50 protein-coding genes and 1 riboswitch (2 of these 51 running past the window's edge) are annotated in these 57,671 nt (G+C 46.3%); of the genes, 41 read left to right on the top strand and 9 right to left on the bottom strand.

The window, feature by feature from the left end; all coding sequences use genetic code 11:
* From aroF to NOM90_RS08520, 5 genes are all read left to right on the top strand, one after another.
* On the top strand, positions 1–787 hold the 3' portion of the coding sequence (gene aroF / locus NOM90_RS08500) for a 3-deoxy-7-phosphoheptulonate synthase (protein ID WP_255941326.1). Its footprint begins 278 nt before the window's first position; the window shows 787 of its 1,065 coding nt (coding positions 279–1,065); the start codon falls outside the window, past its left edge; the stop codon is at positions 785–787.
* 280 nt (positions 788–1,067) lie between these two features.
* Complete coding sequence (gene glnA, locus NOM90_RS08505; protein WP_255941327.1) at positions 1,068–2,492, top strand: type I glutamate--ammonia ligase; 1,425 nt, start codon at positions 1,068–1,070, stop codon at positions 2,490–2,492.
* A gap of 235 nt (positions 2,493–2,727) precedes the next feature.
* Positions 2,728–3,816, top strand: a complete 1,089-nt coding sequence (serC, locus tag NOM90_RS08510; RefSeq protein WP_255941328.1) for a 3-phosphoserine/phosphohydroxythreonine transaminase — start codon at positions 2,728–2,730, stop codon at positions 3,814–3,816.
* Positions 3,817–3,977: 161 nt separating this feature from the next.
* Positions 3,978–4,445 (top strand): tRNA (uridine(34)/cytosine(34)/5-carboxymethylaminomethyluridine(34)-2'-O)-methyltransferase TrmL, encoded by a 468-nt coding sequence (gene trmL, locus NOM90_RS08515; RefSeq protein WP_255941329.1) that lies wholly within the window; start codon positions 3,978–3,980, stop codon positions 4,443–4,445.
* A 163-nt stretch (positions 4,446–4,608) separates the two neighbouring features.
* Positions 4,609–4,863, top strand: coding sequence for an AbrB/MazE/SpoVT family DNA-binding domain-containing protein (locus tag NOM90_RS08520; RefSeq protein ID WP_255941330.1), 255 nt, complete (start codon positions 4,609–4,611; stop codon positions 4,861–4,863).
* Between the two features lie 87 nt (positions 4,864–4,950).
* Here NOM90_RS08520 and NOM90_RS08525 read toward each other — a convergent pair whose 3' ends face one another.
* The 3 genes from NOM90_RS08525 to NOM90_RS08535 form a co-directional block, all read right to left on the bottom strand.
* Complete coding sequence (locus NOM90_RS08525; protein ID WP_255941331.1) at positions 4,951–6,015, bottom strand: phosphodiester glycosidase family protein; 1,065 nt, start codon at positions 6,013–6,015, stop codon at positions 4,951–4,953.
* Positions 6,012–6,416 (bottom strand): hypothetical protein, encoded by a 405-nt coding sequence (locus NOM90_RS08530; protein ID WP_255941332.1) that lies wholly within the window; start codon positions 6,414–6,416, stop codon positions 6,012–6,014. The genes NOM90_RS08525 and NOM90_RS08530 overlap by 4 nt, the downstream gene beginning before the upstream one ends.
* 74 nt (positions 6,417–6,490) lie before the next feature.
* The gene (locus NOM90_RS08535; RefSeq protein ID WP_255941333.1) at positions 6,491–7,213 is read right to left on the bottom strand and encodes a DUF2161 domain-containing phosphodiesterase; all 723 of its coding nucleotides are present in this window, start codon (positions 7,211–7,213) and stop codon (positions 6,491–6,493) included.
* Positions 7,214–7,396: 183 nt separating this feature from the next.
* Between NOM90_RS08535 and NOM90_RS08540 the strand changes: the two genes are divergently transcribed.
* The 5 genes from NOM90_RS08540 (at position 7,397) to NOM90_RS08560 (ending at position 14,781) form a co-directional block, all read left to right on the top strand.
* Positions 7,397–8,401: a LacI family DNA-binding transcriptional regulator gene (locus NOM90_RS08540; RefSeq protein ID WP_255941334.1), complete on the top strand. Its 1,005-nt coding sequence runs from the start codon at positions 7,397–7,399 to the stop codon at positions 8,399–8,401.
* A 228-nt stretch (positions 8,402–8,629) separates the two neighbouring features.
* Positions 8,630–11,176, top strand: a complete 2,547-nt coding sequence (locus tag NOM90_RS08545) for a beta-mannosidase (protein ID WP_255941335.1) — start codon at positions 8,630–8,632, stop codon at positions 11,174–11,176.
* 537 nt (positions 11,177–11,713) lie between these two features.
* Entirely contained in the window at positions 11,714–12,244 is a 531-nt protein-coding gene (locus NOM90_RS08550; protein ID WP_255941859.1) for an acyl-CoA thioesterase, read from the top strand.
* A gap of 168 nt (positions 12,245–12,412) precedes the next feature.
* Positions 12,413–12,564, top strand: a riboswitch (FMN riboswitch).
* Positions 12,565–12,752: 188 nt separating this feature from the next.
* A complete protein-coding gene (locus tag NOM90_RS08555) occupies positions 12,753–13,763 on the top strand; it encodes a DMT family transporter (RefSeq protein WP_255941336.1) in 1,011 nt (336 codons plus the stop codon).
* A 175-nt stretch (positions 13,764–13,938) separates the two neighbouring features.
* Positions 13,939–14,781 (top strand): alpha/beta hydrolase, encoded by an 843-nt coding sequence (locus NOM90_RS08560; protein ID WP_255941337.1) that lies wholly within the window; start codon positions 13,939–13,941, stop codon positions 14,779–14,781.
* A 58-nt stretch (positions 14,782–14,839) separates the two neighbouring features.
* Here NOM90_RS08560 and NOM90_RS08565 read toward each other — a convergent pair whose 3' ends face one another.
* Positions 14,840–16,348 carry a phospholipase D family protein gene (locus NOM90_RS08565; protein ID WP_370866592.1) on the bottom strand — a complete coding sequence of 503 codons (1,509 nt, stop codon included), beginning with the start codon at positions 16,346–16,348 and terminating at the stop codon, positions 14,840–14,842.
* Between the two features lie 245 nt (positions 16,349–16,593).
* Between NOM90_RS08565 and NOM90_RS08570 the strand changes: the two genes are divergently transcribed.
* The gene (locus NOM90_RS08570) at positions 16,594–18,504 is read left to right on the top strand and encodes a PAS domain-containing protein (RefSeq protein ID WP_255941338.1); all 1,911 of its coding nucleotides are present in this window, start codon (positions 16,594–16,596) and stop codon (positions 18,502–18,504) included.
* A 112-nt stretch (positions 18,505–18,616) separates the two neighbouring features.
* Here NOM90_RS08570 and NOM90_RS08575 read toward each other — a convergent pair whose 3' ends face one another.
* Positions 18,617–19,471 (bottom strand): DegV family protein, encoded by an 855-nt coding sequence (locus tag NOM90_RS08575; protein WP_255941339.1) that lies wholly within the window; start codon positions 19,469–19,471, stop codon positions 18,617–18,619.
* A 164-nt stretch (positions 19,472–19,635) separates the two neighbouring features.
* Complete coding sequence (locus NOM90_RS08580) at positions 19,636–20,226, bottom strand: hypothetical protein (protein WP_255941340.1); 591 nt, start codon at positions 20,224–20,226, stop codon at positions 19,636–19,638.
* Between the two features lie 287 nt (positions 20,227–20,513).
* Between NOM90_RS08580 and NOM90_RS08585 the strand changes: the two genes are divergently transcribed.
* Positions 20,514–20,900, top strand: coding sequence for a DUF423 domain-containing protein (locus tag NOM90_RS08585; RefSeq protein WP_255941341.1), 387 nt, complete (start codon positions 20,514–20,516; stop codon positions 20,898–20,900).
* A 119-nt stretch (positions 20,901–21,019) separates the two neighbouring features.
* Here NOM90_RS08585 and NOM90_RS08590 read toward each other — a convergent pair whose 3' ends face one another.
* On the bottom strand, positions 21,020–21,544 hold the full coding sequence (locus NOM90_RS08590; RefSeq protein ID WP_255941342.1) for a hypothetical protein: 525 nt from the start codon (positions 21,542–21,544) through the stop codon (positions 21,020–21,022).
* A 313-nt stretch (positions 21,545–21,857) separates the two neighbouring features.
* Between NOM90_RS08590 and NOM90_RS08595 the strand changes: the two genes are divergently transcribed.
* The 7 genes from NOM90_RS08595 to NOM90_RS08625 all read left to right on the top strand — a co-directional run bounded on the left by NOM90_RS08595 (position 21,858) and on the right by NOM90_RS08625 (position 28,704).
* Complete coding sequence (locus NOM90_RS08595) at positions 21,858–22,322, top strand: Dps family protein (RefSeq protein ID WP_255941343.1); 465 nt, start codon at positions 21,858–21,860, stop codon at positions 22,320–22,322.
* Between the two features lie 288 nt (positions 22,323–22,610).
* Positions 22,611–23,399 carry a Fe-S cluster assembly ATPase SufC gene (sufC, locus tag NOM90_RS08600; RefSeq protein ID WP_255941344.1) on the top strand — a complete coding sequence of 263 codons (789 nt, stop codon included), beginning with the start codon at positions 22,611–22,613 and terminating at the stop codon, positions 23,397–23,399.
* A 32-nt stretch (positions 23,400–23,431) separates the two neighbouring features.
* On the top strand, positions 23,432–24,733 hold the full coding sequence (gene sufD, locus NOM90_RS08605) for a Fe-S cluster assembly protein SufD (RefSeq protein WP_255941345.1): 1,302 nt from the start codon (positions 23,432–23,434) through the stop codon (positions 24,731–24,733).
* Positions 24,733–25,953 carry a cysteine desulfurase gene (locus tag NOM90_RS08610; RefSeq protein ID WP_255941346.1) on the top strand — a complete coding sequence of 407 codons (1,221 nt, stop codon included), beginning with the start codon at positions 24,733–24,735 and terminating at the stop codon, positions 25,951–25,953. Before sufD ends, NOM90_RS08610 begins: the two co-directional genes overlap by 1 nt.
* Positions 25,943–26,368 (top strand): Fe-S cluster assembly sulfur transfer protein SufU, encoded by a 426-nt coding sequence (gene sufU / locus NOM90_RS08615; RefSeq protein ID WP_255941347.1) that lies wholly within the window; start codon positions 25,943–25,945, stop codon positions 26,366–26,368. Before NOM90_RS08610 ends, sufU begins: the two co-directional genes overlap by 11 nt.
* Positions 26,369–26,386: 18 nt before the next feature.
* The gene (sufB, locus tag NOM90_RS08620; protein ID WP_255941348.1) at positions 26,387–27,784 is read left to right on the top strand and encodes a Fe-S cluster assembly protein SufB; all 1,398 of its coding nucleotides are present in this window, start codon (positions 26,387–26,389) and stop codon (positions 27,782–27,784) included.
* A 347-nt stretch (positions 27,785–28,131) separates the two neighbouring features.
* A complete protein-coding gene (locus tag NOM90_RS08625; protein WP_255941349.1) occupies positions 28,132–28,704 on the top strand; it encodes a hypothetical protein in 573 nt (190 codons plus the stop codon).
* A gap of 69 nt (positions 28,705–28,773) precedes the next feature.
* On the opposite strand, the gene NOM90_RS08630 is transcribed toward NOM90_RS08625, so the two are convergent.
* Positions 28,774–29,823, bottom strand: coding sequence for an HD-GYP domain-containing protein (locus NOM90_RS08630; protein WP_255941350.1), 1,050 nt, complete (start codon positions 29,821–29,823; stop codon positions 28,774–28,776).
* A gap of 424 nt (positions 29,824–30,247) precedes the next feature.
* Between NOM90_RS08630 and NOM90_RS08635 the strand changes: the two genes are divergently transcribed.
* From NOM90_RS08635 to NOM90_RS08720, 18 genes are all read left to right on the top strand, one after another.
* Positions 30,248–31,684: a bifunctional metallophosphatase/5'-nucleotidase gene (locus tag NOM90_RS08635; RefSeq protein WP_255941351.1), complete on the top strand. Its 1,437-nt coding sequence runs from the start codon at positions 30,248–30,250 to the stop codon at positions 31,682–31,684.
* Positions 31,685–31,766: 82 nt separating this feature from the next.
* Positions 31,767–32,858, top strand: coding sequence for an HD-GYP domain-containing protein (locus NOM90_RS08640; protein WP_255941352.1), 1,092 nt, complete (start codon positions 31,767–31,769; stop codon positions 32,856–32,858).
* Between the two features lie 109 nt (positions 32,859–32,967).
* Positions 32,968–34,104: a radical SAM/CxCxxxxC motif protein YfkAB gene (yfkAB, locus tag NOM90_RS08645; protein ID WP_255941353.1), complete on the top strand. Its 1,137-nt coding sequence runs from the start codon at positions 32,968–32,970 to the stop codon at positions 34,102–34,104.
* 33 nt (positions 34,105–34,137) lie between these two features.
* Positions 34,138–35,511 carry a hemolysin family protein gene (locus NOM90_RS08650; RefSeq protein ID WP_255941354.1) on the top strand — a complete coding sequence of 458 codons (1,374 nt, stop codon included), beginning with the start codon at positions 34,138–34,140 and terminating at the stop codon, positions 35,509–35,511.
* Between the two features lie 37 nt (positions 35,512–35,548).
* Positions 35,549–36,241, top strand: coding sequence for an HAD family hydrolase (locus NOM90_RS08655; RefSeq protein WP_255941355.1), 693 nt, complete (start codon positions 35,549–35,551; stop codon positions 36,239–36,241).
* Between the two features lie 66 nt (positions 36,242–36,307).
* A complete protein-coding gene (locus NOM90_RS08660) occupies positions 36,308–36,652 on the top strand; it encodes a YlbF family regulator (RefSeq protein ID WP_255941356.1) in 345 nt (114 codons plus the stop codon).
* 177 nt (positions 36,653–36,829) lie between these two features.
* Complete coding sequence (locus NOM90_RS08665) at positions 36,830–38,164, top strand: DRTGG domain-containing protein (RefSeq protein ID WP_255941357.1); 1,335 nt, start codon at positions 36,830–36,832, stop codon at positions 38,162–38,164.
* A gap of 31 nt (positions 38,165–38,195) precedes the next feature.
* Complete coding sequence (locus NOM90_RS08670) at positions 38,196–41,849, top strand: DNA polymerase III subunit alpha (RefSeq protein ID WP_255941358.1); 3,654 nt, start codon at positions 38,196–38,198, stop codon at positions 41,847–41,849.
* A 166-nt stretch (positions 41,850–42,015) separates the two neighbouring features.
* Positions 42,016–42,204, top strand: a complete 189-nt coding sequence (locus NOM90_RS08675; RefSeq protein ID WP_255941861.1) for a glutamate decarboxylase — start codon at positions 42,016–42,018, stop codon at positions 42,202–42,204.
* 102 nt (positions 42,205–42,306) lie between these two features.
* On the top strand, positions 42,307–43,206 hold the full coding sequence (gene accD / locus NOM90_RS08680; RefSeq protein ID WP_255941359.1) for an acetyl-CoA carboxylase, carboxyltransferase subunit beta: 900 nt from the start codon (positions 42,307–42,309) through the stop codon (positions 43,204–43,206).
* Between the two features lie 4 nt (positions 43,207–43,210).
* Positions 43,211–44,167: an acetyl-CoA carboxylase carboxyltransferase subunit alpha gene (locus NOM90_RS08685; protein WP_255941360.1), complete on the top strand. Its 957-nt coding sequence runs from the start codon at positions 43,211–43,213 to the stop codon at positions 44,165–44,167.
* 284 nt (positions 44,168–44,451) lie between these two features.
* A complete protein-coding gene (gene pyk, locus NOM90_RS08690) occupies positions 44,452–45,870 on the top strand; it encodes a pyruvate kinase (protein ID WP_255941361.1) in 1,419 nt (472 codons plus the stop codon).
* Positions 45,871–46,023: 153 nt separating this feature from the next.
* Positions 46,024–46,569 (top strand): acyl-CoA thioesterase, encoded by a 546-nt coding sequence (locus tag NOM90_RS08695; RefSeq protein WP_255941362.1) that lies wholly within the window; start codon positions 46,024–46,026, stop codon positions 46,567–46,569.
* A complete protein-coding gene (locus tag NOM90_RS08700) occupies positions 46,566–46,958 on the top strand; it encodes an FxsA family protein (RefSeq protein ID WP_255941363.1) in 393 nt (130 codons plus the stop codon). The genes NOM90_RS08695 and NOM90_RS08700 overlap by 4 nt, the downstream gene beginning before the upstream one ends.
* 355 nt (positions 46,959–47,313) lie before the next feature.
* The gene (gene citZ / locus NOM90_RS08705) at positions 47,314–48,426 is read left to right on the top strand and encodes a citrate synthase (RefSeq protein ID WP_255941364.1); all 1,113 of its coding nucleotides are present in this window, start codon (positions 47,314–47,316) and stop codon (positions 48,424–48,426) included.
* Positions 48,427–48,567: 141 nt separating this feature from the next.
* Positions 48,568–49,863 carry an NADP-dependent isocitrate dehydrogenase gene (gene icd, locus NOM90_RS08710; RefSeq protein WP_255941365.1) on the top strand — a complete coding sequence of 432 codons (1,296 nt, stop codon included), beginning with the start codon at positions 48,568–48,570 and terminating at the stop codon, positions 49,861–49,863.
* A gap of 119 nt (positions 49,864–49,982) precedes the next feature.
* Positions 49,983–50,936, top strand: a complete 954-nt coding sequence (gene mdh / locus NOM90_RS08715; RefSeq protein WP_255941366.1) for a malate dehydrogenase — start codon at positions 49,983–49,985, stop codon at positions 50,934–50,936.
* Positions 50,937–51,090: 154 nt separating this feature from the next.
* Positions 51,091–51,972, top strand: a complete 882-nt coding sequence (locus NOM90_RS08720) for an SDR family oxidoreductase (protein ID WP_255941367.1) — start codon at positions 51,091–51,093, stop codon at positions 51,970–51,972.
* Between the two features lie 115 nt (positions 51,973–52,087).
* On the opposite strand, the gene yfbR is transcribed toward NOM90_RS08720, so the two are convergent.
* Positions 52,088–52,720 carry a 5'-deoxynucleotidase gene (yfbR, locus tag NOM90_RS08725; protein WP_255941368.1) on the bottom strand — a complete coding sequence of 211 codons (633 nt, stop codon included), beginning with the start codon at positions 52,718–52,720 and terminating at the stop codon, positions 52,088–52,090.
* Between the two features lie 123 nt (positions 52,721–52,843).
* Between yfbR and NOM90_RS08730 the strand changes: the two genes are divergently transcribed.
* The 4 genes from NOM90_RS08730 to NOM90_RS08745 all read left to right on the top strand — a co-directional run.
* On the top strand, positions 52,844–53,815 hold the full coding sequence (locus tag NOM90_RS08730) for a bile acid:sodium symporter family protein (protein WP_255941369.1): 972 nt from the start codon (positions 52,844–52,846) through the stop codon (positions 53,813–53,815).
* Positions 53,815–55,620, top strand: a complete 1,806-nt coding sequence (gene pnpS, locus NOM90_RS08735) for a two-component system histidine kinase PnpS (protein WP_255941862.1) — start codon at positions 53,815–53,817, stop codon at positions 55,618–55,620. Before NOM90_RS08730 ends, pnpS begins: the two co-directional genes overlap by 1 nt.
* A 171-nt stretch (positions 55,621–55,791) precedes the next feature.
* Positions 55,792–56,526 (top strand): response regulator transcription factor, encoded by a 735-nt coding sequence (locus NOM90_RS08740; RefSeq protein ID WP_255941370.1) that lies wholly within the window; start codon positions 55,792–55,794, stop codon positions 56,524–56,526.
* A 108-nt stretch (positions 56,527–56,634) separates the two neighbouring features.
* On the top strand, positions 56,635–57,671 hold the 5' portion of the coding sequence (locus tag NOM90_RS08745; protein WP_255941371.1) for a methyl-accepting chemotaxis protein. The gene runs 202 nt beyond the window's last position; 1,037 of the gene's 1,239 nt are visible here — the first part of the coding sequence; it begins with the start codon at positions 56,635–56,637; its stop codon lies beyond the right edge, outside the window.

Here is a 57,671-nt window from a genome sequence, read left to right on the forward strand (position 1 = left end):
CGAACTGGTTGTGATGGGTGGACCTTGCGCAGTAGAATCGGCGGAGCAGATCGACGAGATCGCCAGACTTGTAAAAGCCGCAGGCGGACAAGTTCTTCGCGGCGGAGCATTCAAGCCTCGTACAGGCCCTTACAGCTTCCAGGGCGTAGGCGTAGAAGGTCTGATCATGATGGCGGAAGCGGGTAAAAAGCACGGCTTGCTGACAATCACAGAAGTCATGACTCCAGAATATGTCGATATTTGCGCGGAATACGCCGATATTCTTCAAATCGGTACACGCAATATGCAGAACTTCGATCTATTGCGTAAGCTTGGTACTTGCGGTCGACCTGTATTGCTCAAGCGCGGCTTCAGCGCGACTTATGATGAACTGCTCAATGCTGCCGAGTACATTTTGGCAGGGGGCAATCCAGATGTGATGCTCTGCGAGCGCGGTATTCGTACATTCGAATCCTACACGCGCAACACGCTGGATCTTGCAGCGATTCCGGCTTTGCAAAGTCTGAGCCATCTTCCGGTTATTTCTGATCCGAGTCACGGTACAGGCAGACGCGAATTGGTTGAACCGATGGCAAAAGCTTCGGTAGCAGCCGGTGCGGACGGTCTGATTATCGAAATGCACACCGATCCGGACAATTCGATGACAGGTGACGGGGTTCAATCGTTATTCCCGGATCAGTTCGCAGGCTTAATGCGTGATTTGGAGCAGTTATCCCCGATCGTTGGCAAAAGTTTCTCGACAACCAAAGCCGAAGCCGAAGCTTTTAAAAATTGGGCGATCGTCTAATTTTTGAACATTTATATTCCGTAACATGTCTATTTTTAAAACGTTTACAAAATGAGTAGAGCCCGCATCGTACCGCGATTTATGGTCGATGACGGGCTTTCTTATCAAAGATCGATAAATCGCATCAAAGTGTAAGCATAACTCACATTGTCATAAAAAATACCTGACATGAGTATTGACTGCTAAATGGTGCCGTTTTATAATGACGACAGCTAAAAAGATCATGAACGTTTCACGAAGTATATTCGTTCAATGTTCGGAAATTTGGGAGGAAAGTGACATGTCGGTAGAAAAAGTATTGAAGCTTATTCAGGAGAATAATATTGAGTGGGTTGATTTTCGTTTTGTAGATCTGTCGGGCAGAACTCACCACATTTCTGTTCCTGCCAGTGCAGTAGAAGAAGAAACGTTTGAAAATGGGGTAGCGTTTGACGGTTCGTCGATTCCAGGTTTCAGAGGGATCGAAGAGTCGGATATGGTTATGATGCCTGATACTGAATCGGTCTTCATTGACGCTTTCACTGCTCATCCAACATTGAACATTATGTGTGATATTTATACGCCAGATGGCGAACATTACGATCGTGACCCTCGCGGTATCGCTGAGAAAGCTGAAGCTTTCATGCAAGCAAGCGGCGTAGGTTCGGATGCCTTTTTCGCACCGGAATCCGAGTTCTTCATTTTCGATGATGTCCGTTACGAAAGCGGCATGAACAGCTCTTCGTTCTCGGTTGATTCCGAAGAAGCGGCTTGGAATACAGCTCGCAAAGAAGAAGGCGGCAACTTAGGGTTTAAAGTCGGCGTTAAAGGCGGATATGTACCGGTTGCTCCAGTAGACAGCCAACAAGACATCCGTAGCGAAATGTGCCGTTTGCTTGAAGAAGCAGGTCTTGTGATCGAACGTCATCACCACGAAGTTGCAACAGCGGGCCAAGCCGAAATCAACTTCCGTTTTGATACATTGAAAAAAACAGCAGACAACCTGCAAAAATATAAATACATCGTGCATAACACGGCTCGCCAATACGGCAAAACCGCGACATTTATGCCAAAACCTCTTTTCGGAGACAATGGTAGCGGCATGCACGTTCACCAATCGATCTTCAAAGACGGAGAGCCTTTGTTCTACGAAAAAGGCGGCTATGCAAACTTGAGCGAAATGGCGCTGAACTACATCGGCGGTATTTTGTATCACGCTCCAGCTTTGATCGCATTGACTAACCCAAGTACCAACTCGTTCAAACGTTTGGTTCCAGGTTATGAAGCGCCGGTTAACCTCGTATTCTCGAAAGGTAACCGTTCGGCAGCTGTACGTATCCCAGTCGCTGCTGTAACGCCAAAAGGCTGTCGTATCGAGTTCCGTACACCGGACTCCACAGCTAACCCTTACCTTGCATTCTCCGCGATGCTGATGGCGGGTCTGGACGGAATCAAAAAGAAAATCAACCCGGTTGAGCTTGGCTACGGCCCTGCTGACAAAAACTTGTACGATCTGCCGGAATCCGAGAAATCGCAAATCCGCAGCGTTCCAGGTTCTTTGGAAGAAGCGCTTGACTCTCTTGAAGCAGATAGCTCGTTCTTGACTGAAGGTGGCGTCTTCTCCGAAGACTTCATCGCGAACTATATCGCATTCAAACGTGCTGAAGCCAAACAAGTCTCGATCCGTGTTCATCCACACGAGTACAGCTTGTACTACGATTGCTAATCGCAATAATCATCGTTTTACCGCAGCCTTTGCTCTTTTTGAGAGCGAAGGCTGCATTTTTTATAGCAAGCGCCAAATCGGTAAAACCGAACATTCAAGTTAGCAGAATCAAACAGATACAGCCGCTTTTTAAACAATCCGTTATTGCGTTATCGCGTTGTAGTTGTACTTGAAGTAATGTTAGATTGCTGTTATGATTAACCCTAAATTACAGGCTTGAGGAGGCATTTGATTCATGGGCAAACGGGCTTACAATTTTAATGCGGGACCCGCTGCGTTACCACTTGAAGTGCTAGAGCGTGCGCAGGCGGAATTTGTAGAGTTTCAAGGTACAGGCATGTCGATCATGGAAATGTCTCACCGCGGAGCCGTGTATGAAAGTGTACATAACGAAGCGCAAGAACGGCTGCTGAAGTTGCTTGGCAATCCGTCCGGGTATAAGACGCTGTTCCTTCAAGGCGGAGCGAGCACGCAATTTGCGATGCTTCCGATGAACTTGCTGACACCTGGCAAATCGGCAGGTTATGTGATGACCGGCAGCTGGGCGTCCAAAGCGGTCAAAGAAGCCAAGTTGATCGGAGATACGTATACGGCGGCTTCCACAGAATCAGACAAGTTCACACGGATGCCTTCGCAAAGCGAAATTGAAGTACGTGAAGATGCGGCTTATGTGCATATTACATCTAACGAGACGATCGAAGGGACACAATTCGCTCAGTACCCGAGTACAGGCAATGTGCCGCTGATCGCCGATCTGTCCAGCGATATTTTTTGCCGTCCTTTAGATATGGAGAACTTCGGTATGATCTACGCGGGCGCTCAAAAAAATCTAGGGCCTTCAGGTGTCACGATCGTTGTTGCCAAAGAAGAACTGTTGGCGCAAGAAGTGAAAACAATTCCGACGGTGTTCCGCTATGCGACGCATTTGTCGAACAATTCGCTGTACAACACTCCGCCTTCTTTCTCGATTTATATGGTGAATCAGACGCTTCGTTGGATTGAAGAACAAGGCGGCTTACAAGGGATTCACGAAAAAAATAATACAAAAGCCAAACTGCTGTATGATGCGATCGACGGTAGCGGAGGATTCTACACCGGAGTCGCTCAGCAAGATAGCCGTTCGATCATGAATGTCACGTTCCGTTTAGGATCAGAAGAGTTAGAAAAAGCTTTTGCCAAAGAAAGCGAACAGCAAGGCTTTGTCGGTCTTAAAGGTCATCGGAGTGTTGGGGGTCTGCGTGCTTCGATCTACAATGCAGTGCCTTATGAGAGTGTTGCGGCGTTAGTTGACTTTATGAACGATTTCCAAAAGCGCAACGGGTAATCGTAAACAGGTCTGTTCTTCCCTTAGGCTTGCGATTGCAGTAGTATAGAAATAGAAGAGACGGAAAAAGCCGCCCCATCTTCGGGCGGCTTTTATGCGTGTGTGTACATCTAATCAACCGCAACAAGTCCTTATTTTTTTGAAACGGAGTGAACTTATTTATGGCTTTTCATATCGTATTGGTTGAACCGGAGATTCCTGCAAATACGGGCAATATTTCGCGCACTTGCGCGGCGACAGATACGCATCTGCACTTGGTACGCCCGCTTGGATTTAATACCGATGATGCTTCTTTAAGACGTGCGGGTCTTGATTATTGGCCTTCTGTGAAACTCGAGTATCATGATTCGTTTGCGGAGCTGCAAGCGAAATATCCAGAAGGACGTTTTTTCTATGCCACGACAAAAGCGACCAAGCGTTATAGCGATATTCAATTTCAAGACGGCGATTTTCTGGTATTCGGAAAAGAAACGAAAGGATTACCGCCTGAACTGATTGCGGCAAATCCAGAAACCGCGATTCGTTTACCTATGAGAACGGAGCATGTTCGATCGCTCAATTTGTCGAATTCGGTAGCCATCATGCTGTACGAAGCCCTTCGTCAAACTGATTTTCCGGGTATGGAATAATCTTTTGATTAGATAAAAGACCGATAATTAACCAGCGTTGCTTTTTTTTGCTCAACAAGCAGGAATTCTTAAATCGACCTCGAATATCTAATCTTGGGTTTGCAGAATCATCTCTGCAGGTGGGGCAGAAATAGCAAACTAAACTAAAAGAGGTGTTTTTATTATGAAACCTGCTGGAGTCGTCCGCAAAGTAGACCAATTAGGACGTATTGTTCTTCCCAAATCGCTAAGAAAAAGATATCAAATGAATGAAGGCGATCCGGTTGAAATTTTGGTTCAGGGAGATCATATCATTTTGGAGCGTTACCATCCGAAATGCGTGTTCTGCGGTTCGATCGATGAGGTTAGCGAATTTAAAGATCGTTATATCTGCGGAGCTTGCGTCGGCGATATGATAGATCTTCCTAAACATGGCTAAAATCACATTGAAAACATCCGTATCATGCAAAAAAAGAGCCTGAAGGCTCTTTTTTTGTCATCATTTTTGAATGGCTGTAGCTATAGTTTATTTGAAGAATAAAAAGTTCGTCGGTACAGGTCGTAATGTGCCATCTGACGGATGGTTCACAACGCGATCATTCATTACGAGCGTTGAAGAACCGCCGCCATCCAAATTGTAAGCGTTAACTACGCCTATTTTGTACAGCTGGCCTTGAATTTCTTCGAGCGTCGCTCCCGAACCACCAGCTTCGTTGTAGCCGTCAATAACGAAAACGATTAACTGGTCGTCTTTGTAACTGCCGATAATCGTGCGGGGTGCACGTTTAGGTGCAGCTTTCCATTTTGCCGGAATAGGGGTCTTTTTACCGTCTTTCAGCAAGATCGGAACAAACGAAGCCCCGAATTGCGGTTGAAGTTTGTCGAGTTGATTTTGTTGATTAAACTTACCGCCGATCAATTTGCCGGATTCGTTTAGCCCAACAAAGTACAGGTCTTTGAAGCTGGATTGGAAACCGGTTAGGTACTGACCGTCCATCATTGTCGTGCTAAGTGGATATCGTTTGCCGTCCTGGTCAGCGAAGCCGCCTGCGTTAATTCCGGCTACCGCTTGATGGCGCTGAGCGGCTTTGAGCGTCGTCTCTGAGCTTCCTAGCGTTTCACTCGCCAGGCTCATTCGCATCGCGGAAGGATCTTTGAGTTTCACCTTCATCGCGTAGCCTTTGTAGGTCATCGCGTTGACACGGAACAATTCAATTCGGATCTTGTCGCTGTTCACCGTCTCAATCGGCAAGCCGAGCTTGGAGCGAATCCGTTTATCGTAAATATTTTCGGGACGCTGCGCTTGAATCGATGCTTTTTGCACAATCGACGACATCGTTTCTGTAGTCTGATTGTACAGGGTCAACGTTTGCTTCAATGACTTTGAAGTCGATTTCGCATTTTCTTCCGCAATATCCAAGTCTTTGAGCAGTTGAGCCGCCGAAGGTTGCAAACTGCTTTTGGACGTATACGCTTGAGTATTCAGCTGCAAATCCAGATTAGGCGGAAAAAGCAAAAGGCACAGCAACAAACCTATCGCGGGTGCCGCCAAAATCAGAAAGAATCGGTTCACATATTGGACTCTGCTCATTTTAACAAATCCATCTTTTTCTGAAGCGCGCTGAGTTGAGTTTTGACTTCGTTCAACTGCGTATACAGTTTGTTGCTGTTATCGGTTTTGTTATTGGCATTGTCTTTGGTAAATGTGAGCAGTTCGTTAAACGAATCCACTTTACTTTGTAGAGCCGACACTTGCTGGTTCAGCTCTGTAAATTGTTGTTCGTAATCGGCTCGTAGATCGGCCATCTGGCTTTCCGTTTGCGTTTGCAGTGCGGTTAAGGTCTGTGCCTGTAACCGTTGACTGTATTCATAAGCGGCAAAAACGAATAGACCGATCAGAACAACCCATACCAGCAAAAACCATCTGGCGCCAATCCTGCCCTTTTTCATATTGCGGGACGGGGTGGAGGTTGTTCCTGTTGAAGCTTTCATGCAATCACCTCATTAATAATTTGAAAAAAAGGCGTTAAGCCCGAAATTCAGATTTCATTTTATCATGTGGGGTTTTATTTCGCAAAAGGCTTTTGAGTCGCTAACACGCTTGCGTATTCGCTCAAAGCATTCGTTCCTTCTTCGGTCAGACGGTAACGTCCGCGAGATACACGTTCGAACCAACCGTAATAATTTTTTTGCAAAATGAAAGACGTTTTACCGATGCCTGTCGCTTCTTTTAGCATGGCTGGAGAAGCTTCACCGAACATCCAAAGCTGCTGGGCGATTTGAAGCGCTTGTTCGCGGTAGGCGGTAACTAATTTGCGTTTATTTGAACCCCCGACATTATGATCGCCGCTACGCGCATCAAATTCGGTGCGAATCCGTTTCGCTTTTTTGCCGATACGCACGTTTCGCGTCTCTTGAATTTCGTTTGCTTCACACAGCACTTCGACAAAAGGTTCTTTCGTTTGATAAAAAGTGACGATAATCAATCCGATTCCTAGCCGTCTGCATAGTTGGGTGATTTCGCTAAATCGCTGGTTGGCTGCTCCTTTTTTGGCACGATTGCGTTCGACGGCGACATAGACATCTCCGCCGAGCCGCTGCCGATCTATACCTTGAAGAAGCAGTTCCAGCGTGAATGTACGTTTGATTTCAACAATGAGCGGATGTTCTTCATTTTGCCGATAACCGACCAGATCACAATGACGAACTTCACTTTTAACCGAATATCCTCTGGCTTCAAAAAAAGATTTAAGAGGAGGGTAAAGTTCGGTTTCGTATTTCACAGCCATCTTGCAAGCTCCTTTGACTCTATAATAGGCTTGAATTCAATAGTCTATCATACCCTCAAAAGGAGCGGTTGGCAAAAAAGCTTGTCGCGCAAAGTACACCTATATATAATAGTAGAAAAAAACAAGCGTTCCCGACTGAATGGCTGTAAAAATGCACCATTTAGCCGGTGAGGAGGTAAAACGATGGCTTCGATTCACGACGTGGCTAAAGAAGCGGGAGTGTCCGTAGCGACCGTTTCCAAAGTCATTAATAATTATCCGGATGTGAGCGACAAAACACGCAAAAAAGTCAGTCAAACGATCAAAGATTTGAAATATCATCCGAATGTAGCGGCTAGAGGTCTGGTAAAAGGTCGTTCTTGGACGGTAGGCGTGTTTATCACCACTTCATTTACGAATCCTTTCGTATCGGAGCTGCTGGAAGGAATCAAGACGGCATTGCAAAACAGCGGATACGATCTGGTGTTGTTGTCTACACGGTTCGAAGATCCGAATTATTCGTTCGTTGAGCATTGTCTGAGCCGAAATGTGGATGGCGTCGTTGGATTTGGCGTAGACCGGAATGATCCACATTTGGAAGAGTTGCTTGAATCTGATATCGCGGCGATGTTTGTCGATGCGGATATTCGCGGTCGCCGGGTAGGGTATATCACGACAGAGAACAAAGCAGGCATCATGGAAGCGGTCGAACATTTAGCAGATCTAGGTCATTCGAAAATTGCGTTTATTTCGGCTCAGCTGGATAAAGCAGTCGGCGTTTTGCGTCACGAAGGATTTATGGAAGGCATGAAAAAGCATCAGTTAGAGGTTCAACCCGATTACGTGCGGATCAGCGACTATTCGATGGAAGGCGGTACGCGCTCTATGGAAGATTTGCTGGCTTTGGACGAACGTCCGACCGCAGTCGTCTGTACGTCGGATATGATGGCATTCGGTGCAATCAATCTGATCCATCGCAGCGGCTTATCTGTGCCAGAAGATATTTCGGTGATCGGCTTCGATAATACGACGTACTCGGAAATATTTAGCCCGGCTCTGACTACGGTCAATCAAAATATCCGGTTAATCGGAGCGCATGCGATTGAAGCTTTGATCGCGATGATCGAGAATAGCAACTTTGCGCCTTCGGTTGTCACTGAACCATCGAATTTGATCGTTCGCAGCACAACGGCGAAACCACGGAGCTAAGCTTAGAAAAGTTTGATTTTTAAAAAGATAATTCAAACCTCTGTCCTGCATCAGGCAGAGGTTTTCTTTTGTTTGAAATACTAACAAAATCAAATTAAATAATTTTGTTATCATAAAAAAATAAAAATAATATAAAAAATGATAAATAACATTGAAATTTAGGTTTCGAAATGATACGTTGTGATTAGTCAATAAAAGCGGTTACAACAAGAAAAGAGGGAGCATACGATGAACGAAATCAAATGGGAATTAAAAGATTGGAACTTTTCGAGTGCAGTGCAGCAAGATTGGTTACCTGCGGTAGTGCCGGGCTGCGTCCATAGCGATCTATATCGTAACGCTAAAATTCCAGATCCTTATTACGGAACGAATGAACATGATCTGCAATGGATCGATAAGCAAGATTGGATCTACGAGAGCGTCTTCACGGTACCTTCGGAATTGATGAGCCAAGAAAATATTGTTCTTGTTTTCGACGGTCTGGATACATATGCCGATGTCGAATTGAACGGAACAAAAATTTTGTCTGTCGACAATATGTTCCGTACATGGAATGTGCCGGTCAAAACGCATCTAAGCAGCGGAGAAAATCGTCTACGCCTTCATTTTCGTTCACCGATTCAAGAAGATCTTCCAAAGCTCGAAAAGCTCGGGTACGCATTGCCTGCGACGAACGATCAATCGGAGCTTGGCGGTCTAGGCGAGAAAAAAGTGAGTGTGTTTGCGCGTAAAGCGCCTTATCACTATGGATGGGATTGGGGTCCGCGTTTTGTAACGAGCGGAATATGGCGGGCTGTACGTCTGGAAGGATGGAACGGTCAGCGCATCACCGATTTGTTTATCCGTCAAAATGAAGTCAAAGCCGAAAAAGCCAAGTTGACTGCGATCGTCACGGTGCAATCCGATCGGGATTTTGAAGGACGTTTGCGTATCCAAACCGAAGGTTTCCAGATGGAACATACTCATTCGATCAGCATTGGAGAAAACACGATTCGGTGCGAACTCGAAATCGATGATCCGAAATTGTGGTGGTCAAGAGGTTTGGGTGAAGCCCATCTGTATACCTTTACCGCAGAGATCTTGGAAGGCGAACAAAGCGTAGCGGAAAAACAGGTGCGTTCAGGTCTGCGCAATGTTGTACTCAAGCGAGAAAAAGATGGAGCCGGCGCTTCTTTTTATATTGAATTAAATGGAGTGCCTGTATTTGCAAAAGGCGCCAATCATATTCCGAATGACAACTTCGAGACGGATGTGACCCGGGAGCGGTATCGCTACGAAGTGGTATCGGCAGCCGAAGCGAATATGAATATGCTGCGCGTATGGGGTGGCGGCATTTACGAAGAAGATGCTTTTTATGAGTTGTGCGATGAATACGGCATTATGGTGTGGCAAGACTTTATGTTCGCGTGCAGCATGTATCCGGGTGATGAGCAGTTTTTGGAAAGTGTACGTCATGAAGCCGAAGACAATCTGCGCCGCCTACGTAATCATCCAAGTATCGTATTATGGTGCGGGAACAACGAGATTGATTCGGCTTGGGCACATTATTTGCCGAATGGCGGTTGGGGTTGGAAAAGAGATTACACGCACGAGCAGCAACAAAGTATTTGGGCAGATTACGAAGCGATCTTCCATCGACTGTTGCCGACTGCGATATCCAAAATGGCGCCGGGATCTGAATATTGGCCTTCTTCGCCGTTGGTCTCGTTATCGGGCGATGAACATCAGCACGCAAATCCCGGAACTTCGGAAGGCGATATTCACTATTGGGGCGTCTGGCATAACTCAGAACCGTTCGAGAATTACAATAAGTACATCGGGCGTTTTATGAGCGAATACGGGTTCCAATCGTTCCCTGAACACAAATCCGTTTTGCAGTATGCACCAGAAGAAGCTTTACAGCTGGATTCTACGATTATGTTAGCGCACCAAAAAAACGGACGCGGCAATTTCTTGATCAAAGAATATATGGACAAATATTTGCCGGAACCCAAAGACTTCGTTTCGTTTTTGTATATGAGCCAAGTGCTGCAAGCGGAAGCGATGAAATCGGCAATCGAAGCACACCGTCGCAGTATGCCGTATTGCATGGGGACTTTGTATTGGCAAATGAACGATAGTTGGCCGGTCGCGTCTTGGTCGGGTATCGATTACTACGGTCGCTGGAAAGCCTTGCATTATTACGCACGTCGTAGTTTCCGCGATTTATCGGTATCGATTGACGGTACAAATGGCGAAGATGTAAATATCCATTTGTTGAACGATAGCTTGCAGTCTCAGTCCGGTTCGTTACGCATTCGCTTGCTGAGCTTTGGCGGCGATGTATTAAATGAATCTACACAAGCCGTAGAAGTTGATGGAAATACGGCAGCTAAAGTCTACTCGGTAAAAGCGTCTGACTTACTGGGTGAGCATGAGGCAAGCCGCACGGTTCTTCTCGCAGAATGGGAGCAAAGCGGGCAGATCATCGATCAACGTACCCATTATTTCGTTTCGACGCGTGACATTCACTTCGATCAGCCGAATATTCAAGTGAAGATTACCGAGAACGCGGAAGGCAATACGACGATTACATTGGAGACCGACAAACTTGCGAAGCAAGTCTGGTTGAACGCAGAAAAAGAAGGTGTGTTCACCGATAACTATTTTGATCTGATTCCAGGTGAGCCGGTTGTTGTCGAATTCTGGGCACGTCGTGAAGACGGTACGTTGTCGCACAGTGCTTCAGGTACGGTTGAAGTGAAGTCGATGAGCGACTTTATTATTGGAGGGTAAATTGAGTTAGGATGGTGCTGTAGCGACGCTGCGGGATAAATTCGTTCACAACGCTGTTTCGCCCAGAAAGTGGATGAGATTGGAACAAGGGACTTTCTGGGCTCAAAGGCGTGGTTCACTGAATTTATCCCTTCGCTGGGCTTGCACCATCGCTCATATTTTAGGGATTTGAAAGATAAAAAAGCGCCGTCTACGAGTAGACGGCGCTTTAATGTATTGAGAAAATCTACAGTTGCTAGAAGCGAGGTGACGGAAAAAGAAATTCAGGGAAGGAACGATAGTGTTCGCCTTTGAAATCGAGAAAATTCCGCTAAAATTTAATTCTTTTCTCGATTTCAACACGCGACCGGAACGGATTTCTTTTGGAGTCGGCTCGCTTCCATCGCCTATGTAACTTTCTTGATAAATTCAAAGCGCTGTCTGTAAGTAGACGGCGCTTTTTTGATATGGATTTGTTCCTCTGTTTCATAGAGGCGTATAATGGACAAACAAGATCGTATCTTGATTATGGAATGAAAAAGGAAGTGCAAAGCAGTGATGAAGTCGATTCCGATTCGTACGACGCGGAGTTATAAGATGGCGCGTGTTTTTCCAACAGATGTAAATAGTTATCAGACCTTATTCGGCGGAAAGTTGATGGCGTATATTGATGATATTGCTTCGATCGCAGCGGCAAAGTTGTCGCGTGCCAATACGATCACCGCTTCAACCGACTCTGTAGACTTTTTATATCCGATCTATATGACGGATTCGGTGACGCTAGAATCGTTCGTGACATGGACAGGGAAAAGTTCGATGGAGACGTTTGTCAAAGTCGTACGCGAAGATTTGAAAAGCGGAGAACGTCAGATTGCGGCGACGGCTTTTTTGACTTTTGTCGCATTGGACGATCACGGGCGCAAAATGGAAGTGTCGCCTGTCTACCCGGAAACGGAAGAAGAACGCAAACTGCATGAAAGTGCGCCGGCGCGTGCGGATATGCGTAAGCAGCGGAGAGAAGCTAGTCGAACACTTGCCGAATTTTTAAATACAAGTTATCCGTGGGAACCCCAAAGCGAGCTGGAATAAAGAGTTTTTAATTTTTCGTAAAGAAACTAACTTTATTTTATTCAGTAGCTTGTAAAAGTGTGAGAAATCATTTATGATAATGAAAGTGATATTGAAAGATTGAATGCCGCTGAAAGTTTGCGAAAATGTATAACAGGTATCATAATCATATTATAAAATAATTGAATAAAGGATCTTCGGGGTAGGGTGAAATTCCCGACCGGCGGTAATGATTTGCGAAGCAAATCTAGCCCGCGACTCTCGCATCGTATGTATACGATCGGGACTGATCTGGTGCGATTCCAGAGCCGACGGTACAGTCCGGATGGGAGAAGATCAAGCGCAGACACGTCGGTAGCAAGCCGACTGTAGGTTTTTTTGTGGAACCGACAGGAGAGAAACTTGCTTCGTATTTGTTGAACGCTCGAACCTTCGATTAACGTAAAACCGCCCCGAATGCCAGATTCCTTTCTGGCTTCGGGGCTTTTTGCGCGTATGATCCCCCTTATTCAGATGAGGAGACTAGGAAATGAACATGGCAAACACAAAAGACTTAAAACAAGGAAGCAAAGGTAATTCTTTTTTTGCTAAAGCAGGTAGCGGATTTTGGTTGATCGTACTTGGAGCGGCATTATGGGGCGTTGACCCGCTGTTCCGCATTTTGTTGCTGGAATCGATGACGTCTTCGCAGATTGTACTGCTTGAACACGTGATTATCGGCTTGGTCGTCGCGCCAATTTTGTGGAAAAACCGTGGAGAATTGAAAGGTCTGGGATGGCGCCAAGTCGGCGCATTGTTGTTCTTATCTTGGGGTGGATCAGCGATCGCAACCTTGCTGTTCACGTTAGCTCTTCAACATGCAGGCGGCGCATTTAATACCGTATTGCTGCTGCAAAAACTTCAACCGTTATTTGCGATCGTGTTGGCGCATTTTATGTTAAAAGAATCGTTGCCTCGTCAGTTCGGCCCATTGCTGTTGGTCGCATTGGCAGGTACGTACTTGCTCACATTCGGATTTACGATTCCTGTTGGACACGCCGGCGAATTTATGCAGCTCGGAAGTTTGCTCGCTTTGGGTGCAGCTGCACTTTGGGGCGGATCGACCGTTATGGGACGCTACATGGTAGGCAAGCTCAAATACGAGACGGTAACATCGCTTCGTTTCATTCTGGCATTACCTTTGCTGCTTGCGATTACAGCGAGTGAAGGCGCGGCTTGGGCGCTTCCGGCAGGCGGAATCGCGTTGACATTGGTTGGCGTGAACTTGTTGCTTCAAGCGTTGCTTCCAGGTCTGCTCAGCCTTCTGGCATACTATAAAGGACTGAAAACAACAAAAGCTTCTGTTGCAACACTTGCAGAACTGAGCTTCCCGATGGTTGGGGTATTGGTGAACTGGTTGTATGGCGGTGAAATCATTACTTCGGCACAAATTATCGGCTTTATTCTGATCTGGTCGGTACTGTTCATCATTTCCCGTCAACAAACCCAAGAGATTGGGCCTGGGAAAAAACGTGTTCAACAAGTCGCATACGAGTCGTAAAAGATTTCTTTACCAGTAGAGCGATTGATTCATATTCAGACCTCTTTCCTAGATCATAGGGTAGAGGTCTTTTTCAATCTCAGACTCATCTTTAGTATGTTGTATACATTATGCTATCATGAACATATGAGTAGAGAATCCTAAAAATTAAAGAATAGAAACGGAGCGTAGAACGATGCACGAAGAAGTTTCTTTGCCGCCTAGACAGCCAGATCGAGCTTTCGTTCGGTTAATTTCAGATATTCAATATGCTTCTTTTGCAGATGGCAAAACACTGAGCATGAACTTGCTGTTGCCTTCGACTCCGCAGCCTGCGCCGCTTATTTTGTGGATTGTAGGCGGATCGTGGCTGAGTTGCCATGCAACTCGAAACTTGCCGCAACTGATCTCCTTTGCTGAACAAGGCTATGCGGTCGCGGCTATCGAATACCGTCTAGCACATGAAGGTCGTTTCCCTGCGCAGATTGAAGACGCCAAAAGCGCAATCCGTTTTTTGCGTGCACATGCGGATCAGTACAAAATCGATAGCGATCGAATCGGGGTGTGGGGACATTCTGCGGGCGGACAATTAGCGGCGCTGCTTGGCGTAACAGGTGGATCGCCCGAGTTCGAAACTGCCGACAATTTGCAACAATCGACAAAAGTTCAAGCCGTTGTGGATTTTAGCGGTCCGATCGATATCGAATTGGATTTTCAAAGTGAATATCATATGCCGGTGATGGCGTTGATGCTAGGCGGTACGATTCGGATGAAGCCGGAACTTGCACGCAGTACGAATCCTATTCAATATTTGGATGGACGTGAAGTTCCGCCATTTCTGATCATGCACGGAGATGCCGATACGGTCGTTCCATTGCGTCAAAGTCGTATTTTGCATGAAGCACTGACAGCCGCCGGAGCCTCTTCACAATTTGTCGTTTTAGAAGAAAGCGGTCATTCGACTACGGAACTGCTGACTCGAAGCGATGTGTTGGAGCAAGTTGGTCAATTTTTCGATACCCATCTTAAAAATAAATAAAAAGCAAAGACGCTCGCTTAAGAAATCCAGCGAGCGTCTTTTTGTGCAACAATCCAAGTTAGAACGTCGTAAAGCCAAGTCGCATCTGAATCCGGTACACAATATCTTTGAGCCAAGTGCTTGCTTCCAGATGTTCATCCAGATCTAGCGTATACTCCGCACCGTCGTTGTTCCAAATTTTTTCGAAGTAAGCCCGAACGTTATTTGAAAGCTCGCTATCTTTCGGAGCGCTGACGAACAGTTCGTTTTCCAAATTATAATCTTTCATATTGCGTGGGGTGAAGTTCGTTGAACCGGCTAAAACACTACTTTCTCCTTGAGCACGGTCAATAAAGAGCATTTTCGTATGATATTGTTCTTTGGTCGTGTTGTACCAACGAATCTGAATACCATCCGGAGAATCATTATGAAGCTGAGCCGCTACAGGACGATTTGGAATCCCGATTTTGTCTCGTCCAAAAGCATTTTCATTAGGATCAAGAACCAGACGGATTTCGGCTCCTCGATCTGACGCATCCATTAGAGATTGCAATACATCGTAATCCGCAAGATAAAACATCCCCATCCAGACGGTATCTCCAGACGTTGCTTGATCAAGCTCTGCAATGACGTGCGTATGGACTTTGCCTTCTGTCAGATATTGAATCGCATACTGGGCGTTATCGTCCTGCTCGGTATTCCCCGTATAAACGGGAAGCGTACCTCCACCGGAGAAGTCCAGAATCGCTTGCTCCGCTTTCAGCAAATCTCCGATAATCGGCCCGTTGACTTCAAGAGCGATATTCGAATGGTACGCACTCGCATCGTGAATATTACCGCTGGAGACAATCGCACTTTTTTCGGTGATAAAAGCTTTGCGATGATTGGCTTTAACGTTTAACAATTTCAAATACGAACGTAGCGTAATATCCGGACCGTCGCTTGCCATCAAGTTCGGAATTTTGCCGTTACCCGACTGACCGAACCATTGAATAAATGTGCGCCAAAAAGCAGAGTAGATCGGCGTCGAATCGCGTAATGGATCAGTATCGGTAATCACGACTTTAATTCCTGCTTTTTTCAGACTTTCAAGTAAAGCATTAGAAGACGAACCATAGTTGGTATTGACTTCATCCGTAATAAAGGTAACATCCAGATCCGGCACCGCTTGTTTGCGATCAATTAGCGTTTTGGCAAGTTTGCCGCTGACTTTCGGATATTCTTGCCCTTCGTGCGTGTAGTCATTGAATAAAAAGACATCGATTACGATAAATTGCTCGGCTTCGTTAATCATTTCAATCGTCCGATCAAAAATCTGCCGTTCCTGAGTGAACTTTTCGCCGGTAGTCGGTGAAGTGAGGTCGTACAAAAAATCCACATTATCCGTGCGATAAACAGGGCTTTCGTAAGAAACCCCTTCCGGCAGCGGCTTGTTCATCTGATAGATCAAAACGGCAAGCAGCCATATAATCACCACAATAACAATTCGAAGTATCCATTTTTTTCGGGAACTCCGAGTTTTGTAAGGTTTATTTTTGCGTCCTTTAGAAGACTTAGTGCTATACCCTTGCTTATCCGACGCGCGCATGATTGCGCTACTGCGATGCGTCGTCCATGATTCGTCGCGGTCCATCCATTTCATCCTTTCCTATATCCGGATTGCTTTGTCAGTGACTTTACTCTCTATATAACAACAAGCAAGCATAACTGACGCAATGAAGGGGAAGAATCATGGAAAGATACTTTTACAAGTAGATTGACTCTGTTTTTCAGTTCAAATTTAAGCTAAAATAGAATCAAAAAGACAGGGTGTACCAACGAAGGGAGTCCGCTTTGAACAATTCCTTTGGCTTATTTAAACAAGCTTTTGCGGAGTCGGATATGTATCGTTCCATCTTTGAACATCATCCAGATGCAATCTATGTGATGAACAAAGAAGGTCATTTAATTTATGCAAATCCAGCCACTGAAGTCATTACCGGATATACATTTGAAGAATTACAGACATTGAAACTTCGAGATTTGTCTGCGAATCGTGAAGAAGGTCGAGTTTCATCGTTTGTCCATGCAATGAATACGGAGAACAAACTCACGTTTAAACTTGAAATTGTTAGCCGAGCAGGCAAACAAATCATTCTTTCCATTACACATGTAGCGATCGAGCAAAATGGTGAACGCTTAGGTTTTTATGCCATTGCAACAGATATTACAGAGCAAGAGCAGCAAAGCCGCAAATGGCGAGAGCATGAAAAATTATACCGTTCGTTATTTGATTATAATCCGGCAGGTATTTTATCTTTCGATACAAAAGGACATTGTTTGTCGGTCAATCCTCAAATGGAAGCCATGACTGGTTATTCCGAATCCGAAGTTTCTGCGCAACCGTATTCCGACTTTTTCACTCCAGAATCGTCTTTACTTCTTGAACAGCGTTTCGAGTATGCGTTAAGTGGACATTCCGGCAATTTTGAAGCTCAGATTTTGGCTCAGGATGGCTTGCCGATTGATGTGAATATGACGAGTTTGCCTATTATCGTGGACGGGCAAGTGCTGGGCGTCTATATGATTGCTTTAGATATTACCGATTGGAAAAAGCAAATGCAGCGCAGTCGAGAGCAGACGGATCAATATACCTCTATTTTGAATGCAGTATCCGAAGGTATTTTTGAGATCAATCGAGAAGGTCGCTCCGTATTTATCAACCAAGCGGGAGCGCGTATGCTAGGCTACGAGATCGAAGAATTCCGCAATGTCTATAATCATGACTTGATTCATCATAGTCATTCTGACGGCAGTGTGTATCCGATCGAAGAATGTCCGATTCATCTTTCGATACGAGAAGGCGTCGCTAAGGAAGTAACAGGCGAAGTATTCTGGAGAAAAGACGGAACAAGCTTTTTGGTTCAATATCGGGTGAATCCTTTGTTTGAAGAAGGAGAACCGGCAGGTGCGGTCGTTGTATTCAAAGATATTACAAGCGAAGAAGAAATCATTCGACAAAAAAACGAAGCGCAACGAGCGTTGAGTGCTAAAACACGGTTTTTGAGCTTAATGAGTCACGAAATCCGAACGCCGCTTGGCGGCGTATTAGGTATGGCAGAGCTGATGCAAAGCACAGAGATGACGCCGGATCAACGAGATTATATGGAAGTGCTTCTTCTGAGTGCGCGTGGTCTACAATCGATTGTGGATCGGATCTTGGATTTTAATGCGGCAGAGAGCGGCGTTTTGCATTTTGAGAAGAAAGAATTTGCTGTGCAAAGACTAATCGAAGAAGAAGTCGGTGCTTTTTATACTCAAGCGCAAGCTGCCGAAGTAAACTTGTCATTAAAAATTGCAGAAAACTTCCCTTCAAAATTAATCGGCGATCCAGGGAAACTACGGCAGATTTTGGTCGCTTTGGTCGGTAATGCGATTAAGTTCACACCGAAAGGCGAAATTGAAGTCATCGCAGAATATATGATCCGTCCTCTTCAAGACCTTGAAGGATTGACGCATTACGTATTGAAAGTAGAAATCCGAGATACGGGAATTGGTATTCCAATAGATAAAATCGGGCTGTTGTTCCAACCGTTTTCTCAAATTCAAACTCTAACTTTAGACCGAAGATATGAAGGAACAGGATTAGGGCTTGCGATTTGTAAACGGTGGATTGAGCGGATGGGCGGAGCGATCTGGGCAGAAAGCGAAGAAGGCGTTGGCTCGGTCTTCTCGTTCACATTACCGATGCTAGGCAAAAGATGATTAACAAATAGAGACTTAGATAGATAGCAAAGACCGCCTATTTTCTTGTGTTTAAGAAAAATAAGCGGTCTTTTTTGAATGTGTTAATAAGAGAATGTGCGTAAAGCAATTCTTACACTAGACTTTTTTTCGCATACATCAGACCGATCGTGCCAGGTCCGCAATGTGTGGAGATGACGCAACCTGCCGAAGCCATCAGTACTTCGGTTGCATTCGTTTCTCGAAGAATCGTTTCGCGCATTTGCTGGGCGTCTTCTTCCGCAGCTGCATTTACAACTACAATCGGTCCGTCAATGCGGTCTTTGTTCGCAAGCAAATTTTGGATCATTTTATCAATCGCTTTTTCACGTTTACCGCGAACCTTATAAGCAGGAGTCATTTTACCGTCAATGACTTTAATAATGGGGCGAATACTAAGTAGACTACCGATTAGATTTTGCATACCCGAGCAGCGACCGCCTTTATGCAAGTATTCCAGGGTATCAATCGCAAATTCAGTTTCGACTTCTGGACGCATCTTTTCAAGCTTTTGCATAATGCTGCTTACGTCCATTCCGTTTTCAGCATCGCGAGCAGCTTGAAGCACTTGCACGCCGATCGCCGTTGATAAATTTAACGAATCGAATACGGTAACGGCGCCGGGTTCAAAATCTTCACCAGCAATTCGCGCATTTTGATACGTAGAAGACAATTCGGAAGAAAGACTAATATACAAAATGCGTTCGCCTTTTTCGATAAATGGTGCAAAAGCTTGACTGAAATCGGCAGGCGAAGGCGCAGCGGATTTAGGAAGTTTGCCTTGCTTGGATACTTTCTCAAATAATTGCGAAGGAGTCAGATCAACTCCATCCCGATACGTTTGATCTTCAAATACCACGTATAGGGGAACGATGCCAATGCCGTATCGTTGAATAAGCTCGGCAGGTAGATCGCTTGTACTGTCAGAAAAAATTCGAATAGTAGACATATTCATCTCCTTATCAACGCTTGCAACTCGAAATAAAGCGGGTCGCGTCTGCGTAATTGTTAGGGGCGTAAACATCTTGCGCAGCTAACAGTATATCATGATCTGAAGCAAATCGGCAGACAAAAGGTCGACGCTCTCAAAGCGCCGACCTGATTTGAAAAATTTTATAGACCCGCAGCACCTTGTACGGTAGCGATCACGATAAAGCCGCCGCCGCCGAGCAAGCACAATCCGTTGATCACGGTTCCGATGATTGCGAAAACGCGTTTACGCGTTTTGGACACAATCCCGATGATCCCGAGAATGGTTCCGACAAAATTCAGTAATACTGCGCCGAGGATACTTGCGATTACAACGATCAAGCTTACGCCTAACGCGGTGAGTTGATCTTGCGGAATTGTATTCGGGTCCAAATTAATCGCACCGCCAGCGTCCGCTATTTGAACAACAGCGCCAAACACCGATATGAAAAACACAACGTACAGCACAATGCTGAGTAGACCCAGAACAAACGAAGCAATGCCTACACCAGAATGTTTGAGAGGCACATCCGAGCGGTTACCTCCAGAGAAATCGTCATACGTGCTAAACGGTGGATTCGTGCGGTCATCATACCCTCGATTATCCATTTCGTTGCGATAAGGATCGTTCGATTGATTGTTCCATTCGGTGTCGTTACGAGAAGATTCTTTGCTTAGGTCGGGACCGTTTCGGCGGTCGTCTTTGTTGTCTGATGGGGGAAAACGATTATCCATATGTAAACTCTCCTTTGTTGGGCAATTTGTACTTCCTTGAATTGCCGACTATCTCGCCTAATACGTAAATACAACGGTTGAGGTTTCACTGAAACAGTATAAAACCTTTCTTTTTTAATGTACACCCGAATAAAGGGATCGGATAAAGATGAACAGCTTGTGAACAATCTCGAAAGCTTTGGCTTTTTGTGGTTTTCGTAGAAAGAAGCTTCTATAATAAAAGTCGATTTAGATCCTATTGAATCGCAAACAAATTCTGAATTTAGTAAAAGGAAAGAGGGATCGCGGTGCATCGAAAGATAGCAGTTGTAGCTTGCCTGTTAGCGATGATTGGCGTGGCTTTAGGAGCGTTCGGCAGTCATATTCTCGGCGCAAGGCTTGGAGAAGATGCGTTAAAAACTTTTCAGACAGGTATTCAATATCACTTTATCCATGCGCTTGCGATGTTAATTGCAGCGGTCGGAATCGGCGTTTGGGGAGCTTCTCGTCGTCTGATCTGGGCAGCTTGGTTGTTTTTTGCCGGGATTATTATGTTCTCAGGAAGTTTGTACTTGCTTAGCACAACAGGGCTTAAAATTTTCGGTCCAATTACACCGCTGGGTGGGTTAGCTTTTATTGCAGGATGGATATTGCTTGCCTTATCATTCGGTCGGCAAACAAGTGTCAACCGCTAAAGCTTCTTTCTACGCATGGTTTTTGAAAAGCAGTAAACAAAAAAGACCGATTGAACATGAATTGTTCGGTCGGTCTTTTGCATGATAAGATATATTGCGATAGTCTACAGAACCGGAAGTTACTGACCGGTCAATTCGTCAATTTCGTTCAGCGAAAAACTATAAACTTGCTTTTCATCGACATGATAGACGCTCAACATTTGAGCATTTTCGTCGAAATTTAGAATCCGACAAGGAATACTCAGACGATTGCCGCCCGGTTTATTTACAATTAATCGAACCAAACGATTTTTGGCGATGCTTTCGCGAATATCGTCAGGCGTCAAATACGAGGCAGGTTGCGGAGGTTTAGCTTCTACTTTAGGTGCACTCTCGGCAGCCGCAGCACTTTTAATTTGTAATCCTTTTGCCGAGGAAAGACCCGCTTTAGATTTCTCAACGTAATTCGTTTTGAGATTGGACAACGAATCTTCGATGATTTTGCCGAGTTCGATACCCGAATTCACACGAAGATCGACGACCTTGTCCGAGGCGTTCAGCATAGCCAGAAGGGACTGTAGAGCTTGGGCGTTTGTCGAACCGTCTATTAGAATATCAACATTGAATAAAAATCCAGAACGTTCTTGCGTTGTCTTAGTGTTCATAATTCCCCCGGTCTTTATTATAGAAAATTAAATTTCAGATTATTAAAAAGTGTAATCTGTAATTCATTCATAATAGCATGACTTTTTTCATAATCCTAGTCCTAGAGACTCTAGAACCCCATAAAAAATATCCAGTTTACTGGAATGAAGGGAATAAACGTTCCGCAGATCTTTTTATAGATTCTTTTGTTTGTTTCGACCGATTTTTGTACGGGTAAAAGGTAACTAGAAACGGCGAAACGAAATTGGATTGCCGTACAGGAATGACTTTTTTAATTCTCAATTAAAACTTACACGAAAGCAGGGATTACTCATGGATAAAACAAAAACGGAAGCACAAGCTAAAACAATCGAAGAAATTCTGAACCGTCAGGTTGCGAATTTGAATGTTCTTTACGTTAAAATTCACAACTTCCATTGGTACGTAAAAGGCGAAAACTTTTACACGCTGCATGTGAAGTTTGAAGAACTCTATAATGAAGTGACTGAAAAAATGGACGAAATTGCAGAGCGTATGCTCTCGATCAAAGCTAGCCCAGCAGCTACAATGAAAGAATATCTGGAGATTTCGAGCATTCAAGAAGCCGCAGGCGGCGAAGATCATCGTACCATGGTACAAACGCTGATCGAAGACTTTGCAACCGTAGCTGAAGAAATGCAAGAAGGTCTGGAGCTTGCAGAAGAAGCACATGACCAAGCAACAAGCGATATGTTGATCGCAATGAAACAAGATCTCGAGAAACATATGTGGATGCTTCGTGCATTCCTGGGACACTAAAATTCAATCATGTAAGACTTTGGCAGATGCCAAGTCTACTTAACCCGATCCTTTTGGATCGGGTTTTACTTATTACAGGAGAATTTCCTGTTAAACAAGATGAATTGGATGGTTTAATTTTTAAATATAGGTGGATTCGTTGAACTGCATATTAAATTCAGGTAAAATAAATTGAGTATCGACGATAATCAGTTTATAATCATTACAAGGTTATAATTATTTTGATTAAAACGGTTGGTCAAAAAGAGATTACGGATTCACTATTATATTTCTGGAGGGACGCTGCATATGGCAACTAATTTCGTCATCGAAGGACTCAAAGCGGAAATCGAAGGCAAAGAGATTTTGAAAGGTATCAATTTGGAAATGAAAGGTGGAGAAATCCACGCAATCATGGGTCCAAACGGTACAGGTAAAAGTACATTGGCGTCTGCATTGATGGGACATCCGAAGTATGAAGTAACAGAAGGTTCGGCTTCGCTTAACGGTGAAGACGTATTGGAAATGGGCGTGGACGAACGTGCTCTGGCAGGTCTGTTCCTCGCGATGCAATATCCAAGCGAAATCGCTGGCGTAACGAACTCCGACTTCTTGCGCAGCGCAATCAATGCTCGTCGAGGCGAAGGCAACGAAATTTCGTTGATCAAATTTATTCGTCAAATGGAAAGCAGCATGAAAGGGCTCGAAATGAACCCTGAGTTTGCACACCGTTACCTGAACGAAGGTTTCTCCGGTGGTGAGAAAAAACGTAACGAAATTCTGCAAATGATGATGCTTGATCCGAAAATCGTCATTCTTGACGAAATCGACTCCGGTCTGGATATCGACGCTTTGCGTATCGTAGCGGCAGGCGTGAACGAAATGAGATCCGAAGATCGTGGATTCCTGATCATCACGCACTATCAACGTTTGCTTAACTATATTACTCCCGACTTTGTACACGTTATGATGCAAGGTCGTATCGTAAAATCCGGCGGACCTGAACTTGCAGCACGTCTGGAGCAAGATGGTTACGATTGGATCAAAGAAGAACTCGGCATTACAGACGAGACTGTCGGACAAGAACAAGAAGCTTAATCTAAACTCAAACGGAAGGAGGAACACCAATTATGACACTGCAAACCATTCTTCCGGTACAAGCCGCGCAGATTAAGGAATGGGCGGAAACTCGCGGCGAAGCTGCATGGTTAACCGCACGTCGCCTGGAAGCGTTGGAGTTGGCAGGTTCGTTGGAACTGCCAAAACCGGAAAAAACCAAACTCGACCGTTGGGACTTGAGTGCCTACGGCGCGTTTAAAGCAAGTTCGACTCTCGCATCGAGAGACGACTTACCTGCTGCAACGAAAGAATTCGTCGAAGAAGGAACGCACAACTTGATCGTGCAGCACAACTCCGGCGTCGTATACACGGAGTTGTCCGAAGAACTGCGCGCTAAAGGCGTTATCTTTATGGATTTGGAGACGGCTGCACGCGAACATGAAGTGCTCGTCAAAAAACATCTGGGTACTGCTGTAAAAACAAGCGAACATCAAGTGTCGGCGCTGCATTACGCGGCATGGACAGGCGGCGTTTTCTTGTACGTACCGAAAAACGTTGAGCTTGAAGTGCCGCTGCAAGCGGTATTCTTGACAGACGATGCTTCGGCAACATTCGCTCCGCATATTTTGGTTGTAGCGGATGCAAACAGCCGTGTCACTTACGTAGACAACTACGTATCGACAGATCTGAATGGCAAATTGCTGCATAACGGAGTCGTCGAAGTTATTGCGATGGACGGTGCAAAAGTTCAATATGCAACGGTTCACCAATTCGGCAAAGAAGTAACCGATATTTCGTACCGCCGTGCACTGCTTGGCAACGATGCAGATATCGAATGGATCGTTGGCGAAATGAACGATGGCGATACTATTGCGGATACAGCGACTTCGCTGAACGGTAACGGTACGCATTCCGATGCGAAGATCATCGCAATTGGTTCCGGTTCGCAAAAAATCAACTATACGACGCGTGCCGTTCACTTTGGTAAATCTTCCGAAAGCGATATGTTCACACGTGCTGTAATGCGTGAAGAAGCGCAAGCGATCATCAACGGCATTACGAAGATCGAACACGGAGCGACAAAAGCAAACGGTCAGCAAACAGAAAAAGTATTGATGCTTAGCCCAGGAGCTCGTGGCGATGCGAACCCGATCTTGCTGATCGATGAAGACGACGTTATGGCAGGGCACGCAGCTTCTGTAGGTAAAGTAAACCCAGAGCAAGTGTACTACCTGATGTCACGCGGTATTTCCAAATTGGACGCGGAGCGTCTGATCATCTATGGTTTCTTGGCGCCAATCATTGCGGAAATCCCACTCGAACTGCTGCGTACTCGTTTGCAGCGTATCGTCGAAAGAAAGCTGGGGCAGTAATGAACGCCTCGGTTCGGGAACAATTCCCGATTCTGCAGCAAGAAGTAAATGGGCATCCGCTTGTTTACCTGGATAGCGCTGCGACTTCGCAAAAGCCGCGCGCTGTTATTGATGCGGTACGTCGTTACTATGAATTAGACAACTCGAATGTACACCGTGGTGTGCATACGCTGGGTAGTCGCGCAACCGATGCTTACGAAGGCGCTCGGGAAAAAGTCGCTGCTTTTATCGGCGCAGCTCATCCTGAAGAGATCGTATTCAATCGGGGCACGACAACCGGGCTCAATTTAGTCGCTTCTTCTTACGGCGATGCCAATGTGAATGAAGGCGACGAAATTGTACTTACGCCGATTGAACACCATAGTAATCTGATTCCGTGGCAGCAACTTGCCAAACGAAAAGGTGCAGTTCTTAAATATATCGAACCGAATCCAGATGGAACCATCGATATTGAAGCAGCAGCCAAAGTCATTACCGACAAAACGAAAATCGTGGCAATTGCTTATGTATCCAACGTTATGGGCGTTGTGCATCCGGTGAAAGAAATCGGAGCGCTCGCGCATCGACATGGAGCGGTGATCGTAGTGGACGGTGCACAAAGCACGCCGCATATGAAAGTGGATGTGCAAGATCTGGATTGCGATTTTTACGCACTGTCCGGTCATAAAATGTGTGCGCCAACCGGTATCGGTGCTTTGTATGGCAAAAAAGCGCTGCTTGAAAAGATGGAGCCGGTCGAATTCGGCGGCGAGATGATCGATGATGTCGGTCTTTACGAATCGACATGGAAAGATCTTCCGTGGCGTTTTGAAGGCGGCACGCCGATTATTGCAGGTGCAGTAGGATTAGGCGCAGCTATTGATTTTCTGAATGAACTCGGCATGGATAACGTCGCAGCACATGAGCACAAGCTTGCAATGTATGCCATGCAGCGTATTCAAGAAATCGAAGGTCTGCAAGTCTACGGTCCGCAGCAGCGCAAAGTCGGTATTGTCACATTCAACTTGAATGATGTGCATCCGCACGATGTGGCGACTGTACTTGATTCTTACGGCGTTGCGATCCGTGCCGGTCATCACTGCTGCCAACCGCTGATGCGTTGGTTAGAAGTGAGTTCGACAGCACGCGCAAGCTTTTATCTGTATAATAACGAACAAGACATCGACCGTCTGATCGACGCCTTGATCCGAACAAAGGAGTATTTTGGAGATGCAACTTGACGATCTGTACCGTCGCGTCATTATGGATCACTACAAAAACCCGCGGAATAAAGGCAAGTTCGAAGACGAAGGCGTCACGATCGATCTCAATAATCCGACTTGTGGCGACAAAATTTCGCTTCAACTTCAACTGGAAGACGGAAAAGTCAAAAACGCCCGTTACACAGGCGACGGCTGCTCCATCAGTATGTCTTCCGCGTCCATGATGACCGAAGCGGTCAAAGATAAAACATTACCTGAAGCTCTTGAATTGGCAGAACGTTTTTCTTCTTTGATGAAAGGTGAGTCTGTCGAATTTGAAGAGTACGAAGACATCGAAGCACTGTCGGGAGTCAATAAATTCCCTGCGCGTATCAAATGCGCAACCTTGGCTTGGAACGCTCTGCGCAAAGGTATTGAACGGGAAGCCCACTAACGAAAGGGAGGAATCGACATGGCTAAACAAGCACCAGTTAGCGACGAGTACCAATATGGTTTTCGCGATGAACACGAGTCGATTTACAAAAGCGGTAAAGGCTTAACAAAAGAGATCGTAATCTCGATTTCGAAAATGAAAAACGAACCAGAATGGATGCTGGACTTCCGTCTGAAATCGTTCGAACAATTCCAAAAAATGCCGATGCCTACTTGGGGCGGCGATCTGAGCGAATTGAACTTCGACGATATTCAGTACTACGTAAAACCGTCCGAAGGACAAAGTAAAACGTGGGAAGAAGTACCAAGCGAAATCAAGGAAACGTTCAACAAGCTCGGTATTCCAGAAGCGGAACAAAAGTTCCTCGCAGGTGTATCGGCTCAGTACGAATCCGAAGTCGTTTATCACAATATGCAAAAAGAGTTGGAAGACCAAGGCGTAATCTTTATGGATACCGATACGGCGCTCAGAGAGCACCCGGAAATCTTGAGAGAGCATTTTGCCAAAGTTATTCCACCATCCGATAACAAGTTCGCGGCATTGAACAGTGCGGTATGGTCTGGCGGTAGCTTTATCTATGTACCAAAAGGCGTAAAATGCGAAGTTCCTTTGCAAGCTTACTTCCGAATCAACTCGGAAAACATGGGTCAATTCGAACGTACACTGATCATTGCCGACGAAGGCAGCTTCGTACACTATGTTGAAGGCTGTACAGCTCCGGTATACGGCACCAACTCGCTGCACAGTGCGGTCGTTGAGATCATTGTCAAAAAAGACGCTCGTGTTCGTTATACAACGATCCAAAACTGGTCGTCCAACATCTACAACCTCGTTACAAAACGTGCAGTTGCAGAAGAAAACGCCAATATGGAATGGGTTGACGGTAACATCGGTTCGAAACTGACGATGAAATACCCGGCTGTTGTTCTTAAAGGACGCGGCGCGAAAGGTTCGGTATTGTCGATCGCGGTTGCCGGTAAAGATCAGCATCAGCACGCAGGTGCGAAAATGATCCACTTGGCTCCAGATACGACATCGACGATCATTTCCAAATCGATCAGTAAACATGGCGGCAAAGTAACGTATCAAGGTCTGGCTTCCTTCGGACGCAAAGCGACCGGTGCGAAGTCCAATATCAAATGTGATACGTTGATCTTGGATAACCAATCCACATCGGATACGATTCCGTACAACGAAATCTTAAACGATGATGTGATGCTGGAGCACGAAGCGACAGTATCCAAAGTCTCCGAAGACCAACTCTTCTACTTGATGAGCCGGGGTCTGAGCGAGAACGAAGCCACGCAAATGATCGTTATGGGCTTTATAGAGCCGTTCACGAAAGAACTGCCGATGGAGTATGCGGTCGAAATGAACCGTTTGATCAAGTTCGAAATGGAAGGCTCGATCGGTTAATCCGATTCCTTTTATCTTTTGAATCAACCAAGCGCAAAGAGGTAGCTTTCGGGCTGCCTCTTTTTTCTTAGGTTTTCCCCAGTCTTTAAAAGGGCTAAATTTTACAACTCGCTCTACAACCCGGTTATCTGGTATACTAAACAAGTTGGCATTTTCTTTTAAATTTGTACAACGGGCAGGAATTCGTTTGACGATGCCGAATTAGTTTGGCTACGACATGTACGCATATGGCGCATAAGAATTGTCGCTTTCGTCCAAAGTTGTCTGATGGCGGCTGCCGTCGTTTGGCATTTGACGCGAGAAGAGCCATTTACATACGTGTTTTAAAGAAGGAGGAGTATAAGAAGATGAGTTTCATTTCCGTAATCGCAAAAGAAAAATTTATAACCGTGATGTGCGACAATGGCGCTGCAGCCGGTTCGGAACATACACCGCAGCCGGAAGAGCAAGTTGTCAAAGTAGGAGAACGTGAATTTATTGCAATCGCTGGAGGAGATCGTGAAGCACGTGCTGTCATTGTGAAGCACGTCAAAGATCTGCTGGTCGAAGGTACGCCTTACGACCGTATTTTGGTTATTTTACAAATGACATTGTCTGGTTTTTCGGAAAAAGGAAAATCGATTATGACGGCATTTGGCGGTGTGAACGCGAATGGTGATGTCGAAGTGTGCACCTACGACCACAACAGCCATGCTGAACGTCAATTGAAGCCACGCGGTAGCGAAGTTGCTTATTTCTTCCTTGCAGAAGGCGCAGGCAAATATGGTAATCTCTATGAGCTGCTTCAAAACTTCTGGAAAGAAACAGGCACAGACACGCCAAGTGCCATGATTCAATCGCAAAAGTTGTTGAATCGTTATGTAGCGTCGAAAGACGAAGATGTAAACGCAGCGACGTTCAAGCTGGTGCTGAAGAAATAATAGAAAATAAAAAAACACGTGCTCGCTTTTAAGCGGATACGTGTTTTTTCTGCTGAATGATAGCGAAACTTAAGATTGATTTTCTGGTAATACTTCTTCGATATCCAAATCACGCTCGGTCGCTAGATCAATAAAACGATCGCTCACCCGAATCAGCGGACGGAAAAAGTCGGTGGGATGATTCATCACAATATAACCCACTTCGCCATTCGTAAGCCGAACTTTTTTATTAATGAAGTAAGGCAGCATATTTCGGATAAAGGTATGTGTAGGTTCAGCTGACAATTGTCCAAAGCTCATCGCATACAATTCTTTTAACACATTAATCAGTTCTTGTTTGTCTTGATACACACGATTGCTGGTCATTGCACTATATACATCCGCAACAGCGATAATTCGTGACCACGGGTGCATTTCTTCTTCAGTGATTCCGTAAGGATAACCGGTACCATCTCCGCGTTCGTGATGTTGCAAAGCGGCGGTCGCAGCGACCGTATCACCTAAAGAATTTCGAATGATTTCATATCCGTTTACCGTATGCGTTTTTACAATTTCGTATTCTTCACGCGTGAGTCGGTCCGGTTTATTCAAAATTTCGCTCGGAATCGTCGATTTGCCGATATCGTGCAGATAACCTGCTTGGCAAATTGCTGAAGCTTCGTCATGGGGATGTCCAAGCCAAAGAGCCAAATAATAAGATAGCATACCCACTTGCATAGAATGAACATACGTGTAGTTCGCATCTCGATTCAGCAGTAGCAACAACGCGACCGCATCTTTTTGAGAAGCCAATACATTAAATAGCGGTTGCATCATATCTTCGACCAGTGCACTATCGAAAGTACCGGTTGTCATCGATTCATGAAAAAGAGATTCGAACATGAGAACAGCATCGTCGAAAGTTGATTTGATTTCCGGGAAAAAGTAAGCCGCCGAACGGGGTGTAGAGTTTTCCATATCGTGTTGAACTTCGACATAATCGATACTGTGTTGAACAAGGCGAGCAATTTCTGCGTCGTGTAGAGCCGTGCCTTTGGCAAGAATGTGTACGCCGTGTCGATTAAAAGTATCGGCGAGCAGGCGGGCGCCTGGTTTGAGGTCGGTAACATGAACTTTCAAAAGCATTGTCTCCTTTCTATTTATAACGAACAGATGCTGCGGACAAACGGTGGAGACGTTTAAAGGATTAAAATCTCTATGCCAAAATTCGACAGAGAATGTCTAACTCGTATATCGGCATAAGCACTCCGATTTGTTTGAGCTTATCATGACAAGCAAAATACAATGTTAGCTTTCTCAATATATCATACTCGTTTACGAATTTGGAGTGCAAATCTATAGACAATTTAATCATACACATGCAAAAAAGTCTTATTTTTCTTTAAACTTTTTCTAATTACGATAAGTTTCATATCGATACCATGTGTAACAGTAAGGTCTTATTCTTTTCCAGTGACCTTTGTCATGTTAAAATGCTTGCATAGGCGAAACATCGCCAGGTTGGTAATCGATTTGAATCGAAGTCCGAAGGAGGACGGCTTCAATGGGCTCAACAATAGAAGAAGTCGATACGTTGACTATTCTGCATACCAATGATCTTCACAGTCATTTCGAGCAGATGGGCAAGATTGCTGCTTTTATCGCTGCGGAAAAAGCACAAGGAAAGCCGGTATGCACACTCGACATAGGCGACCATATGGATCGAATGGCGATTGAGACAGAAGGTAGTCTCGGCGCAGCCAATATCAATGTTTTAAATCGGTCTGGATACGACGCGATCACAATTGGTAATAATGAAGGATTGACGTTTACACCCGAGCAGCTTGGAGACGTGTATGCTGAACTAAATTGCCCGGTTGTATGCGGGAATATTCAGATGGCGGATGGTTCGATTCCAACATGGTTACAAACTCATGCTGTCGTGGAATCCGGAGACTTTAAGATCGGCATATTAGGTCTTACCGCACCTTTTGCTGATTTTTATCGGTTGCTTGGCGTACATGTGCTTGATCCTTTTGCGCATCTTCAGGAGCAGGTCAATGAATTGCGTCAGCAAGTCGATGTCGTTGTGCTTCTTTCTCATCTAGGTCTTCCGTCGGATGAACGTATTGCCGGGATGGTCGAAGGCATTGATTTGATTCTAGGTGGGCATACGCATCACTTATTAACAGAACCGATCTGGATTGAACGAACACTGGTATGTGCGGCAGGTAAATTTGGACGGCATATCGGGAAAATTCATATTGAACGGAATCGAAATTCGAAAATATGTACAGTCGTTCATGCAGAATTAGTTGAACTGAATGAGTCTGCTTTTTCTGATCCTGAGCTTGACCGCGTTATTGCAATCCATCATGAAGAAGCGTTGCAGAATTTGAAGCGTATAGCAGCGGTGTCTGAGCGAGAACTTGATGTCGATTACGAAAAAGAATCAGAGCTAGGCAATCTGCTTGCCCAGTCGGTTCGACATTTTGCGGGCGGCGAATTTTCGCTGGTGAATTCCGGTCAAGTACTCGGTTCGCTCCCTCCGGGAGAGATTACCGAAGGAATGCTCCATGCGTTATGCCCATCACCGATCAATCCGTGTGTCGTCACTTTGCAAGGTCGGGATATTCTGCGAAGTTTGGAGCAATCTTTGTTACCGGAATATACCGAAAAAAAGCTGACGGGATTCGGATTTAGAGGAGAGCGGTTAGGCGGATTATGTACCGATGGTCTATCCGTACTTTACGACCTAGAAGCTCCACCTTATTCACGAATCATCGAAGCTCGTACATCAGATCGAGTGATCGAGCCGGACGAGTCGTACCGAGTTGGCACGCTGGATATGTTTACATTCGGTGCAGGATACGAAACGCTCAGTCGTGGAACAGACAAATCGTTTATATTGCCTGAGTTTTTGCGCGATTTATTGCGATTAGAGTTAGGGCGTCCAGGTGCGGTGAGCGAAGCGTCAGCACTCCGATGGACACAAGTATAAGATAAAAAAATATCAACAGCCCTCGTTACCGCAATCTGCTACGCTTTGTAGCGGACACGAATGGTAAAATGAGTAGGCTTAAATGGAGTGGAAGTTTGTGCGCCTGTTGTCGACCAGAAAAGTACAGCCTGGCATGAAGCTGGGAAAACGGATTTATAACGAAGAAGGGTTAACGCTGTTGGCTGAAGGTGCGGAATTGACAGCTTCGATTCTTCGCAGATTAGAACATTTAAAAGTCGACATGTTGTATATTCAAGATGAGTTGACCGACGACATCGTATTGCCGGAGATGATTTCTGAAGAGACAAGGCGCCAGGCGGTAAAACAAATTCGTACCGTTTATCGAAGTATGATGAACGATCGAGTAGGGAAGATGTCGTATCCGCATCTGGGGTACAGTTTTCGCAAAATGACCGAAGACATTTTGAATGATCTAGGGTCAAGAGAAGACGTATTGATTATGCTAGGAGATATTCATACGACGGATCATTATTTATATGCTCATTCGTTTAATGTATGTCTGTATACATTGACCTTGGGCATGGCAGCTGGATATTCTCGCGAAGAGTTATTTACACTCGGGATGGGTTCTTTGCTGCATGATATCGGAAAGACTCAGATCGCTCCTGAAGTCTTGATGAAGCCGGGAAGATTGACCGATGATGAATTTACCGAAATGAAACGTCATACCGAACTAGGGTATGCGATGTTGAAAGACGAACCGTTTGTCCCGTTACTTGCCGCACATTGCGCTTTTCAACATCATGAACGTTTGGACGGGAGCGGTTATCCGCGCGGTATCCGCGATCAAGAAATTCATGATTACGCCAAATGGATCGCGATTACCGACTCGTATGATGCGATGACGACGAACCGGGTCTACCGACGAGGAATGTTACCTCATGAAGCGGTCGATATTTTGTATGGCGGATCAGGTACCCAATATGATCAGCGCAAGCTCGAAGTGTTCCGCGACAAAGTCGCATTGTATCCAGTGGGCCTTACCGTTAAGCTTAGTACAGGCGAGACCGGGGTCGTGACAAGCGTTCCGCCGAAAACGCCAAATCGTCCTATTGTTCGGATCTTTGAAGGCAGTGAAGGTCAAAGTGTGCAACCTTACGAACTGGATCTATCCCTTCATTTATCCACAATGGTTCAAAAAATTGCCGACTGATGATCAATAAAACGGTTATATAAAGAAAAGTAGGTTCTCTAGTTAAACGCTTCTAACATGACTTATGTAGGGGTTCGAAATCAGTTTTTTACTTATAAAGGTGGTCAACATGACAGTATTTAATAACAGTGGTCGTCAAATTCGCGATTTATCTCCAGAGTATGATCCGTGGGATCCGATTCGTTCGCTCCGTGAGCACGGACGACATCGCTTAACGAGCGTGGAAATGACGGTCACAAACTTATGTAATATGCGCTGCGAACATTGTGCGGTAGGCGATACATTGGTGATGAACGAGCCGGATATGATTCCGCTCGATCTGATGCTTCGCCGTTTGGACGAAGTGGAACATTTGGAGACGATTAGCATTACCGGAGGTGAGCCTTCTTTCCGCCGCCAGACTGTCGACAATGTGATTGTGCCGCTGCTTCGTTACGCCAAAGAGCGTGGGATTCGTTCGCAGATCAATTCCAATCTGACGTTGGATTTGGAGCGTTACGAAAAACTGCTGCCGTATTTGGACGTGATGCACATTTCGTTCAACTACACAGGACCGGAAAGTTTCCATGAGACCGGATTTGCTAACAGCGGGCATCCTGTTCCGTTTGCTGCGGCTGAGAAGATGTACAACCGCATGATCGACAATGCCAAAAGTCTAAGTCAATCCGGAATGTTAATTTCAGCAGAAACGATGATTAACTTCCGTACCCACAAACATTTGCCGCAAATGCACCAAGCGATTCTCGATATGGGTTGTCGTCGTCATGAAGTGCATCCGATGTATCCGTCGGCTTTTGCAGCGAATCTTCCGGTATTGTCGCTAGATGAAATGCGAATTGCGATTCATGATCTATTGGATCATCGTAATGAAGATGTATGGATGCTGTTCGGAACATTACCGATCTTTGCTTGCGGAAGCAGTGATGAAGAGCGTGAATTGTTACGTCGTCTGTACAGCGCCAAAAACGTTACCGTACGTAACGATCCAGACGGACGTAACCGCGTTAACGTGAATATGTTTACGGGCGAAGTGTTCGTGACTGACTTTGCAGCAATTCCATCTTTCGGAAGCGTATATAAAGACAATCTGGACGATATTTTCGAAGAATGGACAACGCGCCATCCGCTCAATCGTACGGTCAATTGTCATTGCGATGCGGCAGGTTGCTGTGGACCGAACCTACTGGTAGCTGATATGTATTACAAAGGAGTCGATTTCAAATCACGCCGCGCTATTTTGGATTAAGCGGTATAGATTTGAAGAAAAGAGGAGATTTCATTGGAAGAGCACATAGAGTTTGGTAGGTTAGCTTTTAATCTGTTTTTAGTTTTATTGTTGGTATTATTAAACGGCGTATTCGTTGCAGCAGAATTTTCGCTCGTTAAAGTTCGTCATTCTCGTTTGACGCAGCTTGAGAGCGAAGGTAACCGCTTTGCGCCTTATGCGCTGAAAGTTGCGAACCGTCTGGACGCGTACTTATCGGCAACGCAGCTTGGGATTACGTTAACCTCGCTGGGACTTGGTTGGTTGGGCGAACCTGCGGTATCTGAGTTGTTGGTTCAGCCGTTGATGTATCAGTTGGGATTTAGCGATCCGACGCTGATCACAGGAATTTCGGTCGCGCTCGGCTTTGCGATTATTACATTTTTGCATATTGTGTTGGGTGAACTGGCTCCAAAATCGCTGGCGATTCAGAAGTCCGAAGGCACTTCGCTGGCTCTAGCTGGGCCGCTTCTTGTATTCTATTATGTGTTTTTGCCGGTTATTTGGTTACTGAACCATGCGGCTAATGCTTTTCTGCGTATTTTCGGGATTCAACCTGCCGGAGAAGGCGATGTGGCGCACTCGGAAGAAGAAATTCGTATTTTGATGAATCAAAGTGCGAAAAGCGGTGCAATCGACTTGGAAGAAGTCAAATTGATGGACAATATTTTCGACTTTTCCGATATGCTGGCGCGCGAAGTGATGCTGCCGCGAACCGATATGGACTGTCTGTACGTCAATTTGCCTTTAAAAGAAAATATGAAGATCATTCGAGAAACGCGCCATTCGCGTTATCCGGTTGCGATTGAAGATAAAGACCAAATTATTGGTTTTGTGCATATCACGGATGTGCTGCTGTGGCCGCAAGGCACAGAGCCGAATTTGCGTAAATTGGTACGTCCGATCTTGAATGTACCGGAATCGATGGAGATCAGCCACGTGCTTCGTTTGATGCAGCAAAAAAGAGCGCAGTTGACCCTCGTTGTCGATGAGTACGGCGGAACCGCAGGGTTGCTGACAGCAGAAGAGATTTTGGAAGAAATCGTTGGCGATTTGTATGACGAGTTTGAAAACGAACGACCGGAAGTCGAAGTGATCGGCGATGTCGTGTCGGTCGAAGGTCGGTTGTTGATTGAAGACGTGAATGATTTGACCGGAGCCGGGATCGATGACGAAGAAGTCGATTCGATCGGCGGCTGGATGTTTAAGGAGCTTGAAGGCAATCCGTTACCGGGGCAGATCGTAGAGTTTGGTCGTTTCCGATTCGAAGTTGCCGAAGCAGAGCGGTTACGCATCACTCGGGTGCATATTCACAAACCGCATGAAGAAAGCGAAGAAGATGAAGAAAACGGAACAAACAAAGACGAAAATGAGCAAAGCGACGAGTAATCAGGTATAGGGCTTTGACGAGAGGGTGAAGTGAACGATGCAGACAGCAACCGGTTTACAAAAACCAGAAGCAATGATCTTCGATATGGACGGTACATTGTTCCAGACTGAAACGATTTTGCTTCCGGCTTATCATCAGATGTTCGATATTTTGAGAGCAGAAGGTCTACATGAAGGAGAAACGCCGCCAGAAAGTTTGATTTTAGGCGGTCTCGGCATGCTACTTGAAGATATTTGGAAGCTTGTGATTCCGAATGCTGACGAAAAGGTTCATAATCGCGCCAATGAATTGCTGCTTGAATTACAACTTGAAGTGTTAAAAAGCGGCGAACCGCTGCTCTATCCGGATGTAAAACGTACCCTTGAGCAACTTCGTGATCGCGGAGTACGACTATTTGTCGCAAGTAACGGTCTTGAAGGGTATGTTAAAGGGGTGTCTGCGCAGCTTGGCTTGGAAGAGTTGTTCGAATCGCAATATAGCGCCGGAGAATACCAGACCGCAACCAAAGTATTGCTCGTCGAAAAATTGCTTGAGACGCATAATGTCAAAAGCGCATGGATGGTTGGCGATCGCTCGTCCGACGTGCAAGCCGGTCGCGGCAATGGGCTTGGCGTTATTGGCTGCGCGTATGCCGAATTTGGCGCGAATCAAGAATTAGAAGATGCGGATGTGTTGATTGCAGACTTCAATCAATTAATTGATCTGTATGATCAAGCCCCTTCTGCTTAAGAACTTTCATTTTTCAACGAATCCAAAAAAGATACGGGTCTAACCCGAAAAAAGGAGAACGACACCATGACTAACGTTTATGATCAAGCTAACGAACTCGCAAAATCGCTTCAAGAAAGTCAAGAAGTTCAAGATATTACCGCAGCACTGAAATTGATCGAAGCGGATCCGGAAAGCAAGCGTATGTTGGACGATTTCCGTACGCGCCAAATGAATATTCAACAGCGCGTAATGAGCGGCGAAGTTCCTCCGCAAGACGAGATGGAACAGATGGAGAAGTTGTTTGAAGTGTTGAGCTTGAATTTGAATATTCGTCGGTTGTTCGAATCCGAACAACGCCTGAGCGTAATCATTCAAGACGTGAACAAGATCATTTCCGATAGCTTGGCGAATATGTACGATCCTCTTTAATTTTGTTAGATCTGATTAGAATGTAGCCTTATAAATACGATCGATTTAGCTCCGTTTCCTTCTATGGGAACGGAGCTTTTCGTTTTTTTAGCACAGTTCGGACAAGTTTAAAACCGTATAATTATGGTATAATAAGTATTACAGTCTAATACAGATTTTTGGGGAGGAGTACAACAGTTGGAAGGGCATGAACAGACCGTGACGAAGCACGAACAACTGCTACAGCATATTGAGCAGCTTAAAATCGGCACGAAGATCTCCGTCCGCAAACTTGCAAAAGAGTTGGGCGTTAGCGAAGGTACGGCATACCGTGCCGTCAAAGAAGCAGAGACGCTCGGCATCGTCATTACCAAAGAACGGATCGGAACCGTTCGCGTTGAGAAAAAACCCCGCAATATTACCGATCAATTGACGTTTGCGGATGTCGTGGACATCGTAGAAGGCCATGTACTCGGCGGTAATGCAGGGCTATCGATCACCTTGAACAAATATGTGATCGGAGCAATGGAAATCGACGCAATGGCTCGTTATATCGATACAGGAAGCTTGCTGATTGTCGGGAACCGGGAAAATGCCCATTCGCTTGCAATCGAGCATGGAGCCGGTGTATTGATTACAGGTGGATTTGGAACCAGCCGCGAAGTGAAAAGTCTAGCAGACCGTCTGGGGCTGCCTATCATTTCGTCTCGGCATGATACGTTCACGGTCGCTTCAATGATCAACCGAGCGATTTTTGATCGGTTGATCAAAAAGAAAATTATGTTGGTTGAAGATTTAGTAGGACTCAAGCCTAAGCCGTATTCACTCAAAACGAACCATACCGCCGCAGATTTTTGGCGTCTTGCTGAACGTACGGGCACAACGAGTATTCCGGTCACCGACGAATGGAACCGAGTCTTGGGCATTCTGAGCCGCAAAGACGTAGAAACTTTAGAACCTGGGCATATGATCGAACGTGCGATGGTACGTAATCCGGTGACAGCAGGGCTGCTCACATCGCTCGCTTCGGCGGCGCAGATCATGACGTGGGAAGGGATCGATTTTTTGCCGGTCGTCGATCGGAATCGCAAGCTTGCAGGCGTATTAACACGCCGCGAAGTGCTTCAAGCGATGCGAGATGCCCGTGAGCAAAGCAGTCTGGGCGAGACATTCGATCATCTGATCTGGAATGGATTCGCCGAAGAACGAGACGCCGAAGGGCGGTTGTTTTTCCATGGATTTATTACGCCGCAGATGGCGACCGATCTCGGAACCATTTCTGAAGGCGTGATGACTTCAGTGATGATTCAAGCCGCGCTTCGGATGGCAAAAGATTATAGCGGCAACGATTATGTCGTCGACAATATGAGCACGTATTTTATTCGGCCGGTTCAGATCGAAGACGCCGTGACCGTCATGCCGCTCGTGTTGGAAGTCGGACGCCGGATTTGTCGTTTGGAAATTGCGATTTCACATGAGGAACAACTGGTAGCCAAAGCGATGATGACGCTACATTCGATCGAAAACGCCTAAAATTGATTACACGAAAAGGGGGAACGTCTGCATGAACGATTTTGTCCATCTGCATGTGCACAGCGAATACAGTCTGCTCGATGGAGCGGCGAGGATCAAGGAACTGGTAGAACGCGCGGCGGAGCAAGGCATGAAGTCGCTAGCGTTGACCGATCACGGCGTCATGTACGGCGCGATTCCATTTTATAAAGCTTGCCGTGCAGCCGGTATCAAGCCGATTCTCGGGTTTGAAGCGTATTATACGTCGGATTCCCGGCATGAACGGGGCAGTCGCAAAGAACAACCGATCTATCACTTGCTGCTGCTGGCAAAAAACGAAGTCGGGTATCGCAATCTGATGAAAATGTGTTCGATCGGTCATTTGGAAGGCTTTCATTACAAGCCAAGAATCGATCGCGAAGTGCTGCGTCAGCATAGCGAAGGGATTATTTGTACCAGTGCTTGTATCGGCGGCGAGATTCCGCAGCATTTTTTGAACGGACGCCCAGAAGAAGCCAAGCTTGCCGCACTGCGTTACAAAGAAATTTTCGGCGAAAATTTTTATATCGAACTACAAGATCACGGTTTAACCGAACAGAAAAAAGTCAATCCTATGCTGATTGCCCTCGCAGAAGAGATCGGCGTGGAATTGATCGCAACGAACGACTCGCATTACCTGAAGGAACCGGATGCGGAGATTCAAGATGTTCTGATCTGTATCGGAACCGGCAAAACGATGGAAGACGAAGAACGTTTCCGTATTCCGACGCGTCAGTTGTATTTGAAAAGCGGCGAGGAGATGGCGAAATTATTTCCTCATCTGCCTCAAGCTCTTGCCAATACCGCCAAGATTGCCGATGAATGCGAGCTTGAATTAGAACTGGGTCACTCGATTTTACCTGCTTATGAACCTTTGCCCGAAGGCAAAACACCGCATCAATATTTGATTGATTTATGTAACCAAGGTCTGGAGAATCGCTACAGCGGACATTCTGAATGGAACGATTCGGCATATCGCAGCAAATTGAATGAACGTCTGGAGTATGAACTTGGCGTGATCGGGACAATGGGATTTTCTGATTATTTTTTGATCGTATGGGATTTTATTCGTTATGCGCATGAGCAAGGCATTGTCACAGGACCCGGCCGGGGATCTTCGGCAGGTAGTTTGGTCGCTTACACATTGAATATCACGGATGTCGATCCGATTAAATACAATCTATTGTTCGAACGATTTTTGAATCCGGCTCGGATTACGATGCCCGATATCGATATCGATTTTAGCGACGAACGCCGCGATGAAGTTATTGCTTATGTCACCGATAAGTATGGATCTAATCGGGTAGCGCAGATTATCACTTTTGGTACATTGGCGGCACGCGCCGCTGTGCGCGATGTCGGTCGAGTCTTAGCTCTGCCTTATGGAGAAGTCGATAAAACAGCGAAAATGATTCCGGTTCAAGTCGGCATGACGATCGACAAAGCGTTAACGCAAAATACAGCGCTGCGCGAAAGAGTCGAGCAATCTCCGGATACTAAGAAGCTGATCGAAACCGCGCTTCGCGTCGAAGGGATGCCACGCCATGCTTCTACCCACGCAGCAGGTGTCGTGATTGCGCGCGGAGATTTGACGGACTATGTTCCTCTACAAGAAGGCGGAGAAAAAACAGCGCTCACACAATATCCGATGGAAAGTCTGGAAGCGGTTGGGCTGCTCAAAATGGACTTTTTGGGGCTACGTACACTATCGATCATCGAGCGTTGTCAAAATTGGATCGCAGATCGAGAAGGAGCACCGGTCGATTTTAAAAAGGTATCGGAAAACGATCCGGGTACGTACGAGCTACTTGGGCGGGGCGATACGACAGGCGTATTCCAGTTAGAGTCGCCGGGGATTCGGCGCGTGATGAAAGAAATGAAACCTTCGGTCATCGAAGATATTATTTCGGTCGTCGCTTTGTATCGTCCGGGTCCTATGGAGTTTATTTCTAACTATATTCAAGTCAAGCACGGCAATGTGACGGCTCATTATCCGCATGAAGATTTGCGTCCCATTCTGGAAGATACGCATGGCATTATCGTGTATCAAGAACAGATTATGCAGATCGCTTCGACGATGGCAGGATTTTCGCTGGGCGAAGCCGATTTGCTTCGCCGAGCGGTATCGAAAAAAAAGCGCGAGACTTTGGATCAAGAACGCGAACACTTTGTACAAGGCAGTATCGGTCAGCAGTATAGCGAAGACGATGCCAACAACGTGTACGATATGATCGTACGTTTTGCCGATTATGGGTTCCCTCGTGCTCACGCGGCTGCTTATGGCGTATTGGCTTTCCAGACGGCATATCTCAAAGCGCATTACCCGGTTGAATTTATGGCTTCGATGTTAGCCGCTGTAACCGGAAATCATCGTAAAGTTGCCGAGTATGTGGTAGAGACTCGGAGGATGAATATTCCGGTGTTGCCGCCTGACGTCAACAAAAGCGGGATGCTGTTCACGCCATCCGATGAAGACGGCGTGCCGAGCTTGCGATTTGGCTTAGCGGCGATCAAAAATGTCGGCACGAATGCGATTCGTAATATCATCGAAGAACGTACCAAGCAGCCTTTTGAAAGTCTGCTCGATTTTTGCCGGCGCGTCGATCCTAAGATTTGTAATCGCCGTGTGATCGAAGCGTTAATTCAAGCAGGTGCATTTGATTCTGTTCCGGGGCATCGCGCTCAGCTTTTGGCGATGCTGGATGAAGCATTAGATGCCGCGACGAAGTGGCGCAAAGAGCGCGAAGATTTCCAAATCCAAATGTTCGATTTTATCGAAACGCCGAATTGGGAAATCGAATATCCGAATGTTCGCGATTATACCGCAACCGAACAACTCGATTTTGAACGCGAACTGCTCGGATTATATTTGTCGGGGCATCCGCTAGACGACTATGACCGACTGCTCAGCGAAACAGGCGCGCAAAAGCTGATGGAGCTTGGCGAAGCGCCAGACGAGAGTTATACCGTGACAGCAGGAATGGTCGTCTCGCTCAAAACGATTACGACCAAGCAAGGCAAAGCAATGGCGTTCGCCGAGATCGAAGATCAGATTGAACGTTGCGAATTGGTTTTATTCCCCGAAGTCTGGAAACGAAGCCAAGACGCGTTGCAGCCCGGCGCTTTAGTTGCACTACGCGCCAAAGTGCAGCAACAAGACGAAGGCTTCAAGCTGCTCGCTGACACCGTTCTTCCGCTTGGCGAAGAAGCAGTGCAAAGCCTTCTTGCCCGAAGCGCTGGGCGCGCTGCAACCGCTCAAAGCAAAGCGTCGTCTTCGGCATCTTCAAGCCGATCCGCAAAACCTGGCGCAGCTGCTTCGAAAGCGGCTACGCCGCAATCTTCTAAAGCGAAAGCAGCCGCGCCCAACACGAAGGCGCAGCAACCTGCTAGTGACGGAGTCAGCGGTGCAGCCGCCGCTGCCGTGCAGCAAGAATCGTCGCCGCAACGTCTTTTCGTGAAGATTACAGCAGATCGACGCAATCCAGAATTGCTGGAGACGCTCAAAAATCTGCTGCAAAGTCACCCGGGAACGATGCCGACCCTTCTTTTTTACGAAGATACGCAGAAGTTGATTGCGCTTAGCGAAGCATACCGGATTCAACCGTCGCCGGAACTATTTGAGCAGATGGAAATGCTGCTTGGATCTGGAACGGTTAAGGTCAAATAACTAGATATCAAGATCAGCCGAGATGTCGAAATGTGCATGTCGGCTCTCGGTCTTGGTCGATAGATGCCGATTCTGTTGCTAAAAAAAAGAGCCTTATGGTATTATAGAGCCATTATGCAGGGATACGGGTTCATCCGGGCAGTCGACAAGGGGGACATAGTTGTTCATGTGGACGGTGATCTATATCGCCTCTACCGCTAAACTTGCGGAGAAGCTTCAAAGCAGGCTGACCGAAGAAGGTTTTCTCGTCAAGATCCGTCCCGTCAACATGTCCAAACAGCAGTTCGAAATTTTGGTTCCTTCCGGCGAACTTGAAGAAATTCAAGAGGTGTTTAATACGATATTGCATTCTTGATTACAGATGCAGCTATCCGGTAAGGGCTGAATACGAGAGTATACGGTTTTAGAAAAACCTTTAAGGCGATGCCCGCCAAATAACGGCTGAAGAGGTGTAGTGGTGTTCAAGGATTTGTTTCAGAAAAAAAGAAAGTATGCGACCCTTCCTCCTGATCGTAACGTTGATCAAGCAAACGGCGATTCCGAGACGCAGCCGCGTCCAAAACGGGAGATTCCCGAAGGGCTCATGAATAAATGTAGCAAGTGCGGAACGATTCAGTATAGCAAAGAGCTGGAGAAAAATTTGAAAGTCTGCCCAACTTGCGGTAATCATATGCGTTTGAACGCGTTCGAACGTATTGCGATGACGCTGGATGAAGGCAGCTTTATTGAGCGCGACGACGATGTAACGTCGATCGATCCGCTTCAATTCCCGGGATACGCCGGAAAGTTGGAAGAGCAAAAGCTGAAATCGGCGCTGAATGAAGCTGTCGTAACAGGCGAAGGCGCGATTCACGGTCAACCGGTGGCGGTGGCAGTGATGAGCTTCGATTTCTTTAGCGGAAGTATGGGATCGGCTGTCGGCGAGAAAATTACGCGGATTATCGAACATGCCGGAGAACACGATCTGCCGCTTATTATTTTCTCCACATCGGGCGGCGCTCGGATGCAAGAAAGTATTCTGAGTCTGATGCAGATGGCAAAAACAAGCGCAGCGCTCGGTCAATTCGCCGAACAAGGCGGTCTATTTTTGTCCGTAATCACCGATCCGACAATGGGCGGCGTCTCGGCAAGTTTTGCGATGCTCGGCGATATCATTATTGCAGAACCAGGCGCGATGTTTGGCTTTGCGGGTCGAATCGTTATTGAGCAGACGATTCGTCAAAAGTTACCGGAAGATTTCCAGACTGCGGAGTTCAACTTGCAGCATGGACAATTGGATATGGTTGTTCACCGCAAAGAAATGAAAACGATGCTGGGCAAATTGATCGGCATGCACAGTACAAAGGAGGGGCTCTAAGCAAATGGCAGGAGAATTAGCATTTGAGCAGCCTCTTGTAGAGCTGCGCAAGAAGATCGATGAGCTGAAGCAGTTCGGACAAGATAAAGGGATTGATTTCAGCGATGAAATTTCCCGATTGGAAGAACGTCATGCAGCGTTGCAAAACGAAATTTATACGAATGTGACGCCAGCGCAAAAAATGCACTTGGCGCGCCATCATCAGCGTCCGACGACGCTGGATTTGATTCCTTACGTATTTACAGACTTTGTTGAATTGCATGGCGATCGGATGTTTGGTGACGATTTGGCGATTGTTGGCGGGTTGGCTCGAATCAACGGTACGCCGATCACGGTAATCGGTCATCAACGCGGCAAAGACACGAAAGACAATATCGCTCGCTTTTTCGGCAGCCCTCACCCTGAAGGATTCCGTAAAGCATTGCGTTTGATGAAACAAGCCGAGAAGTTCAATCGTCCGATTGTGACTTTTATCGATACCAAAGGAGCTTATCCGGGGAATACAGCTGAAGAGCGCGGACAATCCGAAGCGATTGCCCGTAATTTGCGCGATATGGCGATGCTCAAAGTTCCGGTGATTTGCATTGTTATCGGTGAAGGCGGCAGCGGTGGTGCATTGGCTCTGGGCGTAGGCAACCGCGTCCTGATGCTGGAAAACGCAATCTATGCGGCAATCTCGCCGAACGGTGCAGCTTCGATCTTGTGGAAAGACGCTTCGAAAGCCGATCAAGCGGCTGAAGCGATGAAGATTACCGCTTCCGATTTGCTGGAGATGGACGTGATCGAAGATATCGTTCCCGAGCCGCGAGGCGGAGCACATCGGGATTACGAAGCGACAGGTCTTGCGATCAAAGACGCGTTAACGCGCCATTTGGATCAATTGGCTCCTTTTAATGCACAAGGGCTGATTGCAGATCGTTATGAGAAATTCCGCAAAATCGGACAATACGCGTCCAAGTAGACTTTACGTAACTCCTAAGTAGTTTTTACATCAAAAACCTATACAAGAGCGCGATTTTAGTGTAGATTTAATTGTTGGTGAGGATATTATAACCTTCCGAAAACCGACTTCTATGCGCGTAGGATTAAGAGGTCGGCGTACCATAAACCGGCTTCTTTTTTGTTCGGGTATGGAAGGGTAGGCATAGATTCCTGTTTTGCTACACAAGTAGGGAAACGACAGAGAGAGTCCCCGAGAGGGGAACAAACAGAGATCGACAGAGATCAAAAAACGGAGGCACACAAATGCGTAAAACAAAAATCGTATGTACAATCGGACCGGCAAGCGAATCGCTTGAAAACACAAAAAAATTGATCATGGCGGGCATGAACGTTGCTCGGATGAACTTCTCTCACGGTGACTTCGAAGAGCACGGCAACCGCGTTAAAAATATTCGTCAAGCTTGCCAAGAGCTCGGCAAAAGCGTAGCTTTGCTGCTCGATACAAAAGGCCCAGAAATCCGTACAGGTAAAATCGCGGTTGAGCCTTTGGACTTGGTAGAAGGCGAGAACATCACGCTGACAACCGAAGAAATCGCAGGCGACAAAAATCGTTTGTCCGTTTCTTACTCGGATCTGCCAAAAGACGTATCGGTTGGATCGACGATCCTGATCGATGACGGTCTGATTGGTCTGACGGTAACCAAAGTTGAAGGTACTGAAATCGAGTGCCATATCGTTAACGGCGGACAAATCAAAAGCCGTAAAGGCGTAAACGTACCAGGCGTAAGCATTTCGTTGCCAGGTATCACCGAAAAAGATACGAACGATATCATCTTCGGTATCGAGCAAGGCGTAGACTTTATCGCAGCTTCGTTCGTACGTAAAGCTAGCGACGTTTTGGAAATTCGCGAATTGCTCAAAAAGCATAACGCAGAGCATATCCAAATCATCTCTAAAATCGAAAACCAAGAAGGCGTCGATAACCTGGATGAAATCCTGGAAGTATCCGACGGTCTGATGGTAGCGCGCGGCGATCTCGGCGTAGAAATCCCTGCTGAAGATGTACCGATCGTGCAAAAACAAATGATCGAAAAATGTAATCGTGCGGGTAAACCGGTTATCACGGCTACACAAATGCTCGATTCGATGCAACGTAACCCACGTCCAACTCGCGCTGAAGCAAGTGACGTAGCGAACGCAATCTTGGATGGAACAGATGCGATCATGTTGTCGGGCGAAACAGCTGCAGGTAAATACCCAGTTGAGTCCGTACAAACAATGTCGCGTATCGCTGAAAAAGCAGAATCGACAATCAACAACCGTGAGATTCTGAAAAAACAAAGCGAAGCTCAACAAAAATCGGTTACCGAATCGATCAGCCAATCTGTGGCTCACGCAGCATGGAACTTGGATGTTAAAGCGATCGTAACTTCGACAGAATCGGGTACTACAGCACGCATGGTATCGAAATACCGTCCGGTAGCTCCGGTTATCGCGGTAACGACTCAAGAGCAAACGCTGCGTCGTTTGGCACTGGCTTGGGGCGTTATTCCGGTTAAAGGCGAAGTCGCTGAAACAACAGACGAATTGTTCGAAAGCGCATTGCAAGGCGCGAAAAAATCCGGTCTCGTTCAAGAAGGCGATCTGGTTGTCATTACTGCGGGCGTACCACTCGGTCGTTCGGGTTCGACAAACCTGATCAAAGTGGATCATATTCACTAAAAATCGCTCATATTCCACAAAGTCGCCGTGCGAACGGCGGCTTTTTTATGCTGTTTTTTATTTGATGTCATTTCGTATACAATAGAAGTAGGCTTAAAGAAATAGGAATGAAGAAATAAGCCTACGGCTGGATGATACAAGGAGTGGGAGCTTATGAAGAAACTTGAACAAAACGTAGCGGACAACACACAAAAATGGTTCCGCACCGGATTGAAAGTTCGTTATCAAGAAACCGATAAAATGGCAGTCGTGTATCATACCAACTATTTAAATTGGTTTGAAATTGGACGGACAGAGATGATTCGCACCATCGGATTATCGTATCGACAAATCGAAGAACAAGGGCTGTACTTGCCTGTACTTGAAGCTAGGACAACTTTTGTCCAACCGGCTCGATATGATGACAAAGTGTGGATTTATACGCGGATTGTCGGATTTTCACCCCTGCGATTGGATTACGAATACGAAATCCGTCGGTGCGAAGATGAACAGGAATGGAATACAGATTCGATAGAATGGGATTCCAAAAAACCGCGAGCGGGAACGTTATTAAATACAGGAGCAACCGATCATGTCTGGTTAAATACCCAGTGGAAACCGGTTCGCTTAAATAAAGCCGCACCACATTTATATGAACAGATCGGCAAGTGGATCGATAAACCTGCAGAAGCGACAGGTAAAGGAGAGAACGGGCAATGAAAAACAAAATGACGATTTTATTCATATTGGCTGTAGTCGTCGAAGCTGCGGCTTTTGCATGGTTAATTGATTATTTCGGATTTTTCAAAACGTTAGTGCTGGCACTTGCGACTACCGTAATCGGAATCGCAATGGTTCAATTTGAAGGTCGCAAAGCGATGAACGATCTGAAGCTGCTTGCCGAAAGCGGACAGCCTCCCGGTAGAAAACTGGTAGACGGCGTATGTATTATGGCAGGCGGTGCTTTATTGATTGCCCCCGGCTTTATCACCGACCTGATCGGGATTACGCTTGTGTTTCCATTGACGCGTCCTCTGTATCACCGAGCAGCAATGCGTTGGATCGAAAAACGAATGAAAAACGGCAATATTACTTTTTATCGTCGTTGATACGTATAAGTTTACGAAAACCGTCCGCACTCTGCGGACGGTTTTTCTATAAGCAAGTCACTTGCAAACGCTTGCTCACTCCTGTAACATTAAGATTTGTAAGGGGTTTCAAATAAGTTATCACTGCGATAAAACAATTTGATGCCTCGTTTATCGTATAAATGTTCAAAAAAATGACAAAATCCGGTATGATGATTAAGGCACTATTGTGATAAGATTTGTTGTTTTCGGCAGAATTATAGACCGAAGCCCTAAACGTTTGTAATCCTATAAAAACGGTTACAATGATTTGGGATATGTTTCTGTAAATTCATGCTTGCATGTATCCGTTTCAATCGCAAAGGAGAGATGTACGATGACAGCAACTAAAGGTCTTGAAGGCATTGTAGCTACAACTTCTTCGATCAGTTCGATCGTAGACGGTGTGCTTACATACCGAGGGTATAATATCGACGACTTGGCGGCTAACGCTTCGTTCGACGAAGTCGCTTACCTGCTTTGGCATGGTGCATTGCCGAACGAAGAGCAACTGAGCAAACTCAAAGCTAATCTGGAGACATACGCTCCGGTTCCTGCTGAAGTCATTGAGCAAATGAAGCTGTATCCAAAAGATATGAACATGATGGCGGCTTTGCGCACAGCAGTATCTGCGCTAGCTTTGTACGATAAAGACGCGGACGATATGAGTGCAGAGTCCAACGTGATGAAAGCAGAGCGCCTGCAAGCGCAATTGCCGACACTCGTTGCTGCTTTGTCCCGTATCTCTGAAGGCCAAGAGCCGATTGCTCCAAAAGCAGGGCTTGGGCTGACTGAGAACTTCCTGTACATGATGAACGGCGAAGTTCCTGAGCAGACGGCAATCGAAGCTTTGGACAAAGCTTTGGTTCTTCATGCCGATCACGAATTGAACGCTTCGACGTTCGCTTCACGTGTAACGGTTGCTACATTGTCTGATATTTATTCCGGCGTAACTTCTGCGATCGGCGCGCTCAAAGGCCCTCTTCACGGCGGCGCTAATGAAGCGGTAATGATCATGTTGGAAGAAATCGGTACTCCAGATCGTGTAGAAAGTTATATCAATGACAAGTTGGCGAACAAAGCCAAAATCATGGGCTTTGGACACCGTGTATACAAAGACGGCGACCCACGTGCGAAGCACCTGATGGAGATGTCTCGTCGCCTTGGCGAAGCAAAAGGCGATTCGTCGCTGTACGAAATGTCGATCAAAGTCGAAGATCTCGTGACTTCGCAAAAAGGCTTGAAACCAAATGTCGATTTCTATTCGGCTTCGGTATACACGTTGCTCGGTATTCCGCGCAAACTGTTCACGCCGATCTTCGCGATTAGCCGGGTATCAGGGTGGACCGCGCACATTTTGGAGCAGTACGAAAACAACCGTCTGATTCGTCCGCGTGCCGAGTACGTAGGCGAGCTCGATCTGACTTACGTACCGATCGACAAACGCTAATTACGCAAGTAAGCCGTCCGGCGGTGAACCAAGCGGCGGACGGCTTTTTTTCGGCGTAATTCAGAAGTTCGGTTCAAAATCAGCTTGTGATACGCTACAATAAAAAAAGCTTGACCCCATTTTGAAGGAGGAATTCCATTCATGTCTACATTCGAAAAATTTACTGCACCGACTGAAGGCGAACAAATTCAGATTGATAACGGTACACTCGTTGTTCCAAACAATCCGGTTATTCCATTTATCGAAGGCGACGGTACAGGTCGTGACATCTGGAAAGCTTCCAAACGCGTTCTTGACGCGGCAGTGGAAAAAGCTTACAACGGCGAAAAGAAAATCGCTTGGTACGAAGTATTTGCCGGCGAAAAAGCATTCAATACATACGGAGAGTGGTTGCCAGCAGATACGCTGACCGCGATTCGTCAATATATCGTTGCGATCAAAGGTCCTTTGACAACGCCGATCGGCGGCGGTATCCGCTCGCTGAACGTAGCGCTTCGTCAAGAACTGGATCTGTACGTATGCTTGCGTCCAGTTCGTTACTTCGACGGCGTACCTTCCCCGGTTAAACGTCCTGAGCAAGTTGACATGGTTATTTTCCGTGAAAACACCGAAGATATCTATGCAGGGATCGAGTACCAAGAAGGTAGCGAAGAAGTGAAAAAAGTCTTGGAATTCCTTAAAAACGAAATGGGCGTTAACAAAATCCGTTTCCCGGAAACGTCGGGTATCGGTATCAAGCCTGTATCGGAAGAAGGCTCCAAGCGTCTGGTTCGCGCTGCGGTTCAATATGCAGTCGATCACGGCCGCAAAACCGTAACATTGGTACACAAAGGCAACATCATGAAGTTCACAGAAGGAGCTTTCAAGAACTGGGGCTACGAAGTGGCTGAAGCTGAATTCGGCGATAAAGTGTTCACATGGGCACAATACGACGAAATCAAAGAAAAAGACGGTACAGACGCAGCGAACGCAGCGCAAAAAGCAGCTGAAGATGCTGGCAAAATCATCGTAAAAGATGCGATTGCCGATATCGCGTTGCAACAGGTTCTGACACGTCCTACAGACTTCGACGTAATCGCTACGTTGAACCTGAACGGCGATTACCTGTCTGACGCTTTGGCGGCTCAAGTAGGCGGCATCGGTATCGCACCGGGCGCGAACATCAACTACGTAACGGGTCATGCGATCTTCGAAGCTACTCACGGTACAGCTCCGAAATACGCAGACAAAGACGTCGTGAACCCAGGTTCCGTGATCTTGTCCGGCGTTATGATGTTGGAACACTTGGGATGGCAAGAAGCAGCTGACCTGATCTACAAAGGTCTGGAAGCTTCGATCAACAACAAAACCGTAACTTACGACTTTGCTCGTCTGATGGACGGCGCAAAAGAAGTGAAATGCTCGGAATTCGCGAACGAAGTGATCGGCAACATGTAAGTTTACGCATCACGAACGGACGGGGGAGAAGTCGGGAACGACTTTTCTTTCGTCCGTTCTTTTTTATCCGATTTTCTTGTAATCAAGATTTATATCTGATCAAAGGAGGACTTACAATCATGACAATTACCCGCAAAAAAATTACGGTGGTCGGAGCAGGATTTACAGGAGCTACAGCAGCTTTGATGATGGCGCAAAAAGAACTTGGTGATGTCGTGCTGCTGGATATTGCGCAGTTGGAAAATCCGACAAAAGGCAAAGCCTTGGACATGCAAGAAGCGATGCCTGTACTTGGATTCGACGCCCGGATTACCGGAACATCAAATTATGAAGATGCCAGAGATTCGGATCTCGTCATTTTGACAGCAGGAATCGCACGTAAGCCGGGTATGAGCCGCGATGATCTGGTCAATACGAATGCGGGTATCGTCCGTTCCGTATGCGAGCAAATCAAAAAAGTCGCGCCGAACACCACCGTGATCGTCCTCAGCAATCCGGTTGATGCCATGACATACACCGCCTACGAAACACTCGGCTTTCCTAAAAACCGCGTAATCGGACAATCCGGCGTATTGGATACGGCGCGTTATTGCGCGTTTATCGCGGAAGAATTGAACGTATCGGTAGAAGACGTACGCGGCTTTGTGTTAGGCGGGCACGGCGATGATATGGTTCCGCTGGTGCGCTACTCTAGCGTGGGCGGAATTCCGATCGATACGCTGATTTCTCCTGAACGTATTCAAGAAATCGTACAGCGCACACGAGTTGGCGGCGGCGAAATCGTTAATCTGCTTGGCAACGGCAGTGCGTATTATGCGCCGGCAGCAGCATTGATGCAGATGGCAGAAGCCATCTTGAAAGATAAAAAGCGGGTTCTACCGGTTATCGCAAGACTTGAAGGCGAATACGGATATAATGATCTGTTCCTCGGCGTGCCGGCGATTCTTGGTGGCGACGGAATTGAGCGGATTTTTGAATTGTCATTAACCGAAGAAGAAAAGTCTGCACTGGATGTTTCTGCCGAATCGGTACGCGGTGTGATTTCTGTAGTTCAAGCCGGATTATCAAACTAAAGATTCGGTCAAGTTTAAATAGGTGAAATGGAAATTGGAAATGAGAAGAAAATTCTCTTTTTATCAAAGAAATGTTTGCGAATGGATGAGGTGTGGTAAGTAAGAAACGGAAGCTCGAAGACAACTACAGATCAACTGGAAGGGAGTTTTCTGAATGCCAGCCAATGAACAGCAAGCTAACGAAAAAAGACCGCAAAGCCCACCTGCACAACAACTTGAAGGTCATGGTTCGGAATCGGATATGACGCCGAGACCCGAATACATTTCGCCAAGTTACAAAGCAGCAGGTAAATTGCAAGGCATGACAGCACTGATTACCGGGGGAGATAGCGGGATCGGTCGTGCTGTCGCCGTTCATTATGCAAAAGAAGGCGCCGACGTAGCGATTTTGTACTTTAGCGAACATGGTGACGCTGAAGAAACGAAACGTCTGGTTGAAGCGGAAGGTCGAAACTGTCTGTTATTAGTCGGAGATGTAGGCGATGAGGCTTTTGCGCAAGAATCGGTCAAACGTGTCATCGACAAATTCGGTAAACTCGATATTTTGGTGAATAATGCTGCGGAGCAACATCCACAAGAATCGCTTACCGATATTACAGCCGAGCAATTAGAGCGTACGTTCCGCACCAATATTTTCGGTATGTTCTTTATGAGCAAAGCGGCATTGCCGCATCTGCAAGAAGGAGCTTCGATTATCAATACAACGTCGATTACGGCGTACCGAGGCAGCCCGGAATTGCTTGATTATTCATCGACAAAAGGCGCAATCACAAGCTTCACTCGTTCGTTATCGATGAGTCTAGCCGAGAAAAAGATTCGTGTAAACGGCGTAGCGCCAGGACCGATCTGGACACCGCTGATTCCAGCTACGTTCCCTGAAGAAAAAGTAGAAACGTTTGGCGAAAGCCAACCGATGGGCCGAATGGGGCAACCTTCCGAATTAGGGCCGGCTTATGTGTATCTGGCTTCACCGGATGCTTCATACGTGAGCGGGCAAATCATTCATATCAATGGCGGAGAAATTATCAACGGATAAAGACTTCGCTTCATAGACGCTATTCAGATCATAAAAAGCCGTTTGTTCGGAGTAGGAAGTGGAACTTCCACTTCTCACCGAGCAAACGGCTTTTTTTGTTTTTTGCAAGATTCGGTTAACGAACTTCCGGTCGCTGCGTTTCTTGACCGATCTGCGCGGACAATTCGTCCAACGTCATTTCAAATGCGGGAGCCAAATGTTTAAGGAAGTATTCGACTTCCTGCATCGCGGATTCGGCAAGTTTTTCTTCCGTTTGCTGCTTGGCGACTGCAAATTCCCGATTGCCGGCTGCGACTTCCCAGGCGCATTTGAGATAAGCATCGATTCGGTCAGCGGCTTTGACATACAGATGAAGTTCTTGATCTTCTGCGCTCGGTTCACTGGTTCCAATCAAGGACGCATAGACAGGCTGAAGCGGCTCTGGAGCCATATCCGTCAGACGCTGCGCGCCCATTTGCTCGATCATGCGGAAATTGGACAGCAGCGCTTCGTTATGATGTTTGACGGGTGTTGGAATATCGCCGGTAAACACTTCGGGAGCATCATGAAATAGAGCAAGCGTAGCCGCACGGTCCGCATTCAGCGATTTACCGTACATTTCATTCCCGATCGTACATAATAAATGCGACAGCAACGCGACGTGATACGAATGTTCGGCAACGTTCTCGGTCATCGTGCTGCGCATCAAACTCCAACGCTTAATGTGTTTCAAACGGTATAAATAAGCGGAAAATGGATAAGTCGTCAAAACAGGCACCCTTTCTTTGGCTACGATCTGTACATGGAGTCGCGGCTCTTTGTGTTAAGATAAATAAACAGGTTAGGGCAAGTACGTTACTCATTATAGCAGGATTGAAAGGAAGGAACACAAGTGAAGCAAAAAGCTTTGGCGTTCAGCAGTTGGGTAGATCGGGGCATGTTTTGGATTACGCCGTCGCTGCTTGTGCTGGGTCTGATTTGTTCCCAGCCGCTGCTTCCTCTTGTCCCAACGATTCCTTATTTATTTGCGTATATTACTTTCGTTATGGGAGTTGGATGTGGTCGAGAACATTTGAAGCATGTGTTTTCCAGACCTTTTCCGATTATTTTAACGTTGATCATTAGTCATTTGATTGCGCCTCTGGCTGCATTTGCTTTGGGCAGTGCATTATTTGGAGCGTCTTCGCCGTATACGATTGGACTGGTGCTTTTTACAATTATTCCGCTTGGCGTTTCTTCCGTCTTATGGATTGAATTATCGGGTGGAAGCATGGCGCTCGGGCTTGCGATGGTATTATTGGATTCGGCGCTTAGCCCGCTTGTCGTTCCGGGATTGATCCAGCTGTTTTTCGGAACAGAACTCGCTTTCGACACGCTGCATCTGATGCGGGATTTATTGCTCATGGTCGTCGTACCTACAGCTTTGGGCGTTGTGATCTATGAGCGCTCCGGCGGTACGTTCAAAAAGCAAGCGGGTCCTGTTTTGCTGCCGATTTCTAAAATCTTTTTTATGCTTGTGATTTTGTTAAATGCAGCAGGGATTGCTCCTTATGCGTATGAGCTGCGCGGTGATTTGGCTTCGGTGATTCCGGCGGTATTGCTACTGGTCGGGATCGGCTATATGCTAGGTTATTATATGCCTTTGTTATTCAAACAACGCGTGCCTGAGCTTCTGGTTACGATCTCATTTGCAACCGGAATGCGAAACAACTCGCTTGGCTTGGTATTGGCGCTTGGTTATTTTTCGCCGCAAGCGGCGGTTCCGGTCGTGCTGGCAATCTTGGTGCAACAGCCGCTTGCGACTTTGCATCAACTGGTTTTACGTAAATTCAAACCGTACCCGATGAAGGAGAGTCTCCGTTGATGAAACCGTTTCGTACCCGTCTTACGTTGATTTTATTGCTGCTGGTCGGAATTTCTGTATTAGCGGCAGGGCTGACGATGGCTAAAGTTTTTCGAGATTCGCATATTCGTTCGTTGGAAGAGTATATGGGTCGGGAGATTGCATTGCTCGAAGATTTGCTCATATTACCGTCTGCGCCGAAATCTAGTGAAAGTGTTCCGGAAGTGTTCGAACAACAAGCGCGGCGTTTGGCTTCCTTAACCGATTCTCGCGTAACCTTTATCGGCAAAGACGGCGTCGTCATCGGAGATTCGCAAAGCGATCCGGCTTCTATGGATAATCATCTGGATCGCGAAGAGATTCGGACTTCGAGCGCGAATGCTCCCGGACATGCAGTACGGTATAGCCATACTTTAGGGCGCGATATGCTCTATGTGGCAGCTCCTATTGTATCTTCGGGCGGATTCGACGGATATATTCGGTTATCCATGAGTCTTGCGATTGTCGAAGAAGGATTGCAGCGTGGTTGGATCATTATGGGCAGTGCATTGGCGGCTTTATTTTTGCTATCCGCAGCACTCAGTTATCGATTGGCAGGCGGGCTCACGAAGCCGATCGAACATATTATGGCGACAGCGAATCGTATTTCGAAACTCGATTATGATGCACGGGTCGGTCAGATGCGCCGTGACGAGATCGGTCAGCTTGGAGCCTCGATCGACAATATGGCGGATAGTCTTCAAGCGCAGATGCTTACGATTCGAGACAACGAAAGTTTGCTGCAAAACGTACTCGATAATATGACCGGCGGTATTTTGATGATTGACGAAAAAGAGCGTATCGGTCTAGTCAATCGCCAAGCCGAACGGATGCTGGGCATACGCGCCGATCGCGTAGTAGGACGTCCTTACACGGAGCTGAAGCGTTTTTACGAATTGACTCGATTTATCCAAGAAGGCGTTCTACACAAAAATCGGATGCACGACGAGCTGACTTTATTTGTTCCGGAAGAACGCTTGATTTCGCTAGACGGTGTGCCAATGACCGTACTGCATGACGATTCGTATCACGGGATGTTGTTCTTATTCCAAGACGTCTCCGATATCCGGCGTCTGGAACGGATGCGCAGCGAATTCGTAGCGAATGTGTCCCATGAACTGAAAACGCCGGTTGCGGCGGTTCAAGGTTTTGCGGAGACGCTGCTGTCTGGCGGCGTACAAGACGAAGAGACTGCACGCTCGTTCCTGAAAATTATCTACGATGAAGGCGATCGGTTGAACCGGTTAATTGGCGATATTTTGGATTTATCGAAAATCGAATCGCGCCGAATCCAACTAGATTATGCGCCCGTACATGTGCTGACGTTGTTCCGATCCGTGAGTAAAGTATTGGAAGGATCATCCGAGCAGAAAAAAATCGGAATCCGTATTCAAGTGCCCGAAGAGTTGTTTATCGAAGCGGACGAAGATCGGATGAGACAAATCTTTATCAATCTGGTGGCGAACGCGATTAGTTATACCCCGGACGGTGGACGTATCACGATCAAAGCCGAAGAGTTTGTTGATCCGGAGTATGAAGAAGATCGGGTACGGTTCAGTATTGCAGACAACGGAATCGGAATTCCGAAAAAAGATTTACCGCGAATTTTCGAACGGTTTTATCGGGTCGATAAAGCCAGATCGCGAGTTTCTGGCGGAACCGGTCTGGGTCTGTCTATCGTCAAACATCTGGTCGAATTGCACCGAGGAGTGATTTCGGTCGAAAGCGAACTTGGCGTTGGAAGTACATTTAGTGTAGAACTCCCTGTGCTTCAGGAAAATCTCTAACTTTTTACACAGAGTTAACAATGCCATGATATGCTGATGAAGGTCAAAAAGTGGAAATCATCAAAGTCGGTCATTTTTGCATCCTACAGGCTTGATATAGAGAAAGGCAGAAGTGATTGAACAAGGCTTTGACAAAGATGTTGAAGGTAAACGAAATGGGGGATCGAGCCTATGGCTAGAAAACTGCTCGTTATCGAAGACGAGCCTACGTTGTCGCGGTTGATTTCTTACAATCTGTCTCAGGATGGGTATGAAGTCGTTCTGGAAGAACATGGGACAAGCGGATATGAACGAGCTCGCAGAGAAGCTTTTGATTTGATTCTGCTCGATCTAATGCTTCCGGGTATGAACGGAATCGAAATTTTAGAAAAATTGCGAACTTCCGGCGTCAAAACGCCAATCGTGATTTTAACAGCTAAAAACGCGGAAGAAGACATCGTACTCGGACTCAAGCTTGGTGCCGATGATTATATTACAAAGCCGTTCGGCGTATCGGAAATGCTGGCGCGTGTCGCGGCGGTCATTCGTCGCACGTCAGGCGAAGATTTGGAATACCCGGCTCCTTCGACGTCTGAATCTAAAATTAGTCTAGGCGCACTGACCATTTATCCGGATAAATACGAAGTGATGCTTGGGCAGCAAAGTATCAATTTAAGACCGAAAGAATTCGAAGTGTTGCTGTATCTGGCTCGCAAGCCCGGGGTTGTTATGACTCGGGACGATCTCATGAACGCCGTATGGGGATTTGATTATATCGGCGGTCAGCGTACGGTAGACGTGCATGTCAGCTCACTTCGTAAAAAGTTAGAGCTTGACCCGGGTTCGGTGCATATCGATTCCATTCGGGGCGTCGGATATAAATTGGTTGTGGCTCAGATTAAAGTAGACTCTAGATCTTCCCTATAAGGGACGGTCGGAGTCTTTTTTTATATTTGATCGACGTTTAACAGAGCGTTGATATTCTTTTAACGAGGCAACGGTACAATGAAGAAAAAAGGCAGGGGAGAAGTTTCTATGTCCGTATCGGCGACGATCGAAAAAGAAGACATTGCGCAAAGTGAAAATCATCAGAATCAGACTTCTTTGACAGAAGAAGCTTTTTGGGAAGAAATCCAGCAATTTATAGATACTAAACCGAAAACGGTTACGGCAGACTTAGAGAAACAACTCAAAATTCAGATCAAAAGGCAGCCTGCATTAACCGACTATATACGTTTTGCTCCCGTGATTGCAGCAGAACTGACTTGCTTTCAAGCGCTGCAAGTATTTAAGCAAAATACCGACGCGCCTTGTATTGTGGTCATTTCGCCAGAAGATCAGCCTGTCTATTTATTGATGCGCGATGCGTTTTATCGGAAATTGAATGGAAGATTTGCTCCGGAGTTATTTTACGATCGACCTGTAGCCGAAGCGGCAGGGCTTGAACCCTTGATCGCGGAAATCAAAGATTGTCCGTCCGAGCTAATCGATATTGCACTGGGAAGAGGAGACGAATCGTTCGCAGATTGCGTTGTCCTTGTTGAAGAAGGGCGTTACGCCGGAATTTTAACGGTACGGGATCTGATTCAATTGTCGCGAGATTTGCAAGAGCTAGCTGCTCAAGAACGCGAAGATCAGATCCAAGAAAGCCGGATGACGCTAAGTCAAATATCTCGTTCATTAACAGAGATTCATCAAGCTACAGATCAAGGCGTGCATGAAGCGCAGCAAATGACTATCCATACCGAGGAAGGCAGGCAAGCCCTGCTTCAAGCCGACCATACGTTTACCGAAGCCGTCTCGGCGATTCAAAAACAACGCGGATCGATCGATAATATGCTGCAATGCACCAAAGAAATTGAAAAAGCAACAGGTGCGATTCGCGGTATTGCCGGAACCAGTTCGTTATTGGCTCTGAATGCTTCAATCGAAGCGGCGCGTGCTGGAGAAGCCGGAAAAGGATTTGCTGTTGTGGCAGGTGAAGTGCGGACTTTGGCAGAATCGACCCGTCTATTATCCGATCAGATCGGCAGTCTATTGGAGCGGATGAATACCTTTAGTCAATATGTCGG

The sequence above is a fragment of the Saccharibacillus sp. JS10 genome (genome assembly GCF_024436065.1).
Taxonomy (GTDB): Bacteria; Bacillota; Bacilli; order Paenibacillales; family Paenibacillaceae; genus Saccharibacillus.

What these genes read in the sequence shown, in the direction of transcription:
- glnA (WP_255941327.1), top strand. Translation starts at nt 1,068, where the DNA reads ATGTCGGTAGAAAAAGTATTGAAGCTTATTCAGGAGAATAATATTGAG.
- serC (WP_255941328.1), top strand. Translation starts at nt 2,728, where the DNA reads ATGGGCAAACGGGCTTACAATTTTAATGCGGGACCCGCTGCGTTACCA.
- trmL (WP_255941329.1), top strand. Translation starts at nt 3,978, where the DNA reads ATGGCTTTTCATATCGTATTGGTTGAACCGGAGATTCCTGCAAATACG.
- NOM90_RS08520 (WP_255941330.1), top strand. Translation starts at nt 4,609, where the DNA reads ATGAAACCTGCTGGAGTCGTCCGCAAAGTAGACCAATTAGGACGTATT.
- NOM90_RS08525 (WP_255941331.1), bottom strand. Translation starts at nt 6,015, where the DNA reads ATGAGCAGAGTCCAATATGTGAACCGATTCTTTCTGATTTTGGCGGCA.
- NOM90_RS08530 (WP_255941332.1), bottom strand. Translation starts at nt 6,416, where the DNA reads ATGAAAGCTTCAACAGGAACAACCTCCACCCCGTCCCGCAATATGAAA.
- NOM90_RS08535 (WP_255941333.1), bottom strand. Translation starts at nt 7,213, where the DNA reads ATGGCTGTGAAATACGAAACCGAACTTTACCCTCCTCTTAAATCTTTT.
- NOM90_RS08540 (WP_255941334.1), top strand. Translation starts at nt 7,397, where the DNA reads ATGGCTTCGATTCACGACGTGGCTAAAGAAGCGGGAGTGTCCGTAGCG.
- NOM90_RS08545 (WP_255941335.1), top strand. Translation starts at nt 8,630, where the DNA reads ATGAACGAAATCAAATGGGAATTAAAAGATTGGAACTTTTCGAGTGCA.
- NOM90_RS08550 (WP_255941859.1), top strand. Translation starts at nt 11,714, where the DNA reads ATGAAGTCGATTCCGATTCGTACGACGCGGAGTTATAAGATGGCGCGT.
- NOM90_RS08555 (WP_255941336.1), top strand. Translation starts at nt 12,753, where the DNA reads ATGAACATGGCAAACACAAAAGACTTAAAACAAGGAAGCAAAGGTAAT.
- NOM90_RS08560 (WP_255941337.1), top strand. Translation starts at nt 13,939, where the DNA reads ATGCACGAAGAAGTTTCTTTGCCGCCTAGACAGCCAGATCGAGCTTTC.
- NOM90_RS08565 (WP_370866592.1), bottom strand. Translation starts at nt 16,348, where the DNA reads ATGCGCGCGTCGGATAAGCAAGGGTATAGCACTAAGTCTTCTAAAGGA.
- NOM90_RS08575 (WP_255941339.1), bottom strand. Translation starts at nt 19,471, where the DNA reads ATGTCTACTATTCGAATTTTTTCTGACAGTACAAGCGATCTACCTGCC.
- NOM90_RS08580 (WP_255941340.1), bottom strand. Translation starts at nt 20,226, where the DNA reads ATGGATAATCGTTTTCCCCCATCAGACAACAAAGACGACCGCCGAAAC.
- NOM90_RS08590 (WP_255941342.1), bottom strand. Translation starts at nt 21,544, where the DNA reads ATGAACACTAAGACAACGCAAGAACGTTCTGGATTTTTATTCAATGTT.
- NOM90_RS08595 (WP_255941343.1), top strand. Translation starts at nt 21,858, where the DNA reads ATGGATAAAACAAAAACGGAAGCACAAGCTAAAACAATCGAAGAAATT.
- sufC (WP_255941344.1), top strand. Translation starts at nt 22,611, where the DNA reads ATGGCAACTAATTTCGTCATCGAAGGACTCAAAGCGGAAATCGAAGGC.
- sufD (WP_255941345.1), top strand. Translation starts at nt 23,432, where the DNA reads ATGACACTGCAAACCATTCTTCCGGTACAAGCCGCGCAGATTAAGGAA.
- NOM90_RS08610 (WP_255941346.1), top strand. Translation starts at nt 24,733, where the DNA reads ATGAACGCCTCGGTTCGGGAACAATTCCCGATTCTGCAGCAAGAAGTA.
- sufU (WP_255941347.1), top strand. Translation starts at nt 25,943, where the DNA reads ATGCAACTTGACGATCTGTACCGTCGCGTCATTATGGATCACTACAAA.
- sufB (WP_255941348.1), top strand. Translation starts at nt 26,387, where the DNA reads ATGGCTAAACAAGCACCAGTTAGCGACGAGTACCAATATGGTTTTCGC.
- NOM90_RS08625 (WP_255941349.1), top strand. Translation starts at nt 28,132, where the DNA reads ATGAGTTTCATTTCCGTAATCGCAAAAGAAAAATTTATAACCGTGATG.
- NOM90_RS08635 (WP_255941351.1), top strand. Translation starts at nt 30,248, where the DNA reads ATGGGCTCAACAATAGAAGAAGTCGATACGTTGACTATTCTGCATACC.
- NOM90_RS08640 (WP_255941352.1), top strand. Translation starts at nt 31,767, where the DNA reads ATGGAGTGGAAGTTTGTGCGCCTGTTGTCGACCAGAAAAGTACAGCCT.
- yfkAB (WP_255941353.1), top strand. Translation starts at nt 32,968, where the DNA reads ATGACAGTATTTAATAACAGTGGTCGTCAAATTCGCGATTTATCTCCA.
- NOM90_RS08655 (WP_255941355.1), top strand. Translation starts at nt 35,549, where the DNA reads ATGCAGACAGCAACCGGTTTACAAAAACCAGAAGCAATGATCTTCGAT.
- NOM90_RS08660 (WP_255941356.1), top strand. Translation starts at nt 36,308, where the DNA reads ATGACTAACGTTTATGATCAAGCTAACGAACTCGCAAAATCGCTTCAA.
- NOM90_RS08670 (WP_255941358.1), top strand. Translation starts at nt 38,196, where the DNA reads ATGAACGATTTTGTCCATCTGCATGTGCACAGCGAATACAGTCTGCTC.
- NOM90_RS08675 (WP_255941861.1), top strand. Translation starts at nt 42,016, where the DNA reads ATGTGGACGGTGATCTATATCGCCTCTACCGCTAAACTTGCGGAGAAG.
- NOM90_RS08685 (WP_255941360.1), top strand. Translation starts at nt 43,211, where the DNA reads ATGGCAGGAGAATTAGCATTTGAGCAGCCTCTTGTAGAGCTGCGCAAG.
- pyk (WP_255941361.1), top strand. Translation starts at nt 44,452, where the DNA reads ATGCGTAAAACAAAAATCGTATGTACAATCGGACCGGCAAGCGAATCG.
- NOM90_RS08695 (WP_255941362.1), top strand. Translation starts at nt 46,024, where the DNA reads ATGAAGAAACTTGAACAAAACGTAGCGGACAACACACAAAAATGGTTC.
- NOM90_RS08700 (WP_255941363.1), top strand. Translation starts at nt 46,566, where the DNA reads ATGAAAAACAAAATGACGATTTTATTCATATTGGCTGTAGTCGTCGAA.
- citZ (WP_255941364.1), top strand. Translation starts at nt 47,314, where the DNA reads ATGACAGCAACTAAAGGTCTTGAAGGCATTGTAGCTACAACTTCTTCG.
- icd (WP_255941365.1), top strand. Translation starts at nt 48,568, where the DNA reads ATGTCTACATTCGAAAAATTTACTGCACCGACTGAAGGCGAACAAATT.
- mdh (WP_255941366.1), top strand. Translation starts at nt 49,983, where the DNA reads ATGACAATTACCCGCAAAAAAATTACGGTGGTCGGAGCAGGATTTACA.
- NOM90_RS08720 (WP_255941367.1), top strand. Translation starts at nt 51,091, where the DNA reads ATGCCAGCCAATGAACAGCAAGCTAACGAAAAAAGACCGCAAAGCCCA.
- pnpS (WP_255941862.1), top strand. Translation starts at nt 53,815, where the DNA reads ATGAAACCGTTTCGTACCCGTCTTACGTTGATTTTATTGCTGCTGGTC.
- NOM90_RS08740 (WP_255941370.1), top strand. Translation starts at nt 55,792, where the DNA reads ATGGCTAGAAAACTGCTCGTTATCGAAGACGAGCCTACGTTGTCGCGG.